The organism is Nocardia pseudovaccinii NBRC 100343, from assembly GCF_001613225.1.
GTDB lineage: Bacteria > Actinomycetota > Actinomycetes > Mycobacteriales > Mycobacteriaceae > Nocardia > Nocardia pseudovaccinii.
Genome location: NZ_BDBY01000017.1, coordinates 1 through 57,671 on the forward strand (window position 1 = coordinate 1; position 57,671 = coordinate 57,671).

A 57,671-nucleotide genomic window follows, 5' to 3' on the forward strand; every position below is an offset into this window, starting at 1 on the left:
GGTATCGGCGGTCTTATCGGTCGGCACCACCGGGATCGTGTCGTAATCACAGGTCGGACGCGGCCACGGATCGACCATTGTGTTGAAGGCGTTGTCGTGTGCCGGAATTCCGATGGCTTCCGAACCCGCGCGCAGCGCCGGGAACAGCGCCTCGATGGCCGGTTGGCGCAACTTGGCGGCCTTGGTGATGGCGACGAAGTTGGTGATCAGATTGGTCATCGGGTCCTGCGTGTCGTGCACGATGCCGCCGAGTGTGGCCAATTGGCCGGGCCCGAGTTCGAGGAATTTGCGCACTTCCTGATCGGCCGCGGTCAACTGTTGGAACAGTGTGCTCGAGCCGGTGGTCAGCGTGGTCAGATCGGGTTGGGCGTGCGTGGTGGTTTCTGCGATCACCTGCAGGTTATCGATGAGTCGCTGGGTTTGCGGGAGCAGATCATTCAGTCCGGACATGGCCCGGCTGATTCCGGCGACCATATTGCGCAACCGATCCGGACCACCGGCCAGGGCCTTGTCGAGTTCATCGATGATCACATTGAGTCGGGCCGGATTCATCCCGCCGATCAGCCCGCTCATATTCGTGAGCACGGACTGCACCGTCACCGGTGTGCTCGTGGCCGACCGATCGACGATCGAGCCGTCGGACAGATACGGTCCGCTGTCGGAGTCGGGGCGGAAGTCGAGGTACTGCTCCCCCGCCGCCGAGAGCCTGCCGACGGCGACGGTGCCGCCCACCGGAATCTTTGCGGTGTCATTGATTTCGGCGATGGCGGCGACACCGTCACCGGATACCCGAACGTCGAGTACCTTGCCGACCCGGCTGCCGCGGAAGGTGACGTCATTGTTCGGCGCGAGTCCGCCCGAACTCTTCAGCTCGACCCGGACCCGGTAGGTGCTCGGCAGCGGATTGATCCGCAGCACGGCCGCACCGAGATAGGACATGCCGAGAATCAACACGACGATCAGCCCGATATTCGCCACCGCGATCCGATGCCGAACCAGCCAGTGCCACAGCGGAATATTCATCGCCCACCGCCCTGCAACCGCCCGATGACCTTCTGGATCACCTCGGCCAGACTGCCGATGAATGCGGGTACATCGCCGATTTCCGGCCAGCGGCTACCGTTCGGATCGGTGAGCGCACCGATATCGAGATAAGAAACCGTGGCGGCGACCGCAAGCACCGGTCCGTCATAACTGGCCATGACATTGGGATAGATGGCGTGCAGCCCGTCCAGCGTCCCCGCCAAATTGTCACCCATCCGGGTGAAGCCGGACATCAGCCGCTGAATACTGTCGAACAGGCTCAGGAACTCCGGGCCGGTGGTGTCGGTGAAATCACCGAGCGCGGACATGGTGACCGAGACCTTGGCGACGAGTTCGGCGATACTCCTGTTGTTTTCGGCGACCAGTCCGATCAACGGCGGGAAGGTATCCGCAGCCGCACCCAATTCCGCCTTGCGCCTGGCCAATTCGCCGGTGAGCACATTCAGTCCGGAGAGCACACTGTCGACGTCGGCGGTGCGTGCGTTGAGTGCCGCGAGCACATCGGTCATCTCGGTGATCAGATGTGACAGCTGCGGTGCCCGACCGGCGAACATCGAATTCATCTCGGTGGTTATCCGGGCCACCTGATTGAGCCCACCGCCGTTGAGCAGCATGGAGATCGACATCATCAACTGTTCGACCGACGCGCCGGTGCCGGTATGGTCGGGCGCGATCGTGTCACCGGGACGCAGCATTTCGGCGCTCTCTTGCTTGGCGGGCAGCGTCATGGCGACGAACATGTCACCGAGCGGAGTAGCCTGGCGCAGTTCGGCGGTGGTGCCGCGGGGCAGCTGAATATCCTGCCGGATCCGCATTTCCACATCGGCGAGAAAGTTCGTGGTGCTGATCTTGGAGACCATGCCGATTTCGGTGCCGCCGATCGTCACGTGTGCATTCGCGGGCAGATTGAGTGCGTCCTTGAAAACGGCATGCAACTCATAACCCGGCCCGCCGATGCCCGGCTTGGGCAGCGGCACATTGTCGACCGTCACGGCACACCCCGCCGAGGCGACAACAACCATCGCCGCGACGAAAGCCGAGCGCGCCGCCCTCATTTGGTGATCCCGAGGAGTGCGGCGGTCAATCCGAAGTCGGGGCCGAAGTCCTGGATCTTCCCGGTCCGGCAGCCGTCGAGACGCAGCTGGATACGCTCGCAGAACAGCGAAAGCGCCGCACCGTCCAGCACCGCTTTGTCCAGCAGACCGTGCAGGCGCAGTGCCCGGTTCTCACGGCTCACGGCATTCGAGAAGTTCTCGAAGAACAGCGGTGTCACATCGGTGATTTCGGTGAGCCCGCGGGCATTGGCCCGCATCTGCGCGGTCAATGTCGTGAATCGGGTGAGCGCACCGAGTAGTTGTTCGCGATTCTGGCCGACCACGGTCGAGGTATTGGTGACGAAGTCGTTGAGCTGGGTGATCACCGCCTGCAAACCCGGCGCCTGCTCCCCCATCAGTTGCACGAGTTCGGTGAGCCGCCCGCTGAAATCCCTTACCGTCTGGTCGTTCTGGGCGATGATCTCGGTGATTTCATTGAGTTTGACGATGGTACTGGAGATCTGATCGCCATTGGCGAGGGTGACCTCGAATGCCGACGACAGATCGTCCAGCGTTTCACGCAGCTTGTCGCCATTGCCGTTCAGCAGCGGGAACAGCACGCGGCTCGCCATCGGGCCGGTTTCGTTGTCGCCCTTCAAGGCCGCGCCGAGTTGATCGAAGGTTTCCAGAATGCGGTCGAGTTCGACCGGGGTACGAGTCCGGGCGAGCGGGATGTGCTGACCGTCGGTCAGCACCGGACCGTTGCCTTCGTAGGCCGGGGCGAGTTCCACATGCCGATTGGTGATCAGCTGTGGTGAGACCAGCGCCGCCATGGCGTCGGCCGGAATGCGCACGCCCTTATCGATGGACATCGTGACTTCGACATAACTGCCCTTGGGGGTCACGGTATCGACCCGGCCGACCGGAACACCGAGCACCGCAACGTCATTGCCCGCATATAGACCGGCGACATTCTCGAAGTCGGCACTGATCTGCAGATGTTCACCGAGATACTGATCGGGCAGTGCGGTGAGGCTGTCGGGTAGCAGCGAACAACCGGTCGCCACCGTTGCGGCGAGGCCGAGCACCGTCGATTTCAGCAAGGTACCGATCTTCATCAATTGCACCCCTGTACGGCTTGGGCGAAGCACAGCCAGTTGTCCGGGAATACCCATGGCGCCCACACATCGCCGTACGGGCCGTTGCCGAGGGCATTGTTGAACTGCCGCAATGCGACCGGCATGATCTCGTAGAGCGAATCGAGGTTGTCCCGGTTCTTTTCCAGGCCCTCGGACATGGTGTTCAGATTCTGGATGAGGGGACCGAGTTGGTCCTGGTTCTCCAAGCCCATGTCCTGCAGCAGCCGCGACAGGCTCGCGACATTGTCGAGCAATTGTTTCAGCAGGTTCTGCCGCAGTGCGACGGCATTGCCGATGGCCTCGCCGCGGGTCAGTAGCAGCAGCACGCTATTGCGGTTGTCGGAGGCCAGCTCGGCCACCTGATCCATGCTCTTCAGCAGTGTGTCCACCTCGTCGCGGCGATCATTGATCACCTTGGCCAGCGCGCCGATGCTGTTCAGCGCCTCGACGGTGAGCTGCGGCGAGTCACCCATCTGCTGGCTGAGCACATCCAGTGACTGCCGCAGTTTCGCCGGGTCCAGGCGTTCGATCCGCTCGAAGGACGATTTGTAGTTCGGATCCCGGATGACCTTGCCGAGGTTGTAGGGCACCGAAGTCTGCTTCAGTGGAATCCGGTTGTCCGGCAGTCCTTTTCCATTACCCGGCACCAACTCGACGTGCAGCTTGCCGAGGATGGTCGTCATCTTGATGGCGGCCGAGGCGTCCGGACCGAGTCGAAGATCCTTGCGCACCTTCAGATCCACGACGACCTTCGCGCCGTCGAGTCGCACGGCACTCACCGAACCGACCTCGATGCCGGAGACATCCACGGATGCTCCCGATCGCAGACCCGCCGCTTGCGCGAATTCGGCATGAATCGTCTTGTCGCCGAGATGCGCCTGCGATAACGCACTCGAGCCGACCAACAGCACGACGACCGAACCGGCCGCGAGCAGTCCCAGCCACAACAAGCGATTGCGTATCCGACCCAGTAGTGCCGTCATCGGCAGACCTCCGAATGGGAATTGCCGCCCACCTGCGAGAACAGCCCCGGTGGCAGCAGCACGCCCCATAGCGAGACGTCCAGCGAGCAGATATAGGCGTTGGCGTACGCGCCGTAGCTGGTGAACCGGGCGAGACCATTGAGAATGGTCGGCAGCTCTACCGCCGCCTGATCCAACGACGCACCATTGAGAATCAGCAGGGCGACGCCGCTGGTCGCATCGTTCTGTGCCCGAGCCAGATTCGGCTTCACCTGACCGATCAGCGCCGCCAGCGAATCGGTGGATTTCGCCACCGTATCGACTGACGACTTCAGCGATTCGCCCTGCGCGTAGAGCGATTCCACCAGCGAACGCGCCTGCGTGATCAGGGTTTCCAATTCACCGCTGCGATTGGCCAGGCCCGCGATCACACTGCTGAGATTGCCGATGACATCGCCGAGAATCTTGTCGCGCTGACCGAAGGTGCCCGCGAGTTCGGCAGCCTGGGTGATCAGCGCACTGAGCGATACATTGTTGCCTTGCAGGGCCTGGATCAGGGTCTCCGACAGCGAATTGACCTGGTCCGGTTGCAGCACACTGAACAGCGGTTCGAAACCCGACAGCAACGATGACACATCGAACGACGGTTCGGTGCGCTCGACGGGAATCGCGGATCCGGCGGTCAGCGCCGTGCCCTCGTCCTTGCCCGGAACCAGCGCGATATAGCGCTGGCCGATCAGATTCTGGTACCGCACCAGGGCTTTCGTCGTCGTTGTCAGCCGCTGATCGTGCTGGATACGGAAGTCCACGCGCGCCTTGTAGTCGCCGTCGAAATCGATGGCGTCGACCCGCCCGACCCGCACACCCGCCATCCGGATGTCATCGCCGATGCGCAGTCCGAGCACGTCGGTGAAAGTGGCCGAGTACGAATCGGTATCGCCGCTCACCGAACGTTGCAGCGTCGACCAGATCGTGTACGTCAACAGCACCGCGACCACGGCGAACAGACTGAATCCGGCCAGTGCTTTCCCTGATTTCATGTATTCACCGCCCTTCATCCGGTGCGGTGTCGTACACGGTTACCGAACCACCGGCCAGTACCGGAGCCAAGAGCAGGTATTGCGCGGTGGTCGGCCGACCGCCGACTATCGCCGCCGCGGCATCGAGTCCGCGCAGATTCGAATTCGGCTGGACGGGTCGATCCGTCGCAGCGGCAGGCGCGGTGATGCCCGGAATCGTGTGCAGCCCCGGAATACTCGGCAGTCCGGGGATACTCGGTAGCCCCTGTGCCGGAGCAATGGGCGCCGGTCCCGCGGCTGCCAACCGCTGCGGCATCAGCTGCGGCGGAAACTCCTGCGGCGGTGCGACATCCGGTACCGTACTGCCTCCACACCGCGGACCGGCCATGGTGCCGTAGTGCGGACAGTCCTTGGCCGTGTACTGCTGGAAGGGCGTGAAGCTGACATCCATCTTCCACACCATCTGTCGGCTCGGTCCGAACCCGAAGGTCGTGCGCACTCGTTGCAGCGCGGCATTGAAATTGGCGGCGGTATCCGGGATGGCCTGAGGATCCCTGGCCAGACCGCCGAACAGGCCGTCGAGTCCGACGACCAAGTCCTTCCCGGCGTCCGGATTACGTGCGAAAAGCGCATTGACCGAATCGACCGCGCCGCTGGCATTGGTCAGCAGCGCGACGAGGTTGTCACGCCGCTCGGTGAGCGTGCGTGCGGTGGTCACCGAATCCGACAGCACACCGACCAACTCCGGCGCCGAAACGCTCAGCGCCGTCACGGCCCGGCCGAGGTTGCCGAGCAGATCGCCGATGCCGGGAGTCGCGTGCACCTGGGTGAGCCAGGTATCGAGGCGTTCGATGGTGGAACCCGGCACCCGCGCGGCGGGATCGAGTGCGTCGGCGAGTGTCGCGAGCACCCGGCCCAGCTTCTCCGGCTGGATATGATCGAGCACATCGCGCAGCACACTGAGCGTGGTCTGCAGCTGCACGGTGCCTTCGCTGGTGTCCTCGGAAATCCGGGCCCCCGCGCGCAGGGTTTCGGTGGCGTGCCCGTTGTCGACGAGTTCGATGGCGGTCACGCCGAAGATATTGTTGGGGATCACCCGGGCCGTGACATTCGCCGGAATAAAGCCCGCCACAGCCGGTTTCAGATCCAGGGCCGCATCCTGACGTTCACCCTCGGCGACGACATCGACACCGGCCACGGTACCGACGACCATGCCACGGAACTTCACATCGGCATGGGTCGGCAACCCGTCACCGGTACTGGTGAGCACCGCGACAACCGAGACCTTGTCCTGGAAATAGCCGGTATAGCGCAGGCCGAGCAGGTACAGCAGCAATGCGGCGGCCGTGGTCATGGCTATTCCAGCGAGCGTGAGTTGACGTGCGGTGGGTCCGCGCCCACTTGGATCGAGCAGCATCGCCACCTACCCCGAAATCCGGAATCCGGGGTCGATGCCCCAGATTGCAAGGGTCAGAAACAGATTCACGAACACCATGACGACGATCACCATCTTGATCGCGCGCCCGGCCGCGTGGCCGACGCCTTCCGGGCCACCGGTGGCGATATAGCCGTAGTAGCACTGGATGAAGGTCGAAATGAGCACGAACACCACGACCTTGACGACCGAGAACAAGACATCGATACCGTTGAGGAACTGGAAGAAGTAATGGTCGTAGGTCCCGGCGGAGGTGCCGCCGAGGAACAGCACGGACAGCTTCGTCATCAGATAGGCAACGGCGAGACCGACGCTGTAGAGCGGGACGATGGTCAGTGTCGCGGCGATCATCCGCGTGGTCACCAGATACGGAAGTGGCCTGATGGCAATGGATTCCAGCGCATCGATCTCCTCGGAGATCCGCATCGCACCCAATTGCGCGGTGAATCGGCAGCCCGCCTGGATGGCGAAGGCCAAAGTCGCCAGGATCGGGCCGATCTCGCGCGTCGTCGCGAAACCGGAGATCGCGCCGGTCAACGGATTCATGGTGAGCAGATTCAGTGCGGTGTAGGACTCCATGCCGACAGTGATCCCGCCGAATCCGCACAGGATGATGACCACACCGACCGTGCCGCCGCCGACAATGAGCGAACCATTGCCCCAGCCCACATCGGCGGTCAGCCGCAGCACTTCCTTGCGATAGTGCCTGAGCACGAACGGAATTGCCGCCACCGCTCGGCAGAAGGTGATCCCCTGGTGGCCGAGCCGTCGGTTGGCCTGAACCGGCACGATGGCGACCGCGCCGACCGCGCGAAACGGCTTCAGCGCGGGCGGGGTGTATCGGGTGCCCATCTCAGATCACCTTCGCCGGGAAGAGCGTGTTGTAGATCTGGGTGATGATGATGTTCGTCGCGAACAGCATCAGCGCCGAATTGACCACCGCGGCGTTCACCGAGTTGGCGACCCCACCTGGACCGCCCTTGGTGTGCAGTCCGATATCGCAGGCGATGATCGCGGTCAGCGCACCGAAGATGGCCGCCTTGACCAGGGCGACCACCAGATCGTTCGCCACCGCGAAGGAGGCGAAAGTGCTGATGAACGAGCCTGCCGTGCCGCCCTGGGCGTACACGTTGAACATATAGCCGGTGGCGAAGCCGACGAAAACCACGAATCCGCACAGCAAAATGCTGACCAGGATCGCGGCCAGCAGTCGCGGCGCGACCAGTCGGCGCACCGGATCGACGCCCATCACCATCATCGCGTCGATCTCCTCGCGAATGGTGCGGGAGCCGAGATCTGCGCAGATGGCCGAACCGACCGCGCCCGCGATCATCAGCGAAGTGACCAGCGGCGCACCCTGCCGAATAATGCCGAGACCGCTGACCGCGCCGATAAATGTCGTCGCACCAACCTGATTCACCAGCGCGCCGACCTGGATCGACACGACAACGGCCACCGGGATCGCGACGAATACGGTGGGTGCGGCGGAAACGCTTGCCATGAACGCGCACTGCTTGATGAACTCGTGGAATGAGAAGCGGCGCACGAACATCGCGCGCAGCATCTCGATGAAGGCATCGCGCATCAGCCGTACCTGGCGACCCAAGGTCTCCAGCGACCGCTGTGGATGCCGTTGCCACAGGCCTTTCAAAACCTCGACGGCCCGCTCCAGATCTGTTGGCTCAGTCGGCCGTTCGGTGAGTCGAGTGCTCATGCCGACTCGCTGAGTTGATGCTGCAGCAGGACGAGCAGATAGCCGATCACGGCGATACCGGCGACGCCGGTGCTGAGCACGGCGAGCCAGAGCCCGAACCGCAGCACCGGATTGACTTTCATACGCCCCCCGAGGATCTTGACGCCGATCACCAAGATGTCGATGAGCCAAACCAAGATCATCATCAGGTCATGCACACATTCGAGAAGGTGAGCACCGGCCAGCACACGATCGAGCCGAGGAAGGATATGACCACGTCGATGCCGTGCATGCGGTGCAGATGGCTGGTGTGGGTCAGCGTCCAGATGAGGCCGACGAGCCCGTATGGAATGGCGAGAATGATGATGGTGCCGAGGAATTCGGAGACCTTCATCTCGTAGCTGAATATTCGATCCAGCTTCTTGAGCATGCGCCTGTGTCCTTTCCCCCGCCGCCTCAGCGGCACAGCCGGACACACGCCGGGGCGAGGTATCGCTGCGGCGCGAGTGCGGCCGATCACGCTGCGATCGGTCGGGTATAGGTGCGTATGTTACGCATGATTCCTTCAGTTGCGGAAGAACTTGAGAACACTTAGTTCAGCAAATCTCGCCAGAGAACCCTGTACAGCCAGCTAAACTCGGTCCACATGAAGGAGAATCATCAGTAACATACTGGATCCCAGACCGCCTCGGGCCGGTTCGACGCAGGAGCGTTCGATGACGAGCAACGCGGATTTCCGCGGCAATCCAGCCCACCACGGTGACAGCGACGGACCGATGGCCGATCTGCGCCGCCGCATCCACATGTGGAAGAACCCGATCCGAGCGCTAGCCCGAGTAGGCTTGCCACATCTGGTCGACGATCGCTTCGATGCCGGAACACTTTGACATCCAACACAATTGGTCCATCGCCTTGGCCGGATCGGCGACCAGCGAACTCGGCTCAGGCACCGCTGGGCGGTGGATGAGTGCCACGCGTCGTCCCGATACCTTCTCCACAGCGGCAACCACCTGGCGGACACTCGTGCCCCGTCCGCTGCCGATGACGTACCGCTCGGTCACGCCCGGCGGCGGCAGGTGTTCGAGCCCGGCCACGAACGCATTCGCGGCATCGGTCACGTGCACATAGTCACGGACCGTCGTGCCGTCGCCGTTGATCGCCAACGGTTCATTCCGCGCCGCAGCGCTGAACACCCTCGGGATGAGCCGAGTGGGATCCGGATCGCGGCCCCCGGCCACATTCAACAGCCGAAGAACGACAGCGGCGCCATCGTGGGCTTCGACGGCCTTTTCAGCCGCCAGCTTGCTGCTCGCGTAGGGGTGCGGCGGGTCGTCGGGCAACTCCTCGGTGATCGGCCGACCGCCCACATCGCCGTAGATCGCACCGGTCGAGGCGAATACGAGCCGGGGCACCTCGGCGCTCGCCATGGCATCGAGCAGGGCGATGGTCCCGACGGTGTTGACCCCGAAGTACCGCAGGGGGTCGGTCATCGACTCCCGCACCCTGGTCAGCCCGGCCAGATGACACACCGCATCTACGCCGTCGACCGCACGTCGAAGTGCGGCAGGGTCGAGTAAGTCCGCAACTCGAATCTCGCTGGCATGCACGATGTTCGGTCGCTCCGCACGCACCATGGCGACAGCATCGTGCCCGGTCTCCCGCAGGGCCGAGACGACAGCTGTGCCGAGGTAGCCCGCCGCTCCCGTGACAAGTACGCGCATGGCGCGAGCCTATGGAAGGCTCTGGTGGGCTACCGGATCGGGTAGCGACGGTCGATGATGTCGAACATATTAGGTTGGCCCGCTCGGTAGAGTTCGCGGTCGACGAGCTCGAGCGGTTCCCAGAGCGGCATTGTGAAGCGCGGGGTGATGGTGGCCGGTCCGGCTGGCGAGCCGGAGGCGTGCAGGATGGCATTGGCGGCGAGGCGGCCGCCTTCGTTCGCGCCCTCCATACAGGCGACGTTCATGCCGGTCTTGATCCAGTCGCCCGCGAGGAAGAGGTTATCGATCGCGGTGGCGGCGTCGGGGCGGTCGAACCAGGAGCCCGGGTTCTGGATGAAAATGGCGTCGTCGTAGGCGATTCCGGGTGTACCGGCGTCGGTGAGGGCCGGGTCGATCATCCAGGAGTGCAACATTTCGTCGGCGAGCTGGATTTCGCCGTCGTCATTGACGTGCGCCTTGATCTGCGCCCAGGTTTCGCGGGCGATCTCCTCGGGCGTGCACTGCTTGGCGGTCTTGCGGTTGAAGGTACCCGGCTCCTCCCATTCGGAAATGATGGCGGACAACACATCCTGGACACTGCCGTCGCCGTAGGTAGTCACTGGCCGTCGCCAGAACTGGGCCTCGCTGATCGAGGTCAAACCCCATGGCGCGTCGTTGTAGCCGACGTGGCCATTGGCCAGGTCGACGCGTTTGCGAAGGAAGAATTGGATACCGACCATCCAGGCGGCCTGCAGGTTCCGAATGCGCTCGAGATTCGGATCGGCCGCCACCATATCGTCGGTAATTACGTCGGGGAACTTGTCGAGCGGGATTGCGGAGAGGTAATAGTCGGCCTCCACCCGATGACGCGCGCCGCCCTGGTCGGTCACGGTGGCGGAGGTGAGGTGCGCGCCATCGCTGTCGAACCCCGAAAGGCGCTGGCCGAGTTCGAAAGTAACGCCGATCGAGCGCAGATAGTCGATCCACGGATTGATCCACGCCTCGCTGGTCGGGCCGTTGAGCACGCGGTCGTTGCCCTTGCCGTCGCTGTCGTTGTTCAGGTTCAACACCGACCACACGTACTCCTCGCCGACCAGCCCGATCGAATGTGCGCTGCAGTTACGGGATTTGGTGGCGACGAGCTCGCGGATGAAGCCGTCGCCGAGGAAACGGTTGTATTCCGGGGACGAGTTGTCCAGGCGCGCGAAATCGGTCCAGGTCATCCGCTCCCACTGCCCCAATTTGCGTTCGGTGCTGCTGGAGACGTAGACGGCTAGGCGCTCCGCGGCGAAAACCGCTTCGTGCAGCGGCAGTCGGAACAGCGATTCGAAGACCGAAGCGACGGAGTCGATGAATCCCTTGGGCGTCATCGGGAATTGCGAGAACGGCAGCGGGAACGGCAGCGGGACGGTGAGATTGCGCCGGTCCATGCTCGCGATCATGGCCGCATTGAGTCGGACGAGGTTGTCCCACACGCCGTTCGCATTGCCGGGGACGGGGATTCGACGCAGCGTATCGGGCAGATTGTGATAGAAGCCGAAGAAGCTGCGGAATCCGTGTTCGCCGGGTAGGTCGTCGGCGTAGATGCTGCGGGTCTTGCCGCCGAAAGCGCCGAGCTTCTCGTACACCGTGACCGAGAAACCGCGTTCGGCTAGTTCGTGTGCGGCGGTCAGACCCGCCGGACCCGCACCGAAGATCGCCACGGACCGGCCCGGCTGGGCGCTCGCCCGGCCGGTGGGCGCCAATGTCATGGCGGCGGCGACACCACCGGCCATAGCGGCGTTCCTCATGAATGTTCGTCGCGACTGCTTGGTCCGCATGCTGAATCTCCCGACCATCCGGCCTGCCACGTCCATGTGAGCCGCGCACAGGCGCCTGCGATGTCGCAAGATGTTACTGACTATTCTTCGGCCATGAGGCAGTTTCGGCGATGTATCCGTCGAGCGAAATCGAGGTCAACTATTCCAAGATCACTCATTCAGGGCATCCATCACACTGCCACGATGTTGCTAATAATTCTTTTCAAGGACAGAGAGCGTGCGAGAGTATGGTCGTCAGATCGGGCATGGCTTTCGGCGACTTGGTGTAGGCGTAGGTCACCGCCCGACCATCCGGTGTCGCGCCGGAGACCGTGAGGAATCCGTAGATTCCTCCGGTGTGCCCGACATACTCTGCGCCACAGGGCAGGTGAGTGGAGCCGATGCCGAGTCCGTAGTTCATATCCGCCTGTCCCATCGGCACGCCGGTCCGCATCTCCCGCAGTTCGGCGGCCGGGACGACCTGTCCGGCCAGCAGCGCTTGATAGAAGCGATTCAGATCGTCGCCGGTGGAGACCATTCCGCCCGCACCCCACGGCACCGAAGGTTCGATGCGTGACACATCGGTCAGCACACCATCGATATCGGCGTACCCCTTGGGATGCGGCCCCCGGATATCGAGCTCGCCCGGCGCGGGCAAGTAGGTGTCTTCGAGCCCCAACGGCTCGAGGATCCGCCGATTCAACTCGTCGACATACGCCGCACCCGTAACCCGTTCGACCAGCACATCCGCCACGATGTAATTTGAATTGCTGTACTCGAACCGCGCACCGGGCGCGAAATCCGCTGGCCTGCTGAGGATTATCGCGATCTGCTCGGTGGGTGTCATGATCCGTCCCGCCAGCGCCGCCGCATACTCGTCGACGCGCGGGTCTTCGGTGAGTTCCGGCAAACCGCTTTGGTGCCGCAGGATCTGGCGCACGGTGATCGCCCGCCCATCGATACCCTCGCCCCGCAACAGCCCCGGCAGATAGTTGTCCACCGGATCATCGAGCCGAATCTTGCCCTCCGCCACCAACTGCAACACCACCGCGCTGGTGAACGTCTTGCTGATACTGCCGATCCGCACCCGCTGTGGCGGCACGACCGGAATCGGCGCACGAGCACCGATATCGGCGACTCCACTCGTGAGTGTGACCGTCTTCCCGTTCTCGGTCAACGTCGCGATCATCCCGGTGACACCACCCTCGACCGCCCGATCGATATCCTCCTGAACCACCCGAATCCGGCCCTCCGAAACCCCCACCGGCGCAGCGGGATCCTCGGCACATCCCGAAAGCAGAGCAACCACACCAACAGCAATACCTACCGTCACAAGGCGCATGCCTCGACGCTAGGAATTTTCCTCGCCCCACACATCGGGGTCGCTCCCTGAGATCTCCCCAGGGAGGCCCCCTAGTACCACCGGGTGATCGTCTGCCGCCCAGATATGAATCGAGCCGGATCCGAAGGGCAGACCGGATTCGTCAGCACCGTGCGGCGGAACGCACTATTGCTGCTCGAACTCACGATCCGCCACGCTAGCGGTGAACGCCGCCCATTCACCTGAAGTGAAGACTAGGGCCGGGCCGGTGGGATTCTTGGAATCGCGGACGCCGACCATGCCACCGTCGAGGAATGCGGCCTCGACACACTGACCATTCGACGCGCTGTAGCTGCTCTTGAACCAGCCTGCTCCCGACAGGTCAACGGTCACCGTACTTCTCCTTCGCTACCTGGCGTAGCAGGTCTCGCGTGCTTTTCTCGTCCAGCGCTATCCGCCGGATAGTGTCAGCCATTTCAGTGTATCGCTCTACCAGCTCGGGCTTCTCGAGGTAAAGGTCGCTACTCATACCGCCGTCGAGGTACACCACTGGCGGTTCGATTGCCTTGCCCTTGCTGTCGACGCCGAAGTCCAGAATCGCGAACGAGCTGTGCAAGATCCCGCGCGTGAACCCCACTGAGTAGGGATGTATTCGAAGGCTGACATTGTCCAGCTTGCTGACCTCGGCGAGTTGGCGAAGCTGCGCCGCCATCACCCTCGGGCCTCCGACAACCCGATGCAAAGCGGATTCATCGAGAAGTATCTCCAGCGCCAAAGGCCTGGTTTTCCGGGTGACAACCACCTGGCGACGCAACCGCACTTCGACTCTGCGCTCAACCTCATCGCGGGTTCCGTCGTACAGGAACGCACCGATCAGCGCACGGGCGTAATCAGCGGTCTGCAGTAGCCCCGGGACCTGCACTTCATAGGACGTGAGGCGACGCGCCGACCGTTCCAAACCGACATACATGTTGAACGCGTCGGAAAACAGTCCGCCGAGAGACGTAATTCCGTCCTCATCTTTCGCGGCAGCGGCACGGGAGGCCAGATCCACGGCCTGCTTCGTCTCGCCGTCGTCCACCTCATACAACGAGCACAGCTCGCGCACATCCTGTCGGCGAGGGTTGACGGTGCGGCCGGTTTCCAGTCGCTGTAAACCGTTGTAGCTGAGCTGGACTGCCTTGGCGGCGTCCTGGATTGCGAAGCCCCGCCCCTCGCGCTTCTCGCGGAGGAAACGGCCAAGCTGTCGACGCAGCAGCGTCGGTGACTCCTCAGGCATGTCATTGCTCCCCACAGTGAATGCTGTTTCGCTCGAATTCCGCACACCGTTCTACAGCACATTCGCACAGCGTCTCGGTGCTTTCGGCGAGTTCATCTGAACATTCGGATTTCACTCGCGCGGTCGTCGGCCCGGTGGTGTTCTGAACTTGCGCGCGGAGAGAGTCTTCCCAGATCAGGAGTTGTTTTCGGGGACCGGGCGCACATACATCCGTCGAGGTTCGGGAGGTCGGCAGGTGCCGAAAAGAAAGCTGCCACAGCGAGATCCGTTCGTCGGTCCACCAGCCATCTACTGCGGCCCGCCAGCCGATGTGGTCGAGCGGGTCGCGGACGCGGTTCGTGAGTGGGCGGATCAGTCCGTAGACACCGAGTCGTCCCTGTGCCGGGGTGTCGAGTCCCCCGGCACCGGGCGCACGAACGGCGAGGTTTCATGATGCGTCGAGATGCCTTGCGCACCACGCGAACCCAGGATGGCAGCAAGGTCGCGGTGTGGCAGCTGATCGGAAGTTCCGCGCGCATCCTGCGCCTGCAACTCCCCGGTCGATCATTCACCGCCTACCGACTCCCGTCGCGCACAATGCTTCCCGGAGCCCAACCCGGCACGATCATGTTCGACGCGAACCCGGACTTGGCCGACGCCCGCGAGCTACTTCCCCGGCACGAGGACCTGTGGGACATCCTGCGCGATGACTACTGGGCCGCCCTCCTCAGCGCAGCCGATCATCCAGACCCGTTGGAGCCGTGACTCATATGTCTCGACTGCCGCGAAACGAAATCTGGCCGTCCGTCAGTGCGCTGCTCGTCGCCTTCCACCAAGACACTTGGCGCAAGCTCGAACTCGCCCCGTCGGACAGCCGCCCGCTGTGTGAACTCGCGGACGGTTCACTGTGTGAGGTCGGCGAAGACGGATGGCTCGAGGCTCCGGACAGCCGCTACGATTCAATGCTTGCGTTGGAGCACACTCCAACTTCTAGAGTTCGGGGCATGACCAACGCACAGGCCTCTACCAGCAATGATCGTTTCGAGCGCGGACTGGAGCTGCTTCGGCAGGTCGGCGGGCAGGAGCGGCCCGCGGTCCTGGACAGTCTCGCCGATATCGCACCGGACCTGGGTCGGCTGACCGTCGAATTCGGATATGGCGACATTCTCTCCCGGCCGGGGTTGACGTTGCGGCAGCGGCAGTTGGCGACGGTGTCGGCGCTTGCCGCGATGGGAAATGCCGCGCCGCAGCTGCGTTTCCATATCGACGGGGCACTGAATGTGGGGTGCACGCGGGAGGAAATCGTGGAGACGCTGATCCATGTCAGCGTATATGCGGGGTTCCCTGCCGCGCTGAACGGACTGAGTGCGGCGCGCGAAGTGTTCGACGCCCGTACCGATCTCCCCGCACCGGCCGAACCGGCACCGGCACCGACCGGTGACCGGTTCGAGCGTGGGAGCGCCAAGCTCGCCGAGATCGACGGGCACGCAGGCGAACAGGTCATCGCCTCGCTGCGCGACATCGCACCGGATCTGGGGCGCTACATCATCGAGTACAGCTTCGGCGATATCTACTCGCGTCCGGGGCTGGACCTGAAGACCCGTGAGATGGTCACCGTCGCCATGTGCACCGCGCTCGGCACGGTGGCGCCGCAACTGGGCGTGCACATCCACGGCCTGCTGAACGTCGGTGGCACCCAGAGCGAGGTCGTCGAAATCATCACGCAGATGGCGGGTTACGCCGGATTTCCGGCCGCGCTCAACGGAATCACAGTGGCACGCGCGGTTTTCGCGGAGCGCTCGGGCAACTGACGCGCAGGTAACGCCCGATCGATTCGCCTTGGCACCACAGCGATAACGGTTGCCCCCAAGGCCTTTTCGGCCCATCCCGGTGCGGCACTCTCTGCGGATGAGCGCCGCACCGGAACCCCCATCAGGGCCGCGGGTTACCTCTCGGCAGTGCGCCGGTAGCAGTGCGCGGAGGCGGCCAGATATTGGCGGCAGCGGGCGCCGTGTCCAGCGTGAACGGAGAGGATGAAACGCGCCCGGTCATCACTGAGACCAACCGGCTCTTGATTGCAATCGCGGCTCTGTACCAGCCACAATTCCCGGATATCCGAATGCAAAACGTCCATTGTTCACCTCCGCCGAAGAGATAAAGTGCACCCGGCACCGGCAGCGCCACCGGAACCCGCCGTCGACGCTGTGGATCGGAACAGTGTCGGGACCGTGCGTCGGGTTCCGGAGAGCCGGCACCCCCGAAAGGGTTTGGGGTACAAACCCGGTGCCGGGTACCGCTTCAGCGTGCACGTTGCGATTCGGTGGATAACAGAGCCGAATGCGATAAATGCGAGTAATTTCCGATTGAATCAGCCTGGTACGAGGGAGCGGGACCTATGGTTGAGGTCGACTGGACCGGCGAAGACGTACTCGCTCTTCGCGTGGCGATGAAGCGAAGTCGCTATGAGTTCGCGCGCCTGGTGGGCGTCACCCCGCGCACCGTGATCTTGTGGGAGAACGGCCGGACAACCCGGATGCATGCCGCAAGCAGGCGATTGCTCGATCGAGTGCTCTCGGAGGCCGATTCGGTCGTCGCCGCGCGATTCGAGCGCGCGATCGCGGGCCCGACGGCGACCCGCGATACCGAAGACACGAGCGCGGCGCTCGATCGGATACAGCTCGGTAGGGACATCGGGCTCGACAAGGAAGTCGAGGATGACGACGTGAGAAGGCGATTGCTGTTGGCCTGCATCGGCGCGGGCCTGGCCGGTCAGGCGGCCGATATGGTCGCGAGCGAACCGGAGAAGATGCTCGCCACCCTGGACGCGGGCTCGATGAGCGAACGGCGACTCGGCCTGCTCGAGCAATCCGTCGAGGCCCTTGGCGCCCGCGTCGTGCAGGTGCCGCCGCACGAGTTGCTGCAGGCCACGCTCGACCAATTCCGTGCGGTCCGCGGCTGTCTCGCGGAGCGGCAGGCGACCCATCATCAAATCCGACTGGTCCGTACGGCCGGGCGTCTGGCGAATGTCGTCGGCGAAATTCTGTTCAATAAGGGCCATTTCGGCCAGGCCCGATTGTGGTACACCACCGCAATTCACGCCGCCCAGGACATCGGAGATCGCTATTCCGAGGACATCGCACTGGCTGGATTGTCGTACTTACCAACCTATAGCGATAATCCGAAGGAAGTTTTGAACCTACTCGGCCCGCGCCTCGAAGAAAATCCGGGCAACGGTCCGGCGGCGGCGTGGTTGTGGGGAATGGCGGCCCGCGCGCACGCCAGCCTCGGTAATTCCGACGGCTTCGCCCGCTGCATCGCGAGGTCCGAGCAGGCGCTGGAAAATGTTCCCGCGGACCAACTCTCGATCGGCATCTTTTCCTTCCGCCCGGAGAAGCTCGCCTTCTATCAGGCCATCGGCTACTCCCGATTGGGCCGCGCCGAGCAGACCGCCCTGGCATCCGAGCGAGCTATCGGGCTCTACGACCCGAGCGAGACCATGGAACCGGCACTGGTCCGGTTCGAACACGCCACCGCGCTGCTCGCCTCGGGCGAGGTTGACGAGGCGTGCGCGGTGGCGACCCGCGCGATCACCAATGGCCACACCTACGTCGGACTCACCGTCACCAAGCGCGCGAAACAATTCGATACCGCGCTGTCGGGGTTCCAGGGACGTGCGGTCGCCGATTGGCGCGAGCAGGCTCGGATGATCGTCAACACTCCGCGCACCCGGGCATGAGGGGGTAGGGCGCACCGGTCGGCAGGGGGGATGTACGAACCGGCGCACCCTACCTATTCAGTTGGCGTCAGGTTGCATCGCGGTGATGAGTGAATTGGGACGCATATCCAGCCAGTGGGATTCGACGTACTTCAGGCAGGAGCGACGCGCGGCCGCGCCGTAGGCGATGGTCCAGCCGCCGGGAACGGCGGCGAAGATCGGCCACAGGGAGTGCTGGCCCTCGGCATTGGTCAGGACGTAGAACTGGGCGTCATCGTCGTCGAACGGGTTGATCATCTGGTCGGCCTTCCTGGTGGGAGAGTTCAGGCCCGGTCGGCGTGTGCCAAGACATTCGTCAGGACGTGGCCGATGCGGGCGAGGGCGGATTCGGAGGTCATGCGCCAGTGCGTGGCCTGGACGGCATGGTTGTGCACGGTGCCGTCGACCGCGTCGGACCACCCGGCCGCGCCGGTGGCCCCGGTGGGGTCGTCGAGTGCGGCGGTGAAGTAGACGAGATTGCCCTTGTAGGGCCGTGGCCGGTAGCGAGTGATGAGTTCCAGTGAGTGCGTGCCCGCGTCGAGGAGTCGGCCGAGCCGGTCGAATCCGAAGGATGCGAACGGTTCCGGAAGTTCGGCGATGCGCCGGGCGAGCCGAGTGCGATCGAGTTCGGTATCGGTGTCGTCGGCCTGTTCGCCGAGCAGCCCGCCTAGCAGATCGGCCACCGGCACCGTCGCCGTCTCGTCCACCGTGATGTGCAGCGGGCTGTCCATCATGGCCAGCAATGCGACATGTTGGCCCTGGTCCTGTAATTGATTCGCGACGGCGTGTGCGAGTACGCCGCCGAGCGACCAGCCGAGCAGGTGGTAGGGGCCCTCGGGCTGTACCGCGCGGATTTCCCGGACGTAGTGTCCGGCCCAGTTCTCGATGGAATCCGGCAGCGGTGCCGCGGAATTCAGTACCGGGGACTGGATGCCGTAGATGCCGCGTTCCGCGTCGATATGTGCGGCCAGACCCGCGAACGACCAGGCGACGCCGCCGACCGGGTGGATGCAGAACAGCGGTTCACGAGAGCCTCCGGGGCGCAACGGTAGTAGGACATCGAAGGCCGCTTGCGCGTCGACGCGGCCGCGGCCGCAGCGGTGCAGTTCCAGTTGTGTGATCAGGGCCGCGGGTGTCGGCGCGGCGAACAGCCATACCACCGGGATCTGTTCGGCGAGTGCGGTACTCAGCTGGGCTGCGAGTCGGGTGGCCAATAGTGAATTACCGCCACATTCGAAGAAGTTGTCGTCCATGCCGATTCGCTCGACCTCCAGCGACTCGGCGAAAACTGTGCAGACCAGCAGCTCCAACTCCGTTTCCGGAGCGCGGAATTCTCGGGTGCCCGACTCGGGCTCTGGCAGTGCGCTCCGGTCGACTTTGCCATTGGCGTTGAGCGGCAGGGCATCCAGTTGGATCAGCACCGCCGGAACCATGTAGCTCGGCAGGGTATCGGTCAGTGCGGATTTCAGCGCGTTCGGACCGATCGGTTCGGTGGCGGTGAAATACCCGACCAGCAGGTCACCGTGATGTGCGATGACAACGGCCTCGGCGACCGCCGGACGTCCGCGCAGCGCGTGCTCGATTTCGGCGAGTTCGATGCGGTAGCCGCGCACCTTCACCTGGAAGTCACGGCGCTCCACGTATTCGAGGTTGCCGTCCGCACCCCAGCGGACCATATCCCCGGTTCGATACATCCGGGTGCCGGGTGCGCCGAACGGGTTGGCCACGAACCGTTCCGCACTCAGGTCGGGCTTTCCGTGATAGCCGCGGGCCAGCTGCGCGCCGCCCAGGTACAGCTCACCGGTCACACCCGTCGGCACCGGATGCAGCCGGTCGTCGAGTACGTAGACCTGGTTTCCGGATTCGGGTGTGCCGATGGGGACGACCGTCTGGCGGATACCGCCGTCGGTGCGGAACCGCGTCACCGAGACCGCCGCCTCGGTGGGGCCGTATAGGTTATCGATCCTGGCAGTGGTACATGCGCCGATCCGGTCGACGGTCGCGGCGGGCAGTGCCTCGCCGATGACGAGCAGTCGCCGCAGCGACCTCGGCAGTCGCTGGTCGCCGCTGGCCTCGGCCAGCATGGCCAGCAGCGCTGGCACCAGCGTCACCGTGGTGACCGAGGCGCGCCGGATCAGATCCAGCACGCTCGCCGGATCGCGCTGTGCGCCTTGTGGTGCCAGTACCACTCGGGCCCCGGCGCGCAAGGCCCACCAGAATTCCCAGATTGAGAGATCGAAGGCGGCCGAGGTCATCAGCAGCGTGGCGTCGTCGGCTTCGAGCGCGTATTCCGTTTGCAGCCAGTCCAATTGGTGTGCAACCGCCGCGTGCGGGACTGCGACGCCCTTCGGGGTTCCGGTCGATCCCGAGGTGAAGATGACATAGGCGGTGTGTGCGGGAGTCAGCGTGGACGGCCGCTCCTCAGCACGAATCGGACTGCTGTCGAGGACACCGGCGGCAACCGAGATATCCAGCACCACATCGTGATCCGCCACCGACGCGGGCAGCATCGGCCGCTCGGCCGAGGTCAGCACCAGTGCCGGGTTCGCGGCGGCGAGTACGCTCGTGGTCCGGTCGAGCGGATGGGCCGGATCGAGCGGGACATACGCGCCGCCCGCGGTCACCACCGCGTACATTGCGACCAGCAGGTCGACACTGCGCGGAATGGCCAGGGCCACCAGCGATTCCGGGCCGATGCCGCGGCCGATCAGCGCGCGGGCGAGCCGGTTCACCCGCGAGGAGAACTGGCCGTAGGTGACCGTTACGGCGTCATCGACAATCGCTACCGCATCGGGCGTCTCGGCGACCTGCGCCTCGAAGGCCGCGATGAGGGTAGTGGGCGTGAATTCGTGTTCGGTCCGATTCCAGGACACCAGCATCCGGTCGCGTTCGGCGGTGTCCAGTAGCGCCAGATCTCCGACCGGCAGCCGCGGTTCGGCACAGATGGCGGCCAGCAGGCGTTGCAGTCGTCCGGCGAGACCGGCGACCGTGGCTTCATCGAACAGTGCGGTGGCATAGGTGATCGATGCGGCCATGCCTGCCGCATTTCCATCCGGGCCGTAGCGGTCGGTGACGACCAGGTGCAGGTCGAATTGCGATACCTCGGAGTCGAAATCGACCGCGGTGGCGGTCGATCCGTCCAGTGCGAATTCCGCCTCGGCCTGGTTGTGGAAGGAGAAGCCGACCTGGAACAGCGGATGCCGTGCGGTCGAGCGCTCCGGATTCAGCACCTCGACCAGCCGCTCGAACGGTACGTCGGCATTGGCGAAGGCGGCGACATCCGCGGCGCGCACCCGATCCAGGAGTTCGGTGAAACCGGTAGCCCCGTCCACCTGGGTACGGAGCACGAGCGTATTGACGAACATGCCGACCACATCGTCGAGTTCGGCCGCACCACGGCCCGCGACGGGAGTACCGACGGCGATATCGGCGCTGCCGGACAGGCGGGCCAGCAGTACCGCGAAGGCGGCGTGCAGGACCATGAACAGTGTCGCCCCGGTGTTCCGGCCCAAATCCGCCAATCGCGCCTGCATATCGGCGTCGATGGTGAAGTCGACATGCCGACCGCGGGTGGAGACGATGGCGGGTCGGCGGCGGTCGGTGGGAAGCGTGAGTTGTGCGGGCAGTCCGGTGAGGGTTGCGGTCCAGAACCCGTGTTGCTGAGAGATCAGCGAATCCGGATCGTCCTCGCTGCCGAGCAGATCCCGTTGCCAGCGGCTGAAATCCGCGTATTGCACCGGCAGCGGGGTCCACTCCGGCGCAATGCCGTGCCTACGTGCGGCATAGGCGGTCATCACGTCACGTGCCAGCGGTACCAATGACGAGCCGTCCGCGGCGATATGGTGCACGACCACTACCAGCACATGCTCACCGAAGTCGGCGGGACCGGCCACCGGACGGAACAGCCTGGCGCGCAATGGAACCGAGTCGGTGACGTCGAATCCGCCACCGACGAAGTCGGCGACCGCGGAGCTCAGATCGTCGACGGGCACCGGAATCGAGGCCAGCACCGGCACTCCCGCGTCGGCCATCGGCAGAACAACCTGTACCGGTCCGCATTCGCGCTGCGGGTAGACGGTGCGCAGCACTTCGTGGCGTTCGACCACGTCGCTGATGGCCGCATTGAGTGCCGCGATATCGAGATCACCGGTCAGTCGTACTGCCAGTGGGATGTTGTAGGCGGTGGACTGGCGGTCGAGGCGGTTGAGGAACCACATGCGCTGCTGTGCCAGCGAAAGCGGGATCGGATCGGTGTCGGCGCGCCGGGTCAGTGCCGGACGTGCATGCGCCGCAGTGGTGTCGAGAGCGGCGGCCAAGGCCGATACGGTCGGGTTCTCGAAGACAAGTCGCACGCCGATCGAGGTCTCCGATCGAGCGCTCAGCCGTGCGGCCAATTGTGTTGCGGTCAGGGAGTTTCCGCCGACGGCGAAGAAGTCGTCGTCGAGACCGACCGCTGCCAGGCCGAGCACCTCGGCGAAGACCTCCGCCACGATCCGCTCGGCGGCCGTCTCCGGTGCGCGGAAGGTCGCGGTACGGAACTCGGGTGCGGGCAGTGCCTTGCGGTCCAGCTTGCCGACCGGGGTCAGCGGGATCTCGTCGAGGAGCATGATGGCGGCGGGCACCATATAGGCGGCCAGTGAGCGCGCGGCGAAAGCGGTGAGCTCGGCGGTGTCGATCGATCGGTCAGCTACCACATACGCGACCAGCGAAACCGAACCCGCGGCATCGGTGTGCCCGATCGTCACCGCGAATTCGACGCTCTCATGGGCCGAGAGCACCGCGTCGATTTCACCGAGTTCGATGCGCTGACCGCGCACCTTCACCTGATGGTCGGCACGTCCGACGTACTGGATCGCGCCGGATGCGGTCCAGCGCACCAGATCACCGGTCCGGTACAGCCGCCCGCCCGCTGGACCGTAGGGATCGGCGATAAAGCGATCCGCCGTGAGTCCCGGCCGCGCGTGATATCCGCGAGCCAGACCCGGCCCGCGCAAGTACAGTTCGCCGGTCACCCCATCCGGGACGGGTTGCAATCGAGTATCGAGCACCATCGCGGACATGCCGTGAACGGTGGTGCCCAAATCGAATTCGCCGGGCCGCAGCGGCGCGCTGATATGGGTGATGATCGTGGTCTCGGTCGGGCCGTAGGTGTTGTGGAACGCACGCCCGGTTCCCCAGCGCCGCACCACATCCGGGCCGTACGACTCACCTCCGACGGTCAGGTGGGTGAGTTCGGGGAGTTCGTCGGGATCCAGTGTTTGCAGCACGGCCGGGGTGATGAAGGCGTGGGTCACCCGTTGATCCCGAATGAGCGCGGTCAATTCCGCGCCGCCGTAGACACCGGCCGGGGCGATCACCAGTGCGGCACCTGCGGGCAGGGCCAGCAAGAGTTCGAGCATGGAGGCGTCGAAGCTGGGCGATGCCACGTGCAGGACGCGCGATGTCGCGGTGACCTGGTAGCGATCCCGCTGTGCGCGCGCCACTCCCGCGAGGCCGCCGTGGGTGGCGATTACGCCCTTCGGGGTGCCGGTCGAACCCGAGGTGTAGATCATCCACGCGGGATTGGCCACGCGGACCGGACGTGTCAGCTCATCGGGCGCAATGGGTGCCGCGCTCGAATGCCGCATGCGGGCCGCCGTGGCCGGTGCGTCGAGCACCAGCCATTCGGCGGCGTCGGGCAGCGTCTGGCGGCACGTAGTGAGCGTAAGGCCCACGGCGGCACCGGAATCCGACAGCATGTATGCGATTCGATCTGCCGGGTATGTCGGGTCGACGGGGACGAAGGCCGCACCGGTCTTGGCCACCGCCCAGATCGCGAGCATGGATTCGGCGGAGCGCGGTATGGCCACGGCGACGAAGTCCTCGGCGCCGATGCCGTGGCCGATCAGCATTCTGGCCAGCCGGGACGAGTGCTCGTCCAGTGCGCGGTAGGTCAGCGCACCGTCGTACGAAATCAGCGCCAGGGCATCGGGATTCATCGCCACGGCTGCGGCCATCAGTTCGGCGAGGGTATGCGTCGGCATCGGTTCATCGCCCCGCCTGGCCAGCAGTTCGGTCCGTTCGGCCGGAGTGAGCACATCGACGGCCCCGATCGGCGCGGACGGATCGGCGGTGAGTGCGCCGATTACCCGACCGAACCGTCGAAGCAGTCCGGTGGCGGTTGTCTCGTCGAAAAGGTCTGTCGCGTAGTCGAGTTCGATTGCCAGGTGACCTCCGATGTCGAGTTCTGCCGCGACGGTGAACTGGAGATCGAAACGCGCCACCGGTTCATCGAATTCGACAGCCGTCAACTCCAGGCCCGGCAGCGTGAATTCCTCCGTGCCGGTATTCGGATAGCTCAGCGCCACGGTCAACAGCGGATGCTCGGACTGCGAGCGCTCGATGCCGAGTTCATCGACAACGCGCTCGAACGGCACGGTCGCATGGGCGAACGCGGCCAGATCGTTTGTTCTGGTCTCGTCGAGCAGATCGGTGAACGAGCGGGCCGGGTTCGGATATGTGCGCAACACCAGGGTGTTCACGAACATGCCGACCAGGTCGTCCAGCGCCGCCGCGCCGCGGCCCGCGACCGGGGTGCCGATGGCGATATCGCCTGAGCCCGACAGCCGGGCCAGCAATACGGCAAGTGCGGCGTGTACCACCATGAACGGTGTCGCGTTGTGACGCGCGGCAAGCTCGTAAATGCGGGCGCCGACCCCACCGCCGATGCGCGCGCGCACCGTGCCGCCACGCTTGGACGCGACAGCTGGGCGTGGCCGATCGGTGGGCAGAGCCAGTTCTTCCGGCAGATCCCGCAGCGCTTCGGTCCAGTAGGTGAGTTGTTCGGCCGCAACCGAATCCAGCTCGGCCGTCTGCCAGAGCGCGTAATCGGCGTACTGTGCGGCGAGCTCCGGCCACACCGGGGTCCCCCCGACTACTCGGGACAGATAGGCCGACAACAGGTCTCGCAGCAGTGGCCCCATCGAATAACCGTCGGCCGCGATGTGGTGCAGCACGGCGACGAGCACATGGCTGGTCGCGTGCTCCCGCAGCAGTATCGCGCGCACCGGCACCTCGGCGGTGATATCGAAGCCGGTGCCGAGGAAGTCGGCGATGCGCTCGTCCACCGAGCCGGGGGTCTCTACCACGAGGGATACCGGGGCCGGTTCGGCGGGCAGGATCACCTGGTGTCCGATGCCGTTCGCATCGGCCGGATATACCGTGCGCAGTGCCTCGTGACGGGCGATCACATCCGCGAACGCGGCACACAGCGCCGCCTCGTCCAACTCGCCTGCGATGCGCACCGCTACCGGGATATTGTGTGCGGCCGAGTCCGGGTCCAGCCGGTTGAGGAACCACATGCCGCGCTGTACCGGCGCGAGCGGAATGCGCTCGGGGCGTGGCCCGGAGATCAGTGGTACGACCCGGTCATGTGCGTGCGCGGCCAGGCGTGCCGCGAAAGCGTGCACTGTGGGCGCCTCGAACAGCAACCGCACGGGCACCCGACCGAGCCGCTCGCCGAGCCTGGCCAGGACTCGGGTGGCGATGAGTGAGTTGCCGCCGAGGTCGAAGAAGTTGTCGTCGGCACCGATCGGCGACCGCGCGAGTACGGCCTCGAATGCCTCTGCCACCAACCGCTCGGCCGGGGAGACCGGCGCACGGTAGGCGACGCTGTCGAATACCGGCTCCGGCAGCGCCTTTCGATCCAATTTGCCGGAAGCGTTGAGCGGGAAGGCAGCCAGCACGACGATCCCCGATGGGACCATGTACGACGGAAGCGCATCCACCGCGGCCGCCAGAACCGCCGCGCGCACATCTTGTGCATCGCTCACCACATAGCCGACGAGCCGGTCCCCGACCACGCTGGCCGCGGCCTGCGACACACCGGGCACCGCCGCGAGTACCGCCTCTATCTCACCGAGCTCGATGCGCTGGCCGCGGAACTTCACTTGGAAGTCGGTGCGGCCCAGGTATACGAGTTCTGGAATGACGCCACTGGTGTCCCAGCGCACCAAGTCGCCGGTGCGGTACATGCGTTCGCCCACGGGTCCGAACGGGTTCGCTACGAATCGGTCCGCCGTCAGATCGGGCCTGCCGTGATAGCCGCGGGCAAGTTGAGTGCCCGCGAGATACAACTCCCCCGCGACCCCCGGCAAAGTCGGCCGTAGCCGGGAATCCAGCACGTACACCTGGCTGTTCCATTCCGGATTGCCGATCGGCATGACGGTGCGTTCGATTTCACCGGTGACATCGCGGTAGGTGATGCTCACCGCGGCCTCGGTCGGGCCGTACAGGTTGTGCAGGCGCGCGGAACTCACCGCGCCGAAGGCACGGACGGTCTCGGCGGGCAGTGCTTCGCCGATGACGAATACCGTGCGCAATGTGTCGAGGTCGGCGGAGGTTTCGACATGTCTGGCGAACTCGCTCAACATCGATGGCACGAAATCGGTGACGGTCACGCCGTATTCGGCAATTGCCCTCGCGAGGTACCGGGGATCGCGGTGGCCGTCCGGAGCGGCCAGCACCAGCGTCGCACCGATGCGCAGCGGCAGGAAGTAGCCCCACAGCGAGACATCGAAGCTGGTCGCGGTCTTTTGCAGGTATACGTCTTCGGCGATCAGCTGGTACTCGGACTGCATCCACGTCATCTGGTTGACGATCGCGGCGTGGGAGACGCTGACGCCCTTGGGTTTTCCGGTCGAACCAGAGGTGAAAATCACGTAGGCCGGGTTCTGCGGGTGAATCGGCGCGGTCCGCTCGTTCACCGCGATCGGGTCGTCGGCATAGTCAACCAGTGGAACGGTATCGACGCACACTGTCGCCCCGGCATATCCGAAGTCCTGACGATCACGCTCGGTGGTGAGCAGTGCGATAGGTGCGGCGTTGTCGATGATGTGAGCGATGCGCTGGGCGGGATGGTCCGGGTCGATCGGCACATAGGCGCCGCCCGCCTCGAGCACCGCGTACATGGCGACCACGAGATCGGTCGAACGCCGAATCGCCAATGCCACCAACGACTCCGGCCCGACACCGGTCGCGATCAGATATCGAGCCAGCTGGTTGGTCCTGCGGTCCAGTTCGCCGTAGGTCATGGCGGTTCCGTCGAAGACCAAGGCGATATCGTCCGGTGTCGCGGCGGCCTGTTGCTCGAATTCGTCGAGCAGCATTTCCGCGACGAACGCGGTGTGTGCGGAGTCGTTCCACGCGGTCACCACCCGTTCCAGCTCACCGGTCTCGAACAGATCGATATCGCCGACAACCTGTTCCGGATGGTCGATCACCGCGCCGAGCAGGCGAATAAAGCGTGCGCCGAACGTCGCGATGGTCGACTCGTCGAACAGGTCGGTGGCGTAGGTGAAGCGCAGCGCGTCATCGGCGACGGTCACTTGCAGATCGAATCGTGTCGTCTCGTAGTCGATCTCGTATTCGGCGACCACGATGCCCGCCAGTTCCACCGATACGGGAGCGAGATTCTGGAAGAACAGCGCGACCTGGAACAGCGGATGCCGTGCCTCGGAGCGCGGCGGATCCAGCACCTGCACCAGCCGCTCGAACGGCACATCGGCATTGGCGAAGGCATCCAGGTCACCGTCGCGGACCCGGCGCAGTACAGCGGCAAAGGAGTCCGTCCCCGCGACCTCGGTGCGCAGTACCAGTGTGTTGACGAACATGCCGACGAGGTCGTCGAGGGCGGCGGCACCGCGACCCGCGATCGGTGCGCCGATGGCGATGTCATCGGTGCCGGACAGTCGCGCGAGCAAGGCGGCCAGCGCGGCATGGACGACCATGAACGGGCTGACGTCGTATCGGGCGGCGATGGCGGCTATGCCGTCGCGGATGGCGGCACCGAGCCCGATGGTGGTGCTCGCGGCGGCGTGGCTGGCAATGGCGGGACGTGGCCGATCCGAGGGCAGATCGAGCTGAGCGGGCAACCCGCCGAGCACGCGAGTCCAGTAGCGCAGTTGCTGTGCGGCCACCGATTCCGGATCGTCCTCGGCTCCGAGGATCTCACGTTGCCAGAGGGCGTAATCCGCGTACTGCACACACAGGTCTGTCCACGTCGGTGCGGTGCCGGTGGCCCGTGCGGCGTATGCGTTCGCGATATCGCGCGCCAGTGGAGCCATCGAGAAACCGTCCGCCGCAATGTGGTGCACCACGAGGACGAGTAGGTGCTCGCGATCCGACAGGGCGGCCAGGCCGATGCGCACTGGTATTTCGGTAGTGACGTCGAAAGGTGTGGCAACCAGATCCACCAGTGCCGACGAATCCAGCTCGAGAATTTCGGGCTTCGCGTCCAGAATCCGTTGGAAGCCGGTGCCATCGACGTCCGGATATACGGTGCGCAGGGTTTCATGGCGGGCGACGACATCGGCCAGCGCGGCGGCGAGCGCATCGGTGTCGAGATCTCCGGTGAGCCGGATCGCGACGGGAATATTGTTCACCGTCTCGCCGGGATCGAAGCGGTTGAGGAACCAGATCCGTTGCTGTGCGGGGGAAAGCGGAATCAGGTCGGGGCGTCGGCGCGCGGTGAGCTCCAGACGACCGCCGGTACCGGTGAGCAGGGCGGCGCGGGCGGCTATTCCGGCAACGGTCGGTGCCTCGAACATCATCCGCACGGGGACTTCGGCATCCAGCGCGGCACCGATCCGGGCGGCCAGCTGAGTGGCGATCAGTGAATTGCCACCGAGTGCGAAGAAGTTGTCGTCGGCGCCGATTCCCTCGATGCCGAGCAGTTCGCCCATGATCTCGGCAACGGTCTGTTCGGTCTCGGTCGAGGGAGATCGGTAGGTGGCGGTCTCGAATACGGGAGCGGGCAGCGCGGCGCGATCGAGCTTGCCGGAGGTATTGAGCGGGAGAGCATCGAGCACCACGAAGGCCGACGGAACCATATAGGCGGGCAGTGCGGCGTCCAGTTCCGCGCGCACGTCGTCGATATCGACTGCGGGATCGGCCACCAGATAGGCGACCAACTGATCGCCTGGTCGCTCGTCGCTACGCACCACGACGACGGCCTGGTCGATGACATCCAGTGCGGTGAGCGCGGATTCGATCTCACCGAGCTCGATGCGCAACCCGCGCAGCTTCACTTGGAAGTCGGTGCGGCCCAGGTACTCCAGCTCACCGCTCGCGGTCCACCGGACGAGGTCACCGGTGCGATACATCCGCTCCCCCACACCGCCGAGGGGATTCGCGACGAAACGTTCAGCGGTCAGCTGCGGCCGACGTATGTAGCCGAGGGCCAACTGCTCACCCGCGAGGTACAACTCACCGGGCACACCCACCGGCACCAGCCGCATCCGTGCATCCAGCACCAGCAATCGGGTGTTGAATACTGGCTTGCCGATCGGCACCGACTCCGCATCGACATCGGTCACCTCGTGGAAGGTGACATCGACCGCCGCCTCGGTCGGCCCGTACAGATTGTGCACGCGGGCACCGGTCAGCGCACGGGCCCGCTGCGCGGTCGGTGCGGGCAGGGCCTCACCTGAGGCGAACAGCGCTCGCAGCGTGACGCATTCGCGCGCCCGGGGTTCCGCTAGGAACACCGCGAGCATCGAAGGCACGAAATGCGCGACGGTGATTCCTTCATCGGTGATCAACCGCGCCAGATAGGCCGGATCCCGGTGACCGTCCGGCCGCGCGAGCACCAATCGCGCTCCGATCTGCAACGGCCAGAAGAACTCCCAGACCGAGACATCGAAAGTCGCCGGGGTCTTCTGTAATACCGCGTCGTCGATGTGGAGCCCATACTCGGACTGCATCCACACCAGGCGATTGACAATCGCGGCATGTGACACCGCGACGCCCTTGGGACGGCCGGTCGAACCAGAGGTGAAGATGACATACGCGGGGTGCTCCGGCAACAGCACGCCGAGACGATCCTCTGTGGTCAACGGCGCGGGTGAATATCTCGTCAGCTCCAGACGATCGATCCGTACCTGGCGTGCCGTAACAGCTTCCAGATCGGTGCCAGCGGTCAGCACCCACACCGGACGCGCTGTCTCGAGCACATAGGCGATCCGGTCGGCCGGATGGTCGGGGTCGAGCGGCAGGTACGCGCCACCGGCGACAGTGACCGCGTACATGCCGACCACCAAGTCGAGCGAGCGCCGCATGCCGAGCGCGACAACCGAATCCGGGCCTACGCCATGCCCGACCAGCCATCGCGCCAGGCGATGGACCCGGCCCGCGAACTCGGCATACGACAGCGTCGCGTACCGACTCGATGAGGGGTGGTGGTCGGGCGACGGGTGGGCCGGACTCCGCCCCTCGAACGTGACGGCGGTCGCGTCGGGTGTCCGCAGTACCTGTTCCTCGAACAGCGAAACCAGAGTCTGCGACCGGTTTACCGCGAACGACGTTTCGTTCCAACGATCGAGCAGGGACAGCTCGTTCCGGTCCAGCAGCTCGATATCGCCGACCCGTATGGCGGAATCGGCGACCACCGCCTCGAGCAGGCGCACGAAGCGGGCCGCGAACGATTCGACTGTCGCCCGCTCGAACAGATCCGTCGCGTAGCGCATGGCGGCACGCAGCGCGCTGTCGCCCTCCGCGAGTTCGAGCGCGAGGTCGAACTGGGCGACCTGATTGTCGATGGGATACGCGGCGACCTCGAGCCCGGGTAGGCGCAGCACCGTATCGTCACGGTGCTCGAAGGTGAGCAATGTTTGCACGATCGGCGAATGCGCCTGCGAACGAACCGGATTCAGCTCGTCGACGAGTCGTTCGAACGGCAGGTCGGCATGTGCGAATGCTCGGATATCGGTGGCACGCACCCCGGCGAGCAGTTCGGCGAAGGTTGCCCCGGCCGTGACCTCGGTGCGCAACACCAGCGTGTTGACGAACATGCCGACCAGATCGTCCAGCGCCGCCTCGGCCCGGCCCGCGACGGGAGTGCCGATGGCGATATCGTCCACGCGGGCCAGGCGGGCCAGCAGCGCCGCGTAGGCGGCGTGCACCACCATGAACGACGACACCCCGTGTTTGCGGGCCAGATCCGCGATCGCGGCGGTCAGTTCCGAAGTGATGGCGAACTCGACCGCAGCGCCACGACCAGATGCCACGGCGGGGCGCGGCCGATCGGCGGGCAGTTCGAGCACCGGGGCGAGTCCGTCGAGTTCGGTGCGCCAATGCGCGATCTGGCGGGCCAGTACGGACTCGGGATCGTCGGCCGAGCCGAGCACGTCGTGCTGCCACAGTGTGAAGTCCGCGTACTGGACCGGCAGCGGCTGCCACTGCGGCGCAATACCTTCGCTGCGAGCGCTGTATGCCACCATCAGATCCCGCGCCAGCGGAGCCGTCGAGACACCGTCGGCCGCGATGTGGTGCACCACCACAACGAGCACATGATCGTCGGAAGCGACCCGGAACAGCACGGCACGCACCGGTATCCGGGTGCGCAGATCGAAGCCGATCCCGGCGACGCCGACAACCGCCGCGGTCAGGTCGGATTCGGCGATATCGACCCGCTGCAGCTCCACGGTCGATTCGGTCACCAACTGTGCGGGACCGACGCTGTCGGCAGGGAATACGGTGCGCAGCGACTCGTGCCGAGTGACAACATCACCCAACGCGGCACGCAGCGCTGCTTCGTCCAATGCACCGGTCAGGCGGATGGTGATCGGAATGTTGTAGACGGCCGATTCCGGATCGAGCCGGTTCAGCAGCCACATCCGAGTTTGGGCCAGCGACAATGGAATACGCTCCGGACGATCTCGCGTCACCAGCGCGGGCCGCACGACATCGGCGCGGGTCACCCGCGGAGCCAATTCGGCCACGGTCGGTGCTTCGAAGATCTCGCGCACGGTCAGCGCGCTACCGAACGCCGCGTTCGCTCGAGCCACGAGGCGCATGGCCAAAAGTGAATTGCCACCGCGCGCGAAGAAGTCGTCATCCGCGCCGATCCGCACGCCTGCGATCAGGTCGGCCATCAGTGCGGCGAGTACCGATTCGGTGCCCTCCCGCGGTGCACGGAATTCCGTTGCGGTACCAGCGACTTCGACCGCTGGCAGCGCCGCGCGGTCGAGTTTGCCAACCGTGGTGAGCGGCATCTCGTCGAGCACAACCAACTGCGCGGGCACCATATATGCGGGCAGATACCCACGCACCTGCGCGAGTACCGCATCCGAGGACAGTTCCGCACCGCTGATGTAGCCGACCAGGCAGTCATAGCCCGAGGTGTCGCGCGTCGATATCACCGCGGCATTCGTCACGCCCGTCACCCCGGCCAGCGCCGATTCGATCTCTCCGAGTTCGATCCGCTGACCACGCAACTTGATCTGGAAATCATTGCGGCCCAGGTAGATCAGGTCGCCACCGCGGTTCCAGCGCACCAGATCGCCGGTGCGGTACATCAGCCTGCCAGGCACACCGAACGGATCGGCCACGAAGCGCTCGGCGGTCAGTCCGGCGCGTCCGTGGTATCCGCGGGCCAGTTGGTCGCCTGCGAGATACAGCTCGCCCGTGACACCGACCGGGACCGGGCGCAACCGTGCGTCCAGCACATAGGCGCGGGTGTTCCAGCACGGACGTCCGATGGCGACATCATGGCCGGAGTCGGCGTCGGTGAATTCGTGATAGATCGCCGAGATCGCCGCCTCGGTCGGGCCGTACGCGTTGTGCACCGCGCCGCCGACATGTTCGCGAATCGCGGCGAGCAGGTCCGGCGTGAGCGCCTCACCGCCGCAGTGCAGATGTCGAAAGGAGCGCAGCGCATCACCCATGCCCTCACCGATGAGCGCCGCGAGTACCGATGGCACGTATTCGGCGATGGTGATGCCGTGTTCGCGCAGCAGTCCGGCGAAATACGCCAGGTCGAGGTGGCCGCTCGGACGGGCGATCACCAGCGGTGCACCGACCGCGATCGGCAGGAAACACTCCCACACCGAGACATCGAAGGTGAGCGGGGCACGCTGCAGGATGCGGTCGGCGGCGGTGACGCCGTAGCGGAATTCGAGCCAGCGCAGCTGGTTCATGATGGCGCGGTGGGTGACCGCGACGCCCTTCGGACGGCCCGTCGAGCCGGAGGTGAACAGCACGTACGCCGTATTGTCGCGGCGCAGTGGCGCTCTGACGCTCGGCGCGGCGTCGAAGCCGCTGAGGTCGGTGAGATCGACGACACCGATGTCACCGAGGTCGGGCAGTTCCGCGCCGCCGACGGCCAACACCAGAGCCGGTGCGGCACTGTCGATCACCTGCGCGATCCGTTCGGCCGGATGGGCCGGATCCACTGGCAGGTAGGCACCGCCCGCGCGCACGATCGCGAATATGGCCACGAGCATGTCGACAGATCGCAGCGCGGCGAGTCCGACGATCGTCTCCGGACCGACACCTGCCGAAATGAGCCAGCGCGCAAGGCGATTCACCTGGGTTTCGAGTTCCGCGTAGGTCACCGACGTGTCCTCGAAGATCACCGCGACGGCATCGGGTGTCGCGGCCACACGGGCCGTCAGCAGATCGTCGAGGGTCTCGGAAGGCAGTAGCCGCGCGGTGGCATTGCGATCCGAGAGAAGCAGTCCGCGTTCTGCCACCGACATCAACTCGACATTGCCGACGAGGGTTCGCGCGTCACGCACCATGACGCGTACTACCCGCTCGAAACCCGCAAGGAACCCATCGGCGGTTGCCTTGTCGAAGAGGTCCAGCGCGTAGTGCAGATGCACATCGATGCCGTCGGCCGCGCCGTCGGTGTCGTAGTGGTCGGTCAGCGTCCAATCCAGATCCAGCTGGATCGGTGCGGGTCCGATATCGAGCGCGGCAATATTCAAACGGTGCAGCCGGAAGTCCGGCTTGGACTGGTTCTGCAATGTCATCGCCACCTGATACAGCGGCGCATGTGCCTGCGAGCGAACGGGATTCACTACATCGACGAGCTGTTCGAAGGGCACGACGGCGTGATCGAAGGCCGCCAGATCCGCTGTGCGGACGGTCGCCAAGAGCTCACCGAGCGTTGCGTCGGCGCGCACCTCGGTACGCAGCACCAACGTATTGACGAACATGCCGACGAGCTCGTCCAGGGCTTCGTCACCGCGTCCGGCGACCGGCGTACCGATGACGATGTCGTCGGCAGCGCTCAGGCGGCTCAGTAGTACCGCGAGCGCGGCGTGCAGCACCATGAACGGGGTGACCCGATGGGCGGCCGCCACATCCTGTATGCCCTGGTGCAATACCCGATCGAGACGGCCGGTGATGGCACCGCCGCGGTTCGAGGCGACCGCAGGGCGCGGCCGGTCCGTGGGCAACGTCGAAACCTCGGGAACGCCCGCGAGCCGACCGGTCCAGTACCGCAGCTGATGGGCCAGCGGCGAACCCTTGTCATCGGCCCGGCCCAGCGCATCGCGCTGCCAGATCGCGAAGTCCGCGTACTGCACGGCGAGCGGACTCCAGGACGGTGCGACGTCCGCGCAGCGAGCCACATAGGCGGTCGCCAGATCCCTGGTCAGCGGCGCGAAAGACCATCCGTCGGCGGCGATGTGATGCACGACGAACAGCAGTACGTACACCTGCTGGCGGGACCTGCTGGCACCGTCGTCGATTCGGAGTAGCCGGACGCGCAACGGAACTTCGGTTGTGACATCGAATCCGGTCTCGGCAGCGGTGGCGACGAGTTCGGGTAGCTCGGATGTCGACACCGCACGAGCGACGAGTTCCACCAGCTTGGTCCCGGCGGGCAGCACCACCTGCGTCGCGGCGCCGTCGTGTTCGGGATAGATGGTGCGCAGTGTCTCGTGCTTGGCGATGACATCGGCAATCGCGCGTTCCAGTGCGGGCACATTCAGCACACCGGTGAGGCGCAGCGCGAAGGGGATGCTGTATCCGCCACTCGCGGAGTCGAATCGGTTCAGGAACCACATGCGCTGCTGGGCAATCGACAGCGGAATCGGCTCATGGCGATCCTGAACCGTCAACGGCGGCAGGGCCGGAGGTGGCGCCTGCTGCTCGACCGTGACCCGCCGCGCCAGCTCGCGCACTGTCGAGGCGTCGAAGATGGTGCGCACGGGTACATCCGCGCCGGTCGCCCTGGTCAGCCGGGCCGCGAGTTGCGTGGCGATGAGCGAATTGCCGCCGAGGGCGAAAAAGTCGTCATCCGCGCCGACCAGGTCGATACTGAGCAGCGCGCTGAATGTCTCGGCGACAAGGGTTTCCGCGAGATCGCTCGGCGCGCGGAATTCGGCAGCCGCAAAAGCCGGTGCGGGCAATGCCTTTCGGTCCAGCTTGCCGGAGGTCGTGATCGGGAATTCATCCAAGACGACAAAGGCCGACGGAACCATGTAGGCGGGCAGCCGCCGCGCGACTTCGGCTCGAACGCTATCGATATCGAGTTCACTACCCGCCACCAGGTACGCGACCAGCTGGTCGCCGTGGTCGTCGCGAACCACGACGACTGCCTGCGCGATTCCGGCAACCGACAGCAACGCCGACTCGATCTCACCGAGTTCGATCCGCAGGCCGCGGACCTTCACCTGGAAGTCGGTGCGGCCGAGGAATTCCAGCACACCCCGCTGATCGGCCGCACGCCAGACCACCAGATCGCCGGTGCGATACATCCGCGCACCGGCCGGACCGAACGGATCGGCCACGAACCGCTCACCGGTCAGATCGGCCCGGCCGAGATAGCCGCGGGCCAGCTGAGCTCCGGCCAGATACAGCTCCCCGGGTACACCGACAGGCACCCGACGCAACCGCGCATCGAGCACATACACACGGGTATTCCAGATCGGCCCGCCCATCGGCAGCGGACCGCTATCAGCAGCGGTCACCTCGTATGCGCTGACCTCGACCGCCGTCTCGGTGGGCCCGTACATGTTGTGCACCCGCGCGCCGGTAACCGCGCGTGCCCGCTGCGCGATGGTGGCGGGCAGCGCCTCGCCCGAGCAGAACACGTGCCGCAGTGTGGGCACATCGATATCGTCCGCGACGAAGACAGCGAGCATGGACGGTACGAAATGCGCGACCGTAATCGACTCGCGCCGAATCAGCTCCGCCAGATACCCCGGATCCTGATGACCATTCGGACGAGCCACCACCAGCCGGGCGCCGACCTGCAGCGGCCAGAAGAACTCCGGCACCGAAACATCGAAGGTCACCGGCGTCTTCTGCAGCAGCGCATCGGTGCCATCGAGCGCGACATGCGTCGACTGCATCCACAGCAGCCGGTTCACGATGCCGCGGTGGGTCATCACGACACCCTTGGGCCGCCCGGTCGAGCCCGAGGTGAAGATGACATAGGCGGTATTGGCGGCCCGCAGCGGCGCGCACCGATCCACATCGGTAACCGGCGCGGCCGAATACTTGGAAAGGTCGAGTCGATCGATACGGACCTGCGTGGCAGCGATATCCAGATCCATGCCCGAGGTCAGCACACAGAGTGGAGCGGCGGTATCGAGGATGTGGCCGGTGCGTTCGGCCGGATGGTCCGGATCCAGCGGTACATAGCCGCCGCCCGCCACGGTGATGGCATACATGCTCACCACGAGATCGATCGAGCGACGCATGCCCAGTGCGACAAGCGAATCCGGACCGACGCCCTGCGCTGTGAGCCAGCGTGCCAGCCGGTTCACCCGTCCGGCGAATTCGGCATAGGACAGGGTTGTCCCCTCGAAGGTGAGCGCGGGTGCTCCTGGAGTGCGCACCACCTGCTCGGTGAATAACGAAGCGAGCGTCCGGGTTTCGTCGACGACGTGCGTAGTGTCGTTCCAGCGATCCAATATCGACCGCTCGTCGGGAGCCAACAGCTCGATCTCGCCGATCCGGGTCTGCGGCATATCCGCCACGGTCGCGAGCAACCGCCGAAAGCGACGGACGAACGCGGCGACGGTCGCCGCATCGAACAGATCGGTGGCATAGCGCAGGCTGCCACTGAGCCCGTGATCACCGGCGCGCTCGTTCACCACCAGGTGCAGATCGAATTTCGCGGTGGGATCCGGCGATTCGAGCGGTTCTACGGTAAGCCACGGGACTTCGAGCGCCCGACTGCCCGCGACGACGCGCGGTGCCGTACCGAAGCTGAACAGCACCTGGAACAGCGGGTGCGCTCCTGTGCTCCGGTCCGCGCCCATGGCATCGACCAGCCGCTCGAACGGCAGATCGGCATTCGCGAAGGCAGCGAGGTCGGCATCGCGCACACCCGCAAGGAGTTCGGTGAAGGTGGCTGCCGCATCGACCGGGGTGCGCAGTACCAAGGTGTTCACGAACATGCCGATGAGCGCGTCGAGTTGGCGTTCGCCGCGACCGCTGACAGGCGAGCCGATCACCACGTCATCGGTGCCGCTCGATCTCGCAATCGTCGCCGCGAAGGCCGCGTGCACCACCATGAACAGCGTCGCACCGCTGCGATGTGCGAGTACGCGCAGGGCGGCGGCCAACTCGGGTGCTATCTCGAAGTCCACTGCGGCACCGCGATTCGATGGCAGCGCCGAGCGGGGCCGGTCGGTCGGCAGCGCGAGTTGGGTCGGCATGCCGTCGAGGGCGGCGCGCCAGAATCGCAACTGCTGGTATGCCGGATCGCCCGGTCGGTCCTCGGAACCGAGCAACTCGCGATGCCAGAGGCTGTAATCCGCGTACTGCACCGGCAGCTCGCGCCCATCCGGCCTCCGGCTGGGCCCGCCCGTCGCCCGACCACCACCCCCCACGGAATCGCCGCGCGATGCAGTACCTAATCTGGCCAGGTAGGCGTGCACCAGATCGGTGACCAGCGGTGTCATCGAAAGTGCGTCGGCCGCGATGTGATGAACGACGAAGACCAGCACGTATTCGTCGCCAGAAATACCGCGCCGGTCGTCCACCCGATCGACGATCAATAGCGCGACGCGCGACGGCAGTTCGGTGGTCACATCGAACCCGGCCGTCGTGATCGCGGTAATGGCGGCCGTCAGATCGACCCGTTCGACAGGTACCGGATTGAGAGTCAAGCCGATACCGGCCGGTGTCAGAATCGACTGGTACGGACCGGATTCGCTGTCCGGGTAGATGGTGCGCAGGGATTCGTGCCTGGACAGCACATCGAGCACCGCACGCTCCAGCGCGGTGACATCGAGTCTGCCGGTGAGCCGGAGCACGACCGGCAGGTTGTACACGCTGGCGGCGCCGTCCTGGGTTTCGATCCGGTTGAGGAACCACAGCCGCTGCTGCGCGGGCGAAAGCGGAATCCGTGCCGGACGCTCGCGGCGCACCAGCGGCCGTGCGGCCGCACCGGCTCTGCCGAGCTCGTCGACGGCGGCCGCGAATCCCTCGACTGTCGAGGCGTCGAAAAGAGCGCGCACCGGAATGCGCGTGCCGATGGCCTCCCCCGCCCGCGCGGTGACCTGGGTGGCATCTAGCGAACTGCCGCCGAGCGCGAAGAAATCGTCATCGAGACCGACTCGTTCCACCCGCAGCACCTCGGCGAATACCGCGGCGACCAGCCGCTGTGCCGCATTGGTCGGCGCTCGGAAGCTCTGTTGCCGCAGCACCGGCACCGGCAGCGCCTTGCGGTCCAGCTTGCCGCTGCTGTTGAGCGGGAATTCGGACAGCTCGACCAGCGCGGTCGGCACCATATATCCAGGAAGACGCCGGGCCAGCCCGGCCTTGACGGCCTCGAGATCCAAAACACCGCCCGGCGTGCGAATCACGTACCCCGCGAGATAGTCGCCATCGATCAGCCGTACCGCGGCCTGACTCACCTCCGGCGCCACGAGTAGTGCCGTCTCGATCTCGGCGAGCTCGATGCGCTGACCGCGGAACTTCACCTGGAAGTCCATCCGGCCGAGGTAGACGAGTTCCCCATCGGCGCTCCAGCGCACCAGATCCCCGGTGCGATACATTCGCGCACCCGCTCGGCCGAAAGGGTTGGCCACGAAGCGGTCCGCGGTCAGATCGACCCGGCCGTGATAGCCGCGGGCCAGCTGGTCACCGGCCAGATACAGTTCGCCGGGTACCCCGATCGGTACCGGATGCAGTCGCGCATCCAGCACGTACACCTGGGAATTCCACTCCGGCTCGCCGATCGGCACCAGCTCGTCGTCGACCGTGACCTCGCGATAGGTAATGGACACGGCCGCCTCGGTCGGGCCGTACAGATTGTGCAGCGCGGCATCGCTCACCGCGTGGAAGGCCGCGACGGTCTCCGGCGGCAAAGCCTCGCCGATGACGAAAACATCGCGCAGCGAATCGAGTTCGCTCGCTTGGGCATGGGCGGCGAAAACCGCGAGCATCGATGGCACGAAGTCGGTCAGTGTGACGCCGTAGCGGGCAATGGTTTCCGCGAGGTAGCGCGGATCGCGGTGGCCGTCGGGCGTGGCGAGTAGCAGGGTCGCGCCCGCGCGCAGCGGCAGGAAGTATCCCCACAGCGAAACGTCGAAGGTGGTCGCGGTCTTCTGCAGATAGACATCGCCGACGCGCGGCCGATATTCGGCGTGCATCCAGGCGAGTTGGTTGGCGATGGCGCGGTGCTCGACCGATACGCCCTTCGGTCGGCCCGTCGAGCCGGAGGTGAAGATTACATAGGCGGGGTGCTCGGGCCGCAGCACCGCGCGGCGCTCGCGATCGGCGATGTTCGCCGCCGAGTACTCCGAAAGGTCCAGTTCGTCGATATGGTGCAGGTGCACGCTCGGCGGCACGGTCACGGGGAGGGTGAAGCCGGTACCGCGCATGGTGAGTACCGAATGCGGCCGCGCGGTATCGAGGATGTGCCAAACGCGTTCGGCCGGATGTCCGGGATCCACCGGCACATAGGCGCCACCGGCGCGCAGCACCGCATACATCGCGACGACCAGCTCGATCGAGCGCGGCATCGCGAGCACCACCAGTGATTCCGGGCCGACGCCGGTGCTGATCAGCATGCGCGCGAGGCGATTGGCCCGCTCGGACAGTTCGGTGTAGGTCAGTTCGGCGGTATCGGACACCAGGGCAACGGCCTTCGGCGTGCGACGAACCTGGCTGTCGAACCCTTCGTGCAGAAATTGATCGGCGACCCGGTGCCCGCTGGCATTCCAGCTCGCGGTGACGTAATCGAGTTCACCCGCGTCGAGAAGTTCGATATCGCCGACCGTGACATCCGGATCGGCGGCCGCCGCGCGCAGCAGCCGGAGAAATTTGATACCGAACTCGCGCACGGTCGCGGCGTCGAACAGGTCGGTGGCATAGGTGAATTCGGCGCGGTAACCCGTCGCGGTATCGGAAAGGGTCAGCTGCAGATCGAATTTGGCGAAGCCGGGATCGAAATCGACCAGCTCCGCGTCCAGGCCGGGCATAGTCAATGCGATCGGGCCGATGTTCTGCATGAACAGCGCGACCTGGAACAGCGGATGCCTGCCCTGGGAGCGCGCCGGGTTCACCACTTCGACCAGACGCTCGAAGGGAATATCACTGTGCGCGAAGGCATTCAGATCGCGCTCGCGCGCTTGGGCGACCAGGTCGGCGAAGCTCAGCTCGCTCCGGACCTCGGTACGCAGCACGAGGGTATTGACGAACATGCCGACGAGGTCGTCCAGTGCGCGATCACCGCGTCCCGCGACCGGAGTGCCGATGGCGATATCGGCGGTGCCGGACAGTCGCGCGAGCAGGACCGCGAGTGCCGCATGGACCACCATGAAGGGCGTGGCTCGACCGCGGGCGGCGATCCGGTCGATCGCATGGCGTAGCTCCGCGTCGATGGCGAACTCATGGGTCGCCCCGCGGTAGGACGCGACGGCGGGGCGGGGCCGATCGGCGGGCAGATCCAGCTGTGCGGGCAGGTCGGCCAATTCGGCGGCCCAGAATCCGAGTTGGCGTGCGGCCACCGATTCCGGATCGTGCTCGCTGCCGAGCACATCCCGCTGCCACAGCGCGTAGTCCGCGTACTGCACGGGCAGCGGCGCCCAGCCCGGTCGACGTCCGGCACGACGGGCCGTATAGGCGGTGACGAGATCGCGCATCAGCGGTCCCATCGAGACACCGTCGGCCGCGATGTGATGCACCACCAGGACCAAAGTGTGATCCTCGGGTCCGCTGCGCAGCAACCGCACCCGGACCGGAATTTCCTCGGTGACATCGAATCCCTGTACCGTGCTGGCCAATACCGCGGCGGCGAGTTCGACCTCGGGAATATCGCTCGGGGAAAGGTCGAACGCGGCGTGCATCGGCCGCACCACCTGAGCCGGACCATCGGCGGTCTGCGGATAGACGGTGCGCAGGATCTCGTGCCTGGCAACGAGGTCGGTGATGGCCGCCGACAGGGCGGTGAGCTCGAGTGCACCGCGTAGCCGCAGTGCGACCGGAATATTGTCCACCGCCGCGGTATCGAAGACGTAGGCGGATTCGGTGTGCGTGCCGAACCGGTTGAGAAACCACATGCGCCGCTGCGCCGGGGACAGTGGAATGTGCCGCGGCCGCGCGGCCGCTGTGATCGCCGGTCGTGCGGCCCCGGTCCGTGCCAGCCCGGCCAGCGCCGCTACCGTCGGGCGGTCGAAAAAATCGCGGACATCGACGGTGATGCCGAGTGCGGCCCCGATTCGGGCAATAGCGCGGGTGGCGATGAGCGAGTTGCCGCCGAGCGCGAAGAAGTCGTCGTCCGCGCCGACCCGTTCCGCCTCCAGCAGCTGGCCGAAGATCTCGGCGACGGCCACCTCTGCCTCGGTCGATGGTTCCCGGTATGCCGCCGATCCGAATACCGGTTCCGGCAGTGCGCGCCGATCGAGCTTGCCATTGGCATTGACCGGCATTTCGCCGAGGACAACCACCAGCGACGGCACCATGTAGTCCGGTAGGTCCCGGCGCGTCGATTCCAGTACCGCGGCCGGATCGACGATGACGCCACCGTCGGCCACCACGTAGCCGACCAGATGATCGCTGCCCGCATGCCGATGCAGCAGCACCGCGGCCTGCGCGACCTGTTCATTGCGCAGCAACGCCGCCTCGACCTCGCCGAGTTCGATCCGCAGCCCGCGCAGTTTGACCTGGAAGTCGATGCGGCCCAGATATTCCAGTTCGTCCGGGCCGCCGCAGCCATCGGTGCGCCAGCGGACCAGGTCGCCGGTGCGGTACATCCGATCACCAGGCGCACCTTCCGGATTGGCCACGAACCGGTCGGCCGTCAGTCCGGGACGGGCCACATACCCGCGGGCCAGCTGCACACCGGCGAGATACAGCTCACCGACGACGCCACTGGCGACCGGCCGCAGATTGTCGTCCAGCACCAGCAATTCGGTGTCGTCGGCGGGCGCGCCGATGGGCACGGTCGTGCTGTCGGCGGCGGTGACCTCGTGCGCGGTGACATCGACGGCGGCCTCGGTGGGACCGTACAGGTTGTGCAGTGTCGCGCCGCTGATATCGCGGAAGGTGGCCGCGGTGGCGGCCGGTAGCGCCTCGCCGGAGGCGAATACCAGGCGCAGGGTCCGCGCCGCACTTTCGATCCGCGGTTCGGCCACGAATACCGCGAGCATGGAAGGTACGAAATGCGCGACGGTGACGCCGCGTTCGGCGATCGTGCGCGCCAGATATGCCGGATCGCGATGACCATCCGGCGCCGCGATCACCAGTCGCGCACCGACCTGCAACGGCCAGAAGAATTCCCATACCGAGACGTCGAAGGTGAACGGCGTCTTCTGCAGCACCACATCGTCGCCGCGTAGTCGATACAGCCGCTGTCGCCACCGCAGGTTGGCCAGAATCGAACGGTGCGATACCGCGACACCTTTCGGACGTCCCGTCGATCCCGAGGTGAAGATGACGTAGGCCGTATTGTCCGCAGACGGTCGCGGGCGGTCATCGATCGACACCGCTGCCTCGACGGTGTCGAATTCGTCGATCCGCAGTACCGGGATACCCGCTCCGAGCTCGGGCTGGTCTTGGGTCGTGGTGAGTACCAGGACCGGTGCGGCGACCTCGAGCACGTAGCCGATGCGTTCGGCCGGATGCTCCGGATCGATCGGCACATACGCTCCGCCCGCCTTCAGGATCGCGTACATGCCGACCAGCAGGTCGAACGAGCGTCGGACGGCAAGCCCCACCAGGCTGTCCGGGCCGACACCGAGGTCGATCAACCGCAGCGCGAGGGCGTTCACTCGGCCGTCGAACTCCGCATAAGTCAGCGTCGCGTAGCGACTCGATGAGGGGTGGTGGTCGGGCGACGGGTGGGCCGATGTCGCGCCCGCGTACTCCAGGGCGACCGCGTCCGGTGTCCGGCGCACCTGTGCCTCGAATTCGCTGACCAGGGTCTCGATCGGCGCGAATATCGACGGCAGCACGTGCGCCGCCGCCGTCAGGGCGTCATCGAGCAGTCGCTCCAGCACGGTGCCGAGTGCGCCGTCCCCGGACTCCAGCAGGGCGGGCAGCTGGCTGGAGACTACGACCGATACCAGTGCGTCGGCACCGAGACCGCCACCCATCGCCTCGTCCAGCACCATGATCTCGGTGGCCAGCAGACCGTAGGTGATGCTGGTCCCGTCGTGCCGCAGGGCGACCCGCTCCGGATCCAATTCGGCGACCTTGTCGATCAGGATGGGGAGATCGTCGAGTCCGTACGCCCGGCGCAGTGCCGAATGATCGTATGCGGCAATACGATTGCCGAGTTTGCTGGATGCGACCGATTCTGCCTGGGACATCAGTTGGTTCCTTCCGAATCGACTTCCGAATCCGAGTTGGAGAGCACGGCCCGCGCCTCGCTGCGCAGGGACCGCAGGACTGCGGCGAGACCACTGCCGCCGAGGGCGGCCAGGAGACCGGGCACCACTCCGGCCAGGGCGACGTTGATGAGCGCTTCCGGTTTCGCGGTCGCGCCCATGGCTTTGCCGACCGTCGCGAGCTTGGCGGCCAGCTCGCCGAACGTCACCATGTGCGAGTCATGGATGAAAGCGACTGCACTGGAGTTGATTTCGGCGGCAGCGGCGATCAGCGCGGCCAGATCCGCCGGGCTGTCCGACCGCTCGCCACGGGACTGTTCGGCGCGAATATCGATGGCGCGAATGGCGATAGCTGGATCATCCGCGACTACCTCGAATATCCGAAGTAACCGCGCGGCGAACAGCCCGACGGTGGCAGCATCGAAAATATCGGTCGCGTAGCCGAATCGCATATCCAGTCCGGACAGGTCACCGGCCGCGTCGAACAACTCGATGCCGGTGAGCTGCAGGTCGTATTTGGCCTCCGCCAGCGCGAGATCGAGCACCTCGACCGCGAGCCCGGGCAGCGCGACGGGGCCGGACGGCATGTTCTGGAAGGTGAACATCACCTGGAACAACGGTGTATAGGCACTGGACCTGGTCCGGCCCACGGCCTCGACCACCCGCTCGAACGGCACGTCGGCATGTGACAACGCCGCGATATCGCGATCCCGCGCCTCGTGCAGCAGATCCGCGAAGCCGGTGCGCGCGTCTACCTGGGTGCGCAGCACGACGGTATTGACGAACATGCCGATCAGATCGTCGAGTTCACGTTCGCCACGCCCCGCGACCGGTGCGCCGATAGCGATATCCGGGGTGCCGGACAGCTTGGCCAGCAGAACCGCGAATGCACTGTGTATCAGAGTGAACAATGTTGTGTCGTGCGCACGGGCAACCGCCGCCAACCGAGCGGTGAGTACCGTGTCCACCTCGAAACCGACTGTGCCACCACGCATATCCCTGCGCGCCGGACGCGGTCGATCGCTCGGCAATGGCAGTACTTCGGGCAGCCCCGCCAATTCTGTTGTCCAATAGCCGAGTTGCCGGGACAGCAGGCTGTTCGGATCACGATCGGAGCCGAGCGACGCGCGTTGCCACACGCTGTAATCGGCGTACTGGACCGGCAATGGCTCCCAGCCGGGCGCGTTGCCCACGATTCGGCTGAGGTAGGCACGCATGAGATCCCGCGTCATCGGGGCGACGGAATAGCCGTCGGCGCTGATATGGTGCAGCACCACAACGAGCACGTGCTCGTCGACGTCGGTGCGGAACAATGCCGCGCGGACCGGTGGCGCCGAGGTGATATCGAAACCGGCGGCGACGAATTCAGCGATGCGCGCTTCGATATCACCCGGTGCCGACAGGATCGGTTCCAGATCGACCTCGGCAGCGTCCAGTACTTGCTGCACCGGTTCGGGCTCGGCATCCGGATATCGGGTGCGCAGGGTTTCGTGGCGTTCGATCACGTCCAGGATCGCCGCGCCCAGGGCAGCGATATCCAGTGCACCGGTCAGACGCAGTGCTGCGGGGATGTTGTAGGCCGAGGAATCCGGGGCCAGCCGGTTGAGCACCCACATCCGCTGCTGTGCCAGCGAAAGCGGGGCAGCTGCGGTGCCGGAACGCCGAGCGAGCGCGGGCCTGGCATCGGCGTCCCCGAGCTCGGCCAGTCGCGCGGCGAGCAGCCCGACGGTCGGTGCGTCGAATACCGCGGCCACCGGGACCCGCACTCCGAGTGTCGAGCCCAACTGCGCCGCCAGCCGGGTCGCCAGCAGCGAATTGCCCCCGAACGCGAAGAAGTCGGTATCCAGCCCGACCGCTTCCTCGGCCGCGATCACCTCGACGAACGTGGCCGCGACCAAGCGCTCCAGCTCATTGGCCGGTGCGCGGAAAGCGGCCGCGGTGAACACCGGCTCGGGCAGTGCGGCCCGATCGACCTTGCCATTGGCATTGAGCGGCAACGACTCCAGCACAATGATCGCGGCGGGCACCATGTAGGTGGGCAGCTCCGCCGCCACCGCCGCACGCAACGCACCTTCCGATTCGGCAGCAGCCGTCGAGTCCGGCACCGCGACATAGGCGATGAGCCGAGTTCCAGCGTGCGCCACCGCGACCGCGGCGCGCACCTCCGGCAACCGCAGCAGCGCGGCCTCCACCTCGCCGAGCTCGATCCGGAAACCGCCGATCTTGACCTGGAAGTCGGCGCGCTCCAGGTATTCCAGCGTGCCCTCCGGACGCCAGCGGACGATATCGCCGGTCCGATACATCGTCGCGCCGACGGCGCTCGCGAAGGGATCCGCGACGAAACGGTCGGCCGTCAACGCCGACCTGCGTTGATAGCCGCGCGCCAATTGCGCACCGGCCAAATACAACTCGCCGGTCACACCCACCGGGACCGGCTGCAGCCGTGCATCGAGCACGTAGACCCGACTGTTCCAGGCGGGCGCGCCGATCGGCACGATATGGGTCGGGTCCGCATCGACTTCGCAGGCGGTGATCGACACGGCTGCCTCGGTCGGGCCGTACAGGTTGAACAGTCGCGCGCCGGAATGTCCGGCTCGGCGGCGGAATTCGATCGCGGTGGCGGGCGGCAGCGCCTCACCGATGGCGAGCACCTGCCGCAGTGCATTCGGCAGCGGCGCATCCGATACCGCGAGCAGCATGCCGACCAGCGACGGCACAGCGTGCAACACCGTCACCGCATGCCGTTCGATCAGAGCCCGCAGCCTATCCGGTTCGCGTTCTGTGCCGGGCTCAGTCACCACCAGGCGACCACCCGTCGTCAGGACCGACCAGAACTCCCACACCGACAGGTCGAACGTCGCAGGAGTCTTGAGCAGCGCACTCCCGTCCGGCCCGAGTGCGAATCGGTCACGCAGCCAGGCCAACTGGTTGACGATCGCCGCGTGCGAAATGGTGACGCCCTTGGGCAGTCCGGTCGAGCCGGATGTGAAGATCACATATGCCGGGTGCTCGGGCCGCAAGGGTCGCACCCGTTCGTCATCCGTAATCGGAGTCGCCGCGTAATCAGCCAACTCGAGTCGATCCACTTCCATTGTGGGAAGGGATGTTTCGACGGGGAAAGGATCGCGTGACGTGGTGAGCACACACGCGGGTGCGGCCGTCTCGATGACGTACGCGATGCGGTCTACCGGATGATCCGGATCGATGGGCACATACGCACCACCGGCTCGCACCACCGCGTACATGGCGACGACCAACTCGACCGAGCGCCGCATGGCGAGCACGACGGTCGCCTCCGGGCCGACCCCGTCGGCAATCAGCTTGCGCGCCAGCCTGTTGACCGCGGCATCGAATTCGGCATAGGTGAGCACTGATTCGGAGCTCGCATCGATCAACGCCACACCCTCGGGTGTCCGCGCGACCTGAGCATCGATGAGATCCGCCAACGTCGCCGAGGCCACCGGATGCGCGGTCCGATTCCACTCCCCGAGCAACCGCGCACGCTCTGCGGCACCGAGCAGATCCAACTCACCGACAGCCGTATCCGGCTGGACAACAACCGATTCGAATACCCGCAGCAGCTGCTCACTGAACCGCTGCGCAGTAGCGCGCTCGAACAAGTCCGTCGCGAACCCGAGCGCGAGATCTATGCCCCCAGGCACGCCGTCCGCGCTGTAGTGATCGACAGCGAACAAGTGCAGATCGAATTGCGCTACCCCACTGTCGAATTCGAGCTCTTTCACTTCGAGCCCGGGTAGCCGTAGTGCACCACGCTCGTGATTCTGGAACGAAAGCCCGACCTGGAACAGCGGATGCCGCGCTGTCGATCGCTCCGGATTCAGCACCTCCACCAGGCGCTCGAACGGCACATCCGCATGCGAGAAAGCGGCGATATCGGCTGACCTGACTCGCTCGAGCAGCGCATCGAAGCTTTCACCGCCGTCGACCCGGGTACGCAGCACCAGCGTGTTCACGAACATGCCGATGACATCGTCGAGTTCCGCATCGCCCCGGCCCGCGATCGGCGTACCGACCGCGATATCCGAACTGCCCGACAGGCGAGCGAGAAGTGCGGAGAATGCCGCGTGTACGACCATGAACAGCGTTGCGCCACTGCGCCGTCCGAGTGCGACGAGCGCGCTGTGCGACCGCGCGTCGATCGCGAACTCCACCCTCGCGCCGCGCGAACTCTGCCGCGCGGGCCGCGGGTGATCGGTCGGCAGCGCCAGCTGATCCGGCAGTCCGTCCAGGGTTCGGGTCCAGTACGCGATCTGTTGTGCCGAAAGCGATTCGGGCTCGTCCTCGCTGCCGAGCAGTCGCCGCTGCCACAGTGCGTAATCCGCGTACTGCATGGCGGGCGGTGTCCAGCCGGGCGCACTGTCGTCCAGGCGTGCGCTGTAGGCCAGCATCAGATCACGGACGAATGGCGCGAGCGAGGATCCGTCCGCCGCGATGTGATGCAGCACCGCCGCCAATACGAACTCCGCGTGCCCCGCTATCCGGAACAGCCGCATCCGCACCGGGATATCGAGGGTCACATCGAACGTGGTGGCCGCCAGCTCCTGAATTCGCTCCGGCAGTTCGGCTTCAGAGATTTCAATCGGATCCAGCGACGGGATCGCCCGCACAACCGGCACGATCAGCTGGGTCGCCGCACCGTCCACTTCCGGATACCGCGTCCGCAGCGACTCATGTCTGCCGATCAGATCCGCGACCGCGGCTCGTAGCGCCGCGATATCCAATGCGCCGGTGAGCCGCAGCGCCAACGGAATATTGTAGGCAATGCAGTGCTGGTCGAACCGGTTGAGGAACCACATCCGCTGCTGTGCCGGGGAGAGCGGAATCCGGTCCGGTCGGGCGCCTGCCACCAGCGCGGGCCTGGTCGCAGCCGTATCGTTCGCGCCGACCGCTGCGGCGAGATCGGCGACCCGCGGCGATTCGAACAATGCGCGTACTCCGACGGTGCGCCCGAGCGCGGCCCCGATGCGAGCCACGGCCTTCGCGGCCAGCAGGGAGGAACCGCCGAGGGCGAAGAAGTCGTCATCCGCACCGATCAGACCGTCCATTCCGAGCACATCCGCGAAAGCCCCGGCAACGATCTCCTCGACGACAGTCCCGGGTTTGCGATAGGTCGTACCCTCGAACTCCGGGGCGGGCAACGCCGCCCGATCCAGCTTCCCGTTGACGGTCAATGGAATTCGATCCACCACCACGATCGCGGCGGGCACCATGTGCTCGGGCAACCGGCGCGCGAGCTGTTGTCGCAGCTGCGCCCGATCGACCGCGTCGAAGCCGACCACATACGCGACAATGCGCGGCTCATCCACCAGATCGCTGCGCACGACCACCGCCACCTCGCGCACCGCCGCACTCGCATCCAGCAGCGCCGCCTCGATCTCCCCCAACTCGACGCGGAACCCACGCAGGTTCACCTGCTGGTCGGCCCGGCCCAGATACTCCAACTCGCCGTCGGCGGTCCACCGTGCGAGGTCACCGGACCGATAGGCCAGCGTGCCTTCCCCCGCGTACGGATCGGCCACGAACCGGCTCGCGGTTAGCGCGGGCCGTCCGAGATAGCCGCGCGCCAACTGCCCACCGGAGACGTAGATCTCCCCGGGCACCCCGACCGGTACCGGCCGCAGCCGCGCATCGAGCACCCGCACGACCAATCCGGGTATGGCCCCACCGATCACACTCGCCGAGCCGGTACCCGCTTCGATCGGCCGGTACGACACATGCACGGTGGTCTCGGTGATGCCGTACATATTCACCAGTCGCGGCGACCGCGGATGCCGAGTGAACCAGCCGACCAGCCGCTGCGGTTCCAATGCCTCGCCACCGAAAATCACATAGCGCAGTGCGAGTTCGGCAGGCTCGGCGGCAATCAGTTGATAGAAGGCCGACGGCGTCTGGTTCAGCACTGTCACCCGTTCCGCGGCAAGCAGTTCCAGGAACTGCTGCGGTGATCGCGAGGTGTAGTAGTCGACCACCACGAGCGTGCCGCCGTGCAGCAGCGCACCCCAGAGCTCCCAGACCGAGAAGTCGAAGGCGTAGGAGTGGAACAGGGTCCAGACATCCGAGGGCCCGAACTCGAAGTGGCACCGGGTGTTATCGAGCAGGCGCAGCACATTGCGGTGCGGGATGACCACGCCCTTGGGATTCCCGGTGGATCCGGAGGTGTAGATGACGTAGGCCGTATGCGCCGGATTCAGCGGCCTGCGTCGCTCCGCCTGGGAGACGGCGGTCGAACACTGATTCGCCGCCGCGATGTCGATCACCGGCCCGCCGAACCAGCCGGGTGCCAATTCGGTTCCGACGCTGGTTATCGCGCAGATCGGACGCGCGTCATCGAGTACGTATTCGATCCGATCCGCCGGATAATTCGGATCGATCGGCAGATAGCCACCGCCCGCCTTGATCACCGCGACCAATGCGACGACCAGTTCCACCGACCTCGGCAGCGCCACCGCCACCAACGCTTCCGGTCCGACCCCTGCGGCGATCAGCCGCCGGGCCAGCCGGTTCGACCAGGCGTCGAGTTCGGCATAGGTCAGCGATCGCGTCCCCGCGCGGACGGCGACGGCTGTCGGATCGATCGCGGCGGCCAGCGCGAACCGGTCGGCCAGCGTGGCGGTATCGGTGAGGTAAGTCCTGGTCGGAGTCGACCACTCATACAGTGCGCGATGCTGTTCCTCGGCGCTGAGCAATTGAATATCCCCGACCACGACCGTGGCATCGGCGGCGATGGCGGCCAGCACCTGGGTGCACCGGCGACCGAGCACCGCGATCGTGTCTGCATCGAAAAGGTCGGTCGCATAGGTGATCTCGATATCCATGCCGTCCGCACGGCCATCGGCGTCATCGGATTCGACCACCGTGAACTGCAAATCGAATTTGGCTGCCGCCGCGTCGAATTCGACCGGACGCACCACGAGATCGGCGAGTTCGAGCGGCGGCAGCGTGAAGTTCTGGAAAGTCAATGCCACCTGGAACAGCGGATTCCGATTCTGCGCTCGTGTCGGCGCGATGACCTCGACGAGCCGCTCGAACGGCACGTCAGCGTGCGACAGCGCCTCGATATCCTGTGCGCGCACAGTATCCAGCACCGTCTCGAACCGCGACCTGGTGTCGATATGGGTGCGCAATACCAGGGTGTTGACGAACATCCCGACGAGCCCGTCCAGCGCGGCATCACCGCGACCCGCGACGGGCGTGCCGATCGCGATATCCGCACTCACCGACAGCCGGGACAACAAGACGGCCAGCGCCGCATGCATCGTGCTGAACAGCGTTGTATCCCGCTTGCGGGCCAGTTCGCGCAGTTCACTGTGCAGATCGGAATCGATGCGGAGCCGGTGGGTGTCACCGCGATACGACGAGACGGCGGGGCGCGGCCGGTCGGTGGGGAGCTCCAGTTGTTCGGGCAGACCCGCCAGCGTGCGCCGCCAGAAGGTGAGCTGCCGGTGCGCCTGCGACTCCGGATCCGCATCGTCACCCAGTGTTTCGGCCTGCCAGAGCGTGTAGTCGGCATACTGCACGGGCAATGCCGCCCATGCGGGCGCGGCGCCGTCTCGGCGTGCGGTATAGGCGGTCATGAGATCGCCCGCGAGTGGTCCGAGCGAGAACCCGTCGGCCGAAATATGGTGCAGCACAATCGCTAGCACGTGTTTGTGCCCATCGGTGAACAGTCGGGCCCGCAGTGGTACCTCGGTGGTCAGCTCGAAGGTGGTCGCCGCGAATGCGGAAAGGTGCTCCCCGAGTTCGGCTTCGGTGATCAGTTCCGCTTCCAACGACGGAACAGCCGCAGTGATGATCACCTGCTGCGCGCCATCAGGCCCGTCGGGATAGATCGTCCGCAGCGTCTCGTGCCGAGCGACCACGTCCGCCAGCGCGGCGGACAGTGCAGCCACATCCAGATCGCCGGTGAGCCGCAGCGCCACCGGAATGTTGTCCACGGCAGCGCCAGGACCGGCCGAATCGTCGGCAAGGAACCGATTGAGGAACCACATGCGCTGCTGAGCCGATGAAAGCGGAATCCGCGCCGGGCGCGGGCGCGCGCTCAACCCGATATAGCCGCGTCCCTGATGCGCCTCCGTCGCGGCCGCCAATGCCGCAACGGTGGGCGCCTCGAACAGCATCCGGACCGGCAGCCGCATATCCAGCGCCGCACCCAACCGGGCAACGACCTGGGTGGCGTTCAGTGAATTTCCACCGAGAGCGAAGAAATCATCGTCGAGGCCGACCAGCTCGACATTCAGCACCTCGGCAAAGGTCCGCGCAACTATTTCCTGGGTCGCCGTGCCGGGAGCCCGGAAAACGGCGGCCTCGAATACGGGTGCAGGCAGGGCCTTCCGATCCAGCTTGCCGGAAGCATTGAGCGGAAATTCATCGAGCACGACGAACGCGGACGGCACCATATACGCGGGCAGTTGCCCGCTCAGCGCGGATTTCAGGGCATCGGTATCGACCCCGGTCTCCGCGACGACATAAGCGACCAGTTGCTGCCCGTCCCCCAGCACCACCACCGCCTGCGCAATCGAATCCAAGCCGGTGATCGCGGTTTCGATATCACCGAGCTCGATTCGCAGACCCCGCAGCTTGACCTGGAAATCGGTACGACCCGAATACTCGAGCGCCCCATCCGCGCGCCAGGTCACGAGATCCCCGGTGCGATACATTCGCGCACCATCGCCGAACGGATTCGCGACAAACCGGTCACTCGTCAGATCGGGCCGCCCGATATAACCGCGCGCCAATTGCGCTCCGACCAAATACAACTCGCCAGCAACCCCCACCGGCACCGGTCGCAACCGCCCATCGAGCACATAGACCTGGGTGTTGAATACCGGCCCACCGATCGGCACGGTGTCCACATCGGCATCGGTGACCTCGTGGCTGGTGACATCCACGGCCGCCTCGGTCGGGCCGTACAGATTGTGCACTGCCGCACCGGTCAGCTCACGCAGCCGATGCGCGGGCTTCGGCGCCAATGCCTCCCCCGACGCGAATACCATCCGCAGCGAACCACAGTCGGCCGCTGCCTGTTCCGCGACGAACACCACCAACATCGACGGCACGAAATGCGCGACACTGACTCCTGCACGGCGAATGACCCGCGCCAAATACGCCGGATCACGATGCCCATCCGGCCGCGCCACCACCAGACGCGCCCCGACCTGCAACGGCCAGAAGAACTCCCACACCGACACATCGAAGGTGGCGGGCGTCTTCTGCAGCACCACATCATCAGCGGTCAGCGCGTATGTGTCCTGCATCCACTCCAGACGATTGACGATCGCCGCATGCGAAACCGCGACCCCCTTCGGCCGCCCGGTCGAGCCGGAGGTGAAGATCACGTACGCGGCATTGCCCGGCGCCAAGGAGCCGAGCCGATCGTCGTCGGTGACCGGGGCGTCCGAATAGTCGGAGGTGTCGAACAAATCCACATCGAGCACCGCCCATGAGCATTCGCCGGTGTCGAGATCCAGCCCATCCTCCGAGCGGGTCAGCACGCACACCGGACGCGCCGACCGCAGCGCCTGGTTGATCCGCTCGACCGGATGCTCAGGATCCACCGGGACATACGCACCGCCCGCCGTGAGCACGGCGTACATGGCCACGACCTGATCCACCGATCGCCGCATGCCGATGGCCACCGTGGAATCCGGACGAACCCCGATCGACACCAGCAGCCGCGCGAGCCTGTTCACCCGACCGGCGAATTCCGCATATGTCAGCGTCGCGTGGCGACTCGATGAGGGGTGGTGGGCGAGCGACTCGCCCTCGAAGGTGACCGCAATGGCATCCGGAGTCCGCGCGACCTGCGCCTCGAACAGCGATACCAGCGTCGCGTCGGCAGCCACCGGATGCGCCGTCGCATTCCAGATGTCGAGGATCAGTGCCCGCTCGTCATCGGCGAGCAGATCGATATCACCGATCCGCACATGCGGATCCGCGACCGCATCGAGCACGTGCTGCAGCCGAGACGCGAACGAAGCGACCGTCCGCGCATCGAACAGGTCGGTGGCGTACTCGAATGTCGCTGTCATACCGGCTCGGCCGACGGACTCGGTCAGCGTCAATTGCAGATCGAATTTCGCTGTCCGCGTATCGATATCGAGCATCGAGGCCTCGAGCCCGGCCAACTCCAGGCTGGTCTGCGCGGTGTTCTGGAAGTCGAGCATGACCTGGAACAGCGGATGCCGGGCCGCGGAACGCACCGGATTCAATACCTCGACCAGCCGCTCGAACGGCACATCGGCATGTGCGAGGGCACGCAGATCGCCGTCGCGGGCCGCCGCGATCAAGTCGGCAAAAGTCAGTTCGGGCCGCACATCGGTCCGCAGCACGAGGGTGTTGACGAACATCCCGACGAGCCCGTCCAACTCGGCGGCGCCGCGACCGGCGACGGGGGTCCCGATCGCAATATCGCGCTGCCCGGCAAGTTTCGCCAGCAGCGTGGCGAATGCCGCGTGCAGCACCATGAACACGGATGCGTTCGCGCCCTCCGCCACATCACACAGCCGACGATGGGTTCCCGCATCGATGGTGAAGGCATAGCGCGCACCACGACCCGACGCGACCGCCGGACGCGGCCGATCCCCTGGCAGTGCCAGCACATCCGGCAGATCGGCCAATTCGGTCGACCAATAGCCGATCTGCGCGGCGATCAGCGATTCCGGATCGTTCTCCGCACCTAACGTTTCCCGCTGCCAGAGCGTGTAGTCGGCATACTGCACCGGCAGCGGCACCCAGTTCGGCTCCGAGCCCACGCAACGTGCGGCGTAAGCGACCATCAGATCCCGGGTAAGCGGCGCGATGGACCAACCGTCCGCACTGATGTGATGAATCGAAACAACAAGCACATGCTCGGTCCCAGTGCGCAGCAATGTGAGTCGAACCGGTGCCTCCCGGTCCACCGCGAAAGGCATTGCCGCCAGCGCTCGAATCCGATCAGCCAACCCGGTAGCCTCGACCGGCTCCGGCACCAGCGACACCGCATCTACCGGCAACACTTCCTGCTGCGGCACACCGTCGACCGCCGGATATCTGGTGCGCAGCGCCTCATGCCTGCCGACGACATCGGCGACCGCATCCGTCAGCGCGCCGAGATCGAGCGCGCCGACCAGTCGCACGGCGGCCGTCAGATTATTCGAGACGGAGGCGGCATCGAACTGATTGAGGAACCACATCCGCTGCTGCGCATAGGAAAGCGGCACCACATCGGGTCGAGCTTGCGCGGCCAACGCCCGTCGCGCGGTCCCCGAACCGGGCAGATGCGCGGCCAACGCGGCCACCGTCGAATGCTCGAACAACAGCCGCACCGGAATATCGGCGTCGAGGACCGCGCCGATTCGCGCGGCAATCTGCGTGGCCACCAGGGAGTTTCCGCCGAGTGCGAAGAAGTCGTCGTCCAGCCCGACCCGATCGAGACCGAGCACCGCCGCGAACACCTCGGCAACCGCATGCTCGGCAGACGTGACAGGTGCACGAAACGTCTTCGCGGTCAGCACCGGCTCGGGCAATGCCTTGCGATCCAGCTTGCCCGAGCTGGTCAGCGGCATTTCCGCCAATCCGGCATAGGCCGTCGGCACCATGTACGAAGGCAGTACGGCGCGCAGCCGCTGCCCCAGCACCTCGGTCAGGTCCGCCTCCGGCAGGTCGGCGACGACATAGGCGACCAGCAGCTCACCCGCCGCGTGCGCGAACACCCGAACAGCCGCGGCACGCACATCGTCGGCAGCGACCAGCGCCGCCTCGATCTCACCGAGCTCGATCCGTTGCCCACGCAGCTTTACCTGAAAGTCACTGCGCCCCAAATACTCCAGATCACCGGCTCGATTGCGCCGCACCAGATCACCGGTCCGGTACATCCGGGCTCCGGCCGATCCGTACGGATTGGCCACGAACCGCTCGGCGGTCGATTCCGCCCGCCCGTGGTATCCGCGCGCCGACTGAACGCCGGAAAGGTAGAGCTCGCCGACGACCAGGTCCGGCACCGGCCGCAACCGCGCATCGAGCACCAGCACCTGACTCGAACGCACCGGCCGACCGATCGGCACCGCCCCCGCCGCCGTCGGATCCACGGGCGCATAGGTGGCGTGCACCGTGAATTCCGTTGGGCCGTAGAGATTGTGCAGTTCGGCTCGGCACACGGCAGCGAAGCGGGCCGCGGCTGCACCGGTCATCGCCTCACCTGCCACGAAAACCATACGCAACGAGGCGATCTCGGCAATACCGGTGGCATCGGCGAACACGGTCAGCATCGACGGCACGAACGAGGTCATCGTCACCCCGTGCGCCGCAATGGTCGCGGCCAGATAGGCACTGTCCCGATGCCCGTCATGCTCGGCGACCACCATGCGCGCACCGCGCGTCAATGGCGCGAACAGCTCCCACACCGACACATCGAAGGTCGGCGGAGTCTTGAACAGAACCACATCGTCGGCCCCGATACCGTATTCGTCGGCAATCCAGTCGATCTGATTGACCACCGAGGCATGCTGTACCGCAACACCTTTCGGCAAGCCCGTAGAGCCGGAGGTGAAGATGACGTACGCGGTATTGGTCGCCCGCAACGGACGCAGCCGATCCGAATCCCGCACCGGCGCATCCGAATAACCGGAGCAGGCCAGCGCATCGACCACCAGTACCGAGGGGCCGGTCGACCACCCGTCACCCGTCCGAGTCAGCACACACACCGGCCGAGCCGCGGCAACGACCTGCGCACGCCGCGCCGCCGGTTGATCCGGATCCACCGGCACATACCCGCCACCCGCGGTCAATACGGCATAGGCCGCGACAACGAACTCCACCGACCGCCGCATACCCAGCACGACCAGCGTCTCGGGCCCGACACCGGCGGCGATCAGCCGACGAGCAAGCCGATTCACCCGCCGCGAGAACTCCGCATACGTCAGCGCGCCGTGCCCGTCCACCAGCGCGACGACATCGGGTGTCCGCCGCACCTGCGCCTCGAACGCGGCAGGCAGCGTCGCGACACGGCTCGACGACTCCGCGATTCCGCACTCGATCGCACGCTGTCGACCCGCCATATCCAGCAGCGGCAGGTCGCCCACCGGCAGCTCGACCTCGACCACGATCGCACGCAGCAACCGAACCAACCACTGCGCATAGTCCGCGATGGTGGATTCGTCGAATAGATCTGTGGCGTATGTGAATTCCGCACAGACCCCCGCCGGTGCCGAACCTTCCCTGAGTCCGGCACCGGCGAAGCCTTCGGTGACCGTGAGCTGGAGATCGAACTTGGTCACTCCGGTGTCCAGGGTACTGGTGCAGACCGACAAATCGGGGAGTTCGAAGGCGATGTCCGCAGCATTGTCGAAAGCGAGCAATACCTGGAACAGCGGATGCCGCGCCTGCGAGCGCGGCGGGTTGATGGCATCGACCAGCTGCTCGAATGGCAATTCGGCATGGCCGAAGGCGGCGAGATCGGTCTCGCGTACCCGCGCCAGCAGCGACGAGAAGGGGGCGGCGGCATCGACCACGGTCCGCAGCACCAGGGTGTTGACGAACATGCCGACGAGATCGTCCAGCGCGCGTTCACCACGCCCGGCCACCGGCGTGCCGATCACGATGTCGTCGCTACCCGACAACCGCGACAGCAGCGCGGCGAGTGCGGCGTGCAACACCATGAAGTTAGAAACGCCCTGGGCACGGGCAAGTTTCACGACCTGGGCATGCACGTCGCCCGGAATTTCGAAACCGAACACCGCACCCCGGCCGGATGCGACCGCGGGCCGGGACCGATCGGCGGGCAGCTCGATCAGATCGGGCGCACCGGCGAGCGCGGCCGTCCAGAACTCCAGCTGCCGGGCCGACGCGGCATCGGGATCCTCGGCCGACCCGAGCAATTCGTGCTGCCAAAGGCTGTAATCCGCGTACTGCACCGCAAGCGGCAGCCATTCCGGCACGTCGCCCGCGTGCCGAGATTTGT

Annotated in this window: 21 protein-coding genes (1 of these 21 running past the window's edge); 3 read left to right on the plus strand and 18 right to left on the minus strand. The window is 65.5% G+C overall.

Going from position 1 to position 57,671, the window contains the following annotated elements:
- From NP3_RS01625 to NP3_RS01695, 15 genes are all read right to left on the minus strand, one after another.
- A partial coding sequence (locus NP3_RS01625; protein WP_063037038.1) for an MCE family protein occupies positions 1 to 1,023 on the minus strand: 1,023 nt, incomplete at its 3' end.
- Positions 1,020 to 2,099, minus strand: a complete 1,080-nt coding sequence (locus NP3_RS01630; protein ID WP_063037040.1) for an MCE family protein — start codon at positions 2,097 to 2,099, stop codon at positions 1,020 to 1,022. The genes NP3_RS01630 and NP3_RS01625, both read right to left, overlap by 4 nt.
- Positions 2,096 to 3,196, minus strand: coding sequence for an MCE family protein (locus tag NP3_RS01635; protein WP_063037042.1), 1,101 nt, complete (start codon positions 3,194 to 3,196; stop codon positions 2,096 to 2,098). Before NP3_RS01635 ends, NP3_RS01630 begins: the two co-directional genes overlap by 4 nt.
- Positions 3,196 to 4,200, minus strand: a complete 1,005-nt coding sequence (locus NP3_RS01640) for an MCE family protein (protein ID WP_063037044.1) — start codon at positions 4,198 to 4,200, stop codon at positions 3,196 to 3,198. Before NP3_RS01640 ends, NP3_RS01635 begins: the two co-directional genes overlap by 1 nt.
- Entirely contained in the window at positions 4,197 to 5,219 is a 1,023-nt protein-coding gene (locus NP3_RS01645) for an MCE family protein (protein WP_063037089.1), read from the minus strand. The genes NP3_RS01640 and NP3_RS01645 overlap by 4 nt, the downstream gene beginning before the upstream one ends.
- 4 nt (positions 5,220 to 5,223) lie before the next feature.
- Entirely contained in the window at positions 5,224 to 6,615 is a 1,392-nt protein-coding gene (locus tag NP3_RS01650) for an MCE family protein (RefSeq protein ID WP_063037091.1), read from the minus strand.
- Between the two features lie 6 nt (positions 6,616 to 6,621).
- The gene (locus NP3_RS01655; protein WP_063037045.1) at positions 6,622 to 7,485 is read right to left on the minus strand and encodes an ABC transporter permease; all 864 of its coding nucleotides are present in this window, start codon (positions 7,483 to 7,485) and stop codon (positions 6,622 to 6,624) included.
- Position 7,486: 1 nt separating this feature from the next.
- Positions 7,487 to 8,347, minus strand: coding sequence for an MlaE family ABC transporter permease (locus tag NP3_RS01660; protein WP_063037047.1), 861 nt, complete (start codon positions 8,345 to 8,347; stop codon positions 7,487 to 7,489).
- Entirely contained in the window at positions 8,344 to 8,532 is a 189-nt protein-coding gene (locus tag NP3_RS01665) for a hypothetical protein (RefSeq protein ID WP_063037049.1), read from the minus strand. The genes NP3_RS01660 and NP3_RS01665 overlap by 4 nt, the downstream gene beginning before the upstream one ends.
- Positions 8,532 to 8,756, minus strand: a complete 225-nt coding sequence (locus NP3_RS01670) for a hypothetical protein (protein ID WP_040695729.1) — start codon at positions 8,754 to 8,756, stop codon at positions 8,532 to 8,534. The genes NP3_RS01665 and NP3_RS01670 overlap by 1 nt, the downstream gene beginning before the upstream one ends.
- Before the next feature lie 397 nt (positions 8,757 to 9,153).
- Entirely contained in the window at positions 9,154 to 10,047 is an 894-nt protein-coding gene (locus NP3_RS01675) for an NAD-dependent epimerase/dehydratase family protein (RefSeq protein ID WP_063037051.1), read from the minus strand.
- Positions 10,048 to 10,076: 29 nt separating this feature from the next.
- Positions 10,077 to 11,816, minus strand: a complete 1,740-nt coding sequence (locus NP3_RS01680) for a hydroxysqualene dehydroxylase (RefSeq protein WP_245720759.1) — start codon at positions 11,814 to 11,816, stop codon at positions 10,077 to 10,079.
- Positions 11,817 to 12,048: 232 nt separating this feature from the next.
- Positions 12,049 to 13,167 carry a serine hydrolase domain-containing protein gene (locus NP3_RS01685; RefSeq protein WP_063037053.1) on the minus strand — a complete coding sequence of 373 codons (1,119 nt, stop codon included), beginning with the start codon at positions 13,165 to 13,167 and terminating at the stop codon, positions 12,049 to 12,051.
- A 165-nt stretch (positions 13,168 to 13,332) separates the two neighbouring features.
- On the minus strand, positions 13,333 to 13,539 hold the full coding sequence (locus NP3_RS01690) for a DUF397 domain-containing protein (protein WP_063037055.1): 207 nt from the start codon (positions 13,537 to 13,539) through the stop codon (positions 13,333 to 13,335).
- Positions 13,529 to 14,425: a helix-turn-helix domain-containing protein gene (locus NP3_RS01695; protein ID WP_063037057.1), complete on the minus strand. Its 897-nt coding sequence runs from the start codon at positions 14,423 to 14,425 to the stop codon at positions 13,529 to 13,531. Before NP3_RS01695 ends, NP3_RS01690 begins: the two co-directional genes overlap by 11 nt.
- 432 nt (positions 14,426 to 14,857) lie before the next feature.
- On the opposite strand from NP3_RS01695, the gene NP3_RS01705 reads away from it, so the two are divergent.
- The 3 genes from NP3_RS01705 to NP3_RS01715 all read left to right on the plus strand — a co-directional run bounded on the left by NP3_RS01705 (position 14,858) and on the right by NP3_RS01715 (position 18,140).
- The gene (locus NP3_RS01705; protein WP_063037061.1) at positions 14,858 to 15,169 is read left to right on the plus strand and encodes a hypothetical protein; all 312 of its coding nucleotides are present in this window, start codon (positions 14,858 to 14,860) and stop codon (positions 15,167 to 15,169) included.
- Between the two features lie 239 nt (positions 15,170 to 15,408).
- Positions 15,409 to 16,215 (plus strand): carboxymuconolactone decarboxylase family protein, encoded by an 807-nt coding sequence (locus NP3_RS01710; RefSeq protein WP_063037095.1) that lies wholly within the window; start codon positions 15,409 to 15,411, stop codon positions 16,213 to 16,215.
- Positions 16,216 to 16,799: 584 nt separating this feature from the next.
- Positions 16,800 to 18,140: a helix-turn-helix domain-containing protein gene (locus tag NP3_RS01715; RefSeq protein ID WP_063037063.1), complete on the plus strand. Its 1,341-nt coding sequence runs from the start codon at positions 16,800 to 16,802 to the stop codon at positions 18,138 to 18,140.
- Positions 18,141 to 18,197: 57 nt separating this feature from the next.
- Here the strand turns inward: NP3_RS01715 and NP3_RS01720 are convergent, their stop codons facing one another.
- The 3 genes in view from NP3_RS01720 to NP3_RS01730 are tightly spaced (at most 26 nt apart) and all read right to left on the minus strand, a layout consistent with a single transcriptional unit that may run on beyond the window.
- Positions 18,198 to 18,416, minus strand: a complete 219-nt coding sequence (locus NP3_RS01720) for an MbtH family protein (protein ID WP_063037065.1) — start codon at positions 18,414 to 18,416, stop codon at positions 18,198 to 18,200.
- A 26-nt stretch (positions 18,417 to 18,442) separates the two neighbouring features.
- Positions 18,443 to 43,696: a non-ribosomal peptide synthetase gene (locus NP3_RS01725; protein ID WP_063037067.1), complete on the minus strand. Its 25,254-nt coding sequence runs from the start codon at positions 43,694 to 43,696 to the stop codon at positions 18,443 to 18,445.
- Positions 43,696 to 57,671 carry the 3' portion of a non-ribosomal peptide synthase/polyketide synthase gene (locus NP3_RS01730; RefSeq protein ID WP_245720760.1) on the minus strand. Its footprint extends 3,688 nt past the window's final position, so 13,976 of the gene's 17,664 nt are visible here — the last part of the coding sequence; the start codon falls outside the window, past its right edge; its stop codon occupies positions 43,696 to 43,698. Before NP3_RS01730 ends, NP3_RS01725 begins: the two co-directional genes overlap by 1 nt.

What these genes read in the sequence shown, in the direction of transcription:
- NP3_RS01630 (WP_063037040.1), bottom strand. Translation starts at nt 2,099, where the DNA reads ATGAGGGCGGCGCGCTCGGCTTTCGTCGCGGCGATGGTTGTTGTCGCC.
- NP3_RS01635 (WP_063037042.1), bottom strand. Translation starts at nt 3,196, where the DNA reads ATGAAGATCGGTACCTTGCTGAAATCGACGGTGCTCGGCCTCGCCGCA.
- NP3_RS01640 (WP_063037044.1), bottom strand. Translation starts at nt 4,200, where the DNA reads ATGACGGCACTACTGGGTCGGATACGCAATCGCTTGTTGTGGCTGGGA.
- NP3_RS01645 (WP_063037089.1), bottom strand. Translation starts at nt 5,219, where the DNA reads ATGAAATCAGGGAAAGCACTGGCCGGATTCAGTCTGTTCGCCGTGGTC.
- NP3_RS01650 (WP_063037091.1), bottom strand. Translation starts at nt 6,615, where the DNA reads ATGCTGCTCGATCCAAGTGGGCGCGGACCCACCGCACGTCAACTCACG.
- NP3_RS01655 (WP_063037045.1), bottom strand. Translation starts at nt 7,485, where the DNA reads ATGGGCACCCGATACACCCCGCCCGCGCTGAAGCCGTTTCGCGCGGTC.
- NP3_RS01660 (WP_063037047.1), bottom strand. Translation starts at nt 8,347, where the DNA reads ATGAGCACTCGACTCACCGAACGGCCGACTGAGCCAACAGATCTGGAG.
- NP3_RS01665 (WP_063037049.1), bottom strand. Translation starts at nt 8,532, where the DNA reads ATGATGATCTTGGTTTGGCTCATCGACATCTTGGTGATCGGCGTCAAG.
- NP3_RS01670 (WP_040695729.1), bottom strand. Translation starts at nt 8,756, where the DNA reads ATGCTCAAGAAGCTGGATCGAATATTCAGCTACGAGATGAAGGTCTCC.
- NP3_RS01675 (WP_063037051.1), bottom strand. Translation starts at nt 10,047, where the DNA reads ATGCGCGTACTTGTCACGGGAGCGGCGGGCTACCTCGGCACAGCTGTC.
- NP3_RS01680 (WP_245720759.1), bottom strand. Translation starts at nt 11,816, where the DNA reads ATGAGGAACGCCGCTATGGCCGGTGGTGTCGCCGCCGCCATGACATTG.
- NP3_RS01685 (WP_063037053.1), bottom strand. Translation starts at nt 13,167, where the DNA reads ATGCGCCTTGTGACGGTAGGTATTGCTGTTGGTGTGGTTGCTCTGCTT.
- NP3_RS01695 (WP_063037057.1), bottom strand. Translation starts at nt 14,425, where the DNA reads ATGCCTGAGGAGTCACCGACGCTGCTGCGTCGACAGCTTGGCCGTTTC.
- NP3_RS01705 (WP_063037061.1), top strand. Translation starts at nt 14,858, where the DNA reads ATGCGTCGAGATGCCTTGCGCACCACGCGAACCCAGGATGGCAGCAAG.
- NP3_RS01710 (WP_063037095.1), top strand. Translation starts at nt 15,409, where the DNA reads ATGACCAACGCACAGGCCTCTACCAGCAATGATCGTTTCGAGCGCGGA.
- NP3_RS01715 (WP_063037063.1), top strand. Translation starts at nt 16,800, where the DNA reads ATGGTTGAGGTCGACTGGACCGGCGAAGACGTACTCGCTCTTCGCGTG.
- NP3_RS01720 (WP_063037065.1), bottom strand. Translation starts at nt 18,416, where the DNA reads ATGATCAACCCGTTCGACGACGATGACGCCCAGTTCTACGTCCTGACC.
- NP3_RS01725 (WP_063037067.1), bottom strand. Translation starts at nt 43,696, where the DNA reads ATGTCCCAGGCAGAATCGGTCGCATCCAGCAAACTCGGCAATCGTATT.